Here is a 57,671-nt window from a genome sequence, read left to right as displayed (position 1 = left end):
TTCAGTGCAAAAAAAGGACCTAAGTGATTCATTTTACGCACCATCGGCGGGTTTTCAGGCCCGGAGCTGCCGGGCCTGAAAGTTCGGTCAGGATAATACGTACTTCTCAATCGCCCAGGCCACGCCATCTTCCAGGTTCGATTTAGTAATAAAGTTTGCAGCTTCTTTCACCGTTGGGATGGCGTTGTCCATCGCCACGCCGACGCCAGCGAACTCAATCATCGCAATGTCATTTTCCTGATCGCCAATCGCCATGATCTCGTCCTGCTTGATATTCAGCGCGTCGGCCAGCGATTTCACGCCGGTCCCTTTATTGACGCGTTTATCGAGGATTTCGAGGAAGTATGGCGCGCTTTTCAGCACGGTATATTTCTCTTTCACTTCCGCCGGGATGCGGGCAATAGCCTGGTCGAGGATCGCCGGCTCATCGATCATCATCACCTTCAGCAGCTGGATGTTCGAGTCCATATTTTCGGCTTCGCAGAAGACCAGCGGGATCGTCGCGACATAGGATTCATGCACCGTGTAGTAGCTGACATCGCGGTTGGCGGTGTACAGCGTATTGCGGTCAAGGGCATGAAAATGCGACCCCACGTCACGGGAGAGCTGCTCGAGATAGCGGTAGTCGTCATAGCTCAGCGCCGTTTGCGCCACGGTGCTGCCGTCGCTCGCTTTCTGTACCAGCGCACCGTTGTAGGTGATGCAGTAGTCTCCCGGCTGTTCCATCTGCAGTTCTTTCAGATAGCTGTGAACTCCGGCATACGGGCGCCCGGTGGTCAGTACCACATTGACGCCGCGTGCGCGTGCTGCGGCAATCGCCGCTTTCACTGCAGGAGAGATGGTATGGTCAGGCAGCAGCAGCGTGCCGTCCATATCGATTGCAATAAGTTTGATAGCCATGAGATCCCCAGGATAAATGAGTGCTACCTCATGCTAACGCGATTAAGCTCGCAAAAATAGAGCTACATTGCGCAGCAAAAACACCCCTTTTACGCCCGTCCTGGGGAACCTGGCTCACTCGCGGGTGAGGACGATTTTACCAAACGCCCCACGATCGAGATGTTCAAGCGCCTGTTCAAGCTGGTTAAAGCGGTAGCGCTGCTCGATCACCGGTTTCAACCCGGTCACCTCAACGGCGCGGACGAAATCTTCCAGCGCGCGGCGGTGCCCAACCCCAATTCCCTGAATAACCGGCGATTTCAGCAACAGCTCGCTGGCTGGCAGCGAGATTTCACTCCCGCCCAGAACGCCAATCACCGATATGCGACCATGAACGGCAACGGCTCGCAGGGAATGCCTCAGGTTCTCCCCGCCGACGGTTTCGATAATATGGTCGATACCGCGATCGTCGGTCAGCTGATATATCTCTTCTGCCCAGTCGCCTTTGAGTCGGTTAATGCCGTGATCGGCGCCGAGCTTTTTGGCCTGCGCCAGCTTTTCATCGCTGCCGGAGGTGACAAAAACCTCTGCCCCCTGCGCTTTTGCAATTTGCAGAGCGAATATCGCAACCCCTCCGGTGCCTTGCACCAGCACCGACTGGCCGGCGCGTAAATTCCCGCGTTCCACCAGCGCGAACCAGGCGGTAAGCCCTGCGCAAGGTAAGGTGCTGGCCTCAGCGTCATCCAGCATTTGCGGGGCAGCCACCAGCCCGTTTTCATTCACAATCACGTATTCAGCCAGCATGCCCTGGAAGTAACCCCCAAGCGTTTTATAGGGCAGGTGGCGTGCGTCCGCGACCGGCTTGCCGTCGATCCACTCAGGGAAGAAGGTCGAGATAACGCGATCGCCGGATTTAAAACGCGTGACGCCCGCCCCCGTACTCTCCACCACGCCCGCCATATCCGACGCTGGCGTAAAGGGGAAGGAAAGTGAAATCGGCATAGTGCCTTCAATGACCATTTTATCGCGATAGTTGAGCGCGACGGCGTTCACGCGCACGCGCACTTCACCGGGGCCAGGCCGGGGAACCGGCTCCTGAATGAGTCTGAGATTCTCGCGCCCAAGGGCGTTCATTGACCAGCGTTGCATTGTCTCTGTCATCGTTTTTCTCCTGCCATCAAAAGGCTTCAGTAGCGACAGTTTAGCGTTGACTAACCGTCGCCAGTGGCGATAACTTTTCCCATCATTGACGCCAAAATCGATACAATCTATGACCGATACGCTGAAGGATATTCCCGTTTTCGTGGCCGCCGTTGAGGCGGGAAGTTTTGCGCAGGCGGCAATTCGTCTGCACTTATCTCGTTCGGCGGTGGGCAAGAGCATCGCCCGGCTTGAAGAGCGGCTGGAGGTGCGTCTGTTTCAACGCACAACACGCAGCCAGAGCCTGACGGATAGCGGCGCACTGTTTTATGAGCACTGCCTGCGCGCGCTGGAGGAGATTCGTGGTGCCGAATCGCTGCTGGAAACCGGGAAACAGCAGGTGCGTGGCCGCCTGCGTGTCGCGATGCCCATGCTGTTTGGTCGTCAGTGCATCGCGCCGCTGTTAATTGAGCTGGCACAGGAACATCCGGGGCTTGAGCTGGAAATGTCATTCAGCGACCGGGTGGTGGATCTCATCGAGGAAGGGTTTGATATGGCGGTGCGCAATGGCGCACTGGCAGACAGCACCGTGCTGGCCGCCAGAAGGCTGGGGGAACACAGAATGGTGCTGTGCGCCGCGCCGGATTATCTGATGAATCACGGCCAGCCACACACCATTGCCGATTTACATCAGCATTCGGCCATCAACTATCTGCGCGCCGGTCGGGTTTTGCCCTGGCAACTTGCGGATAACGAAGGAACGCCGCACACAATCGTGCCCCGGTCATCACTGAATATGGATGATTTACAGGCGATCTGCGACGCCGCGCTGGCCGGACACGGCATAGCATGGTTGCCCTGCTGGATGGTGCGCCAGGACCTGCAAAATGGAAAACTCGTCCCGCTGTTCAAGCAGGCAGCTGATGTGCGCTTCCCCGTTCATGCCGTCTGGCAACAAACGGCACATTTGCCCCTGAGGGTGAGAATAGCCATCGACAGGCTGGTGAGTCGCTTGCCGGCAGTGATGTCGCTGGATCCTGACCCGCGCCCATAAAAAAGCCGCGCTGAACGCGCGGCCTGAGTATGACCCTATCGCAACGATTAAATATCGATATTCGCCGCTTTCAGGGCGTTCTCTTCGATAAAGGCACGACGTGGTTCAACGGCATCACCCATCAGGGTGGTGAACAGCTGGTCGGCGGCAATCGCATCCTTCACGGTCACGCGCAGCATGCGACGGCTGTCCGGATCCATGGTGGTTTCCCACAGCTGATCCGGGTTCATCTCGCCCAGACCTTTATAGCGCTGGATAGACAGGCCGCGGCGGGACTCTTTAACCAGCCACTCCAGCGCCTGCTCAAAGCTGGCAACCGGCTGACGGCGCTCGCCACGTTCGATAAACGCGTCGTCTTCGATCAGACCGCGCAGTTTCTCACCCAGGGCACAGATACGACGATATTCGCCGCCGGTGACAAACTCGTGATCCAACGGATAGTCGGTGTCTACGCCGTGAGTACGCACGCGGATAATCGGTTCGAACAGCTGCAGTTCGGTATTTTCGTGAATATCGAACTTCCACTGGCTACCGTGCTGCTCTTTTTCATTCAGATCGCTCACCAGCGCGTTCACCCAACGGGTCACGATCTGCTCATCAGAGAGGTCGGCTTCGTTCAGCGTTGGCTGGTAAATCAGCTCTTTCAGCAGTGATTTCGGGAAGCGACGCTCCATGCGAACAATCATTTTCTGCGTGCCGTTGAATTCGGCTACCAGTTTTTCTAACGCTTCGCCGGCCAGTGCTGGCGCGCTGGCGTTGGTGTGCAGGGTCGCGCCATCCAGAGCGATAGAAATCTGGTACTGGTCCATCGCTTCGTCGTCTTTGATGTACTGTTCCTGCTTGCCTTTCTTCACTTTGTACAGCGGCGGCTGAGCAATGTAGACATGGCCACGCTCAACAATTTCCGGCATCTGACGGTAGAAGAAGGTCAGCAGCAGCGTACGGATGTGCGAGCCATCGACGTCCGCATCGGTCATGATAATGATGCTGTGATAGCGCAGCTTATCCGGGTTGTATTCGTCACGGCCGATACCACAGCCCAGGGCGGTGATCAGCGTCGCCACTTCCTGAGAAGAGAGCATCTTGTCGAAACGGGCTTTCTCAACGTTGAGGATTTTACCCTTCAGCGGCAGAATCGCCTGGTTCTTACGGTTACGACCCTGCTTAGCAGAGCCGCCCGCGGAGTCCCCTTCCACGAGGTACAGTTCGGACAGCGCCGGGTCACGTTCCTGACAGTCAGCCAGTTTGCCCGGCAGGCCTGCCAGGTCCAGCGCGCCTTTACGACGGGTCATTTCACGTGCACGACGCGCGGCTTCACGAGCGCGAGCCGCATCGATAATTTTGCCTACCACGATTTTCGCGTCAGACGGATTTTCCAGCAGGTATTCGTTCAGCAGTTCATTCATCTGCTGTTCAACCGCGGTTTTCACCTCGGAGGAGACCAGTTTGTCTTTGGTCTGCGAGGAGAATTTCGGATCCGGTACCTTCACGGAGACAACGGCAATCAGGCCTTCACGCGCATCGTCGCCGGTGGCGCTGACTTTGGCTTTTTTGCTGTAGCCTTCTTTATCCATATAGGCGTTCAGGGTACGGGTCATCGCCGCGCGGAAGCCCGCAAGGTGAGTACCGCCATCGCGCTGCGGGATGTTGTTGGTGAAGCAGTAGATGTTTTCCTGGAAGCCGTCGTTCCACTGCAGCGCCACTTCGACGCCAATACCGTCTTTTTCGGTGGAGAAGTAGAAGATATTCGGGTGGATCGGCGTTTTGTTCTTATTGAGATACTCAACGAACGCCTTGATGCCGCCTTCGTAGTGGAAATGGTCTTCTTTACCGTCACGCTTGTCGCGCAGGCGGATAGAAACCCCGGAGTTCAGGAACGACAGCTCGCGCAGACGTTTTGCCAGGATCTCGTATTCGAACTCGACAACGTTGGTGAAGGTTTCATAGCTTGGCCAGAAACGTACCATGGTGCCGGTTTTTTCGGTCTCACCGGTCACTGCCAGCGGAGCCTGCGGCACACCGTGCGCATAGATCTGACGGTGAACTTTATTGTCGCGCTGAATAACCAGCTCCAGCTTCTGCGACAGGGCGTTAACCACGGAAACGCCTACGCCGTGCAGGCCGCCGGAAACTTTATAAGAGTTATCATCGAATTTACCGCCTGCGTGCAGGACGGTCATGATGACTTCTGCCGCCGATACGCCCTCTTCCGGGTGAATACCGGTCGGAATACCGCGTCCGTCATCCTGTACGGAGACGGAGTTATCGCTATGGATGGTGACAACGATATCTTTACAGTAACCTGCGAGCGCTTCGTCGATAGCGTTATCCACAACCTCGAATACCATGTGGTGCAGACCGGTGCCGTCATCCGTGTCGCCGATATACATACCCGGGCGCTTACGCACCGCATCCAGCCCTTTCAGGACTTTGATACTGGAGGAGTCATAAGAATTCGACATCAACGTTTCTCGCTCATTTAAACTTAGGTTAATCCGTTATTTTACCCTTTTCCACGGTGAACATCTTCGAATTTTTGTCCGACATGTCCATTACGTGTTCAGCGCTGATGGCGCTGACGAAAACCTGCGACTGCGTGGCTTTTAAGCGGCTGGCAAGCAGACCGCGCCGTGCGTCGTCCAGTTCCGAGGCAAAATCATCTATCAGATACAGACAGCGTCTTCCGCTTTCGCGGGTTAGAAACTCTCCCTGCGCCAGTCGTAGCGCGCACATCAGGAGTTTAAGCTGCCCACGTGACAAGGTATCTTCGACCGGCGCGCCATCGGCACGAATGCGGAAATCCGCTTTGTGCGGGCCGTGGGCGGTGTAGGTCAGCATGCGGTCACGCTCGAAATTCCGCTCCAGCACTTCGGAGTAATCCGTTTCTTTCTCCCAGCCGCGCTGGAAGGAGAAGGCCAGAGAGAATTCAGGTAAAAACTGCTTACAGGTATCCGCCATGTCTTCGACGATAGCGGCGCTATATTCGGCACGCCAACGGCTGATTTGTTCCGCCAGCGGAATAAGTTCCTGATCCCAGGGCCGTATCTGAGCATAGCGACTGACCTGGCGCAACGCGGCATTGCGCTGCTTCAGCAGGCGCTTGAGGTTGCTCCAGGCGGTAAAGAACCCGGCTTCATTGTGAAAGCATCCCCAGTCAAGGAAGGCTCTTCTGTATTTGGGGCCGCCGTTGAGTAAAGTAAACCCTTCAGGCGTAATCAGCTGCATCGGCATCAGGTGCGCCAGCTCCGCCACCTTGTGGCCATCGGTGCCGTCAATCCGCACCTTGCTGTCGCCCTGCTTATCTTTGGTCAGGCCGATGGAGACTTCACGCTCGCCGCCCTGCAGACGTCCGTGCAGAATAAACGACTCTTGTTCGTGACGGATCACCCGGCCAATCTGCAAACTGCGAAACGCCCGGCCGTGGCCAAGCGTATAGATAGCTTCCAGCACGCTGGTTTTACCGCTGCCGTTGGCACCCACCAGGAAGTTAAAGCCAGGGGATAGAGCGAGATCCGCATTTTCAATATTGCGGAAGTCTTTGATTAGAAGTCGGGAAAGCGACATATCAGCTCATAACCAGGGCGTTATCGTCGCCGTTAGTCTGGTTACGGCCAGCGCACAGCAACCGGAGCGTACTGAAGTACGTGAGGATTGCGAGCACTGCCCGGAGCCAGAATAACAAGTAAGATAGCCCGATACTTTTCTATAAACGCATTGGCATGACAACGTAAGCCGCGCTCTGACTGGCTGCATCTTCAATCTGGACGCTTGAAACGGAGTCGGTCAGCAGAATACGGACGTTTTCGCACTTCAGCGCATTCAGCACATCCAGCACGTAGCTGACGTTAAAGCCGATTTCCATTTCGCTGCCGGAGTAAGAAACATCAAGAATTTCTTCTGCTTCTTCCTGTTCCGGGTTATTGGCGGTGATTTTCAGCTGGTTTTCACTGACATACAGACGAACGCCGCGGAATTTCTCGTTCGAGAGGATCGCCGCGCGGGCAAAAGCCTGCTTCAGAATATCGCAGCCGGCATCGAGATGCTTGTCCGGGTTTTTCGGCAATACGCGGCGATAATCCGGGAAACGACCATCAACCAGCTTCGAAGTGAAGATAAAATCACCGACGTGGGCGCGAATATTATTGCTGCCAATCTGCACGCGCAGCGGCGTATCGCCGCCATCCAGCATGCGCATCAGCTCAATCACCCCTTTACGCGGCACGATCACCGAATGGTTCGGCAACGATTCGCCCAGCGGCATTGAACAGACCGCCAGGCGGTGTCCGTCAGTGGCAACGGTACGCAGTTCGTCACCTTCGGTTTCAAACAGCATGCCGTTTAAGTAGTAGCGAACATCCTGATGCGCCATCGAAAACTGCGTGGCTTCAATCAGACGCTTCATGGTCGCCTGCGGCAGGGTAAATTCAACTTCGCTCTGCCAGTCATCAAGGTTCGGGAAATCCGCTGCGGGCAGGGTCGACAGAGAGAAACGGCTGCGCCCGGAGCGCACCAGCATCCGGTCGCCCTCCAGCTGTACCGCAATCTCCGCGCCTTCGGGCAGACCGCGGCAGATATCAAAAAATTTACGTGCCGGAACGGTGGTTGCACCCGCATCATGCGGCTGAATCAGTGCAACGCGCGCCACCATTTCCATTTCAAGGTCCGTGCCGGTCAGCGACAAGGCGCCATCCGAAACCTGAAGCAGCAGGTTACCGAGAATGGGCAGCGTCGGACGGCCACCTAAGGGACCGCTCACCTGTTGCAGCGGTTTTAATAAATGTTCACGTTCTACGGTAAATTTCATAGCGTCACGAGGATAATGTTCTGATTAAATTGGAAAAATCTTCTTTGATATCATGGCTTTCTTCACGCAACTGCTCAATCTTACGGCATGCATGCAGCACGGTGGTATGGTCGCGGCCGCCAAACGCATCGCCGATTTCCGGCAGGCTGTGGTTGGTCAGCTCTTTCGCCAGCGCCATCGCCATCTGGCGTGGTCGCGCCACCGAACGGGAGCGGCGTTTAGACAGCAAATCCGCTACCTTAATCTTGTAGTACTCCGCCACCGTCTTTTGAATATTGTCGATAGTGACAAGTTTTTCCTGCAGAGCCAGCAGATCGCGCAGCGCTTCGCGCACGAAATCGATGGTGATCGCCCGTCCGGTAAAGTTGGCGTTGGCGATAACGCGGTTCAGTGCCCCTTCCAGCTCACGCACGTTTGAACGTAAACGCTTGGCAATAAAGAAGGCGACTTCACCCGGCAGACGAATGTCGTTTTCGTCGGCCTTTTTCATCAGGATCGCTACGCGGGTTTCCAGCTCAGGCGGCTCGATCGCCACCGTCAGGCCCCAACCGAAGCGGGATTTCAGACGATCCTCAACACCATTGATCTCTTTTGGATAACGATCCGACGTCAGAATGATCTGCTGATTACCTTCCAGCAGGGCATTAAAGGTGTGGAAGAACTCTTCCTGAGAACGTTCTTTATTAGCAAAGAACTGAATATCATCGATCAGCAGGGCGTCTACGGAGCGGTAGTAGCGTTTGAACTCTTCAATGGCGTTGTTCTGCAAGGCTTTAACCATGTCCTGAACAAAACGCTCGGAGTGCATATAAACCACTTTGGCGTTCGGTTTGCGCGCGACGATGCCGTTACCGACCGCGTGCAACAGGTGGGTTTTACCCAGACCGGTACCACCATAAAGGAATAAAGGGTTATAGGCGCCGCCAGGATTATCCGCGACCTGACGTGCTGCGGCACGGGCCAGCTGGTTCGACTTACCTTCAACAAAGTTATCAAAGGTATGTTTGACGTTAACGTTAGAGCGGTAGGTCGGTTCCGCCGGTGCCGGGACGTTATCCCAGCCTGGACGCACGATGGTTGGCGCCACGCGCGCCGTCTGCACCTGTGCCGCCGGTACGGTGGCCGCAACGTTGCTCGTTACCGCGCCTCTTTGCGCCTGTACCGCCGGACGTGTGCCGACTTCAAATCGCAGCTGTGGGGCATCAGCACCGCAAAAATCATTGAGGAGTCCATTGATATTATTGAGGTATTTATCCCTTACCCAATCGAGCACAAAACGGTTTGGCGCATACAGTGCCAGCGTGTTATCGCTCAATTCCGCCTGCAACGGGCGTATCCACATACTGAATTCTGTGGCTGGTAACTCATCCTGCAATCGGGCAAGACACTGCTGCCAAAGCGAAAGTGACACGGCGGACTCCACTCGAACATAAAATCGATATAAAGAAAAAAAGAAACAATCGTGATTGTTGGCACACGTCGACAAGACCCTGCATTGGCCGAAAAGCCCCTGCACAAAAGGGGTGACGCGCGAACCGCTATCTGCGGTATTTATCCGATGCGGATCGGTAGATCGCGATCAGGACCGGGGATCATAGCCTAAACTGAGAAAGAGATCTTCTGTTTCTCAACAGATTCTTCCCGATTTATCCACAGGAAGGATCAAAGCCGGGTAAGTGTAATCGATCCAGCGCAGAGTGGGGGACGATTTCAGCCACATATCGGAAAATTTAATGAGCTAAGTCGGTTTTGGGTCTAAACGATCTAACAAAGATCCTTTACGATCCTTGCGCTTTACCCGTCAGGCCGTATAATCCTCCACCCGGCGCGTAATGCCCGTTTTCCGTCGACTGTCGCCGGTCATTTTTTGTGCGACAACGTGCGAGAAATAAGGAAAGAGAATTGACTCCGGAGTGTACAATTATTACAATCCGGCCTCTTTAATCACCATCGCTGAGGCGTAAGTCGTTCGAAGTTCGTTCGGGTATACGCAAAAGTCAGTGAATTTATTCAAGTTTAGGTAGAAACCGCCATGAAACGCACTTTTCAACCGTCTGTACTGAAGCGCAACCGTTCTCACGGCTTCCGTGCACGTATGGCTACTAAAAATGGTCGTCAGGTTCTGGCACGTCGTCGTGCTAAAAGCCGTGCTCGTCTGACCGTTTCCAAGTAATAAAGCTAACCCTGCGTGGTTAAGCTCGCATTTCCCAGGGAGTTACGTTTGTTAACTCCCAGTCATTTCACTTTCGTCTTCCAGCAGCCACAACGGGCTGGCACGCCGCAAATCACCATCCTCGGCCGCCTGAATTCGCTGGGGCATCCCCGCATCGGTCTTACCGTCGCCAAGAAAAACGTCAAGCGCGCGCATGAACGCAATCGGATTAAACGTCTGACGCGTGAAAGCTTTCGTTTGCGTCAACATGAACTCCCGCCTATGGATTTCGTGGTGGTGGCAAAAAAAGGGGTTGCTGACCTCGATAACCGTGCTCTCTCGGAAGCGTTGGAAAAATTATGGCGCCGCCATTGTCGCCTGGCTCCAGGGTCCTGATAGGCCTTATCCGGGTCTATCAGCGCCTGATTAGTCCGCTACTCGGGCCGCATTGTCGTTTCACGCCTACCTGTTCTCAGTACGGAATTGAGGCCTTGCGCAGGTTTGGAATGATAAAAGGCAGTTGGTTGACAGTGAAACGCGTATTAAAATGCCACCCTTTACACCCTGGTGGTGACGACCCCGTCCCGCCTGGACCATTTGATACCAGAGAACACTAACGATGGATTCGCAACGCAATCTTCTTATCATCGCTTTGTTGTTCGTGTCTTTCATGATCTGGCAAGCCTGGGAGCAGGATAACAATCCTCAAGCCCAGCAGCAGACCACGCAGACTACGACCACAGCAGCGGGTAGCGCCGCAGACCAGGGCGTACCGGCCAGTGGCCAAGGGAAACTGATTACGGTTAAAACTGACGTGCTGGAGCTGACTATCAACACCCGTGGTGGTGATATTGAGCAATCTCTGCTTCCGACTTACCCGAAAGCACTGAAGTCAGACGAACCGTTCCAGTTACTGGAAACCACGCCACAGTTTATCTATCAGGCACAGAGCGGCTTAACCGGTCGTGATGGCCCGGATAACCCGGCTAACGGCCCACGTCCGCTGTATAACGTCGATAAAGATGCGTTTGTACTGGCCGAAGGCCAGAACGAAATCGTCGTTCCGCTGACCTATACCGATAAAGCTGGCAACGTATTCACCAAAACCTTCACCCTGAAACGCGGTGATTATGCGGTGAACGTGAGCTATAACGTACAGAACACCAGTGAAAAACCGCTGGAAGTTTCGACGTTCGGTCAGCTGAAACAAACGGCAGCACTGCCGACCAGCCGTGATACGCAAACCGGTGGCCTGTCCACCATGCACACTTTCCGTGGCGCCGCGTATTCCACTTCTGAGTCGAAGTACGAAAAATATAAATTCGATACCATCATCGATAACGAGAACCTGAACACCAACACCAAAAACGGTTGGGTTGCCATGCTGCAGCAGTACTTTACGACAGCATGGGTTCCGGAAAATAACGGTACGAATAACTTCTACACCTCGAACCTTGGCAACGGTGTTGTCGCTATCGGCTATAAATCTCAGCCGGTACTGGTTCAGCCAGGACAGACCGACAAGCTGCAAAGCGTACTGTGGGTTGGCCCGGCAATTCAGGATAAAATGGCAGCCGTTGCGCCGCACCTGGATCTGACCGTTGACTACGGCTGGTTGTGGTTCATCTCTCAGCCGCTGTTCAAGCTGCTGAAATGGATCCATAGCTTCCTGGGCAACTGGGGCTTCTCGATCATCGTTATTACCTTTATCGTTCGTGGCATCATGTACCCGCTGACCAAAGCGCAGTACACCTCCATGGCGAAGATGCGTATGCTGCAGCCGAAAATTCAGGCAATGCGTGAGCGTCTTGGTGATGATAAACAGCGTCAAAGTCAGGAAATGATGGCGCTGTATAAAGCTGAGAAGGTTAACCCGCTGGGTGGCTGCTTCCCGCTGATTATCCAGATGCCAATCTTCCTTGCGCTGTACTACATGCTGAGCGCCTCGGTTGAACTGCGTCATGCGCCGTTTATCCTGTGGATCCACGACCTGTCTGCACAAGACCCGTACTACATCCTGCCGATCATCATGGGCGCCACGATGTTCTTCATTCAGAAGATGTCGCCGACCACCGTGACCGACCCGATGCAGCAGAAGATCATGACCTTTATGCCGGTCATCTTCACGGTGTTCTTCCTGTGGTTCCCGTCTGGTCTGGTGGTTTACTATATCGTCAGCAACCTGGTCACCATTATTCAGCAGCAGCTGATTTATCGTGGTCTGGAGAAACGTGGGCTGCATAGCCGCGAGAAGAAAAAGAGCTAATACTCTTCATTCTTCAAGCCGCTGATGCATTGGCTTCGTTAGTTCGCCCCAGTCACTTACTTCAGTAAGCTCCTGGGGCCTCGCTAACCTGCCGCTTTCCCGCAGCTTGAATTATTTTGAGTATCTACGGTAGTAGTTAATGCCAGAGAAGGCGGTCAATAGACCGCCTTTTTTACATTTACATAGAGAGTCATCATGAGCCATAACGACACGATCGTCGCCCAGGCAACCCCACCGGGACGCGGTGGTGTGGGCATTCTGCGTATCTCTGGCCTGAAGGCACGCGACGTGGCACAGGCGGTGCTGGGCAAACTGCCAAAGCCGCGCTATGCCGATTATCTGCCTTTTAAAGATGCCGACGGTACGCCGCTGGATCAGGGGATTGCGCTATGGTTCCCCGGCCCGAACTCCTTTACCGGTGAAGATGTGCTGGAGCTCCAGGGCCACGGTGGCCCGGTCATTCTCGACCTGCTGCTCAAACGCATTCTGACCCTGCCAGGTTTACGCATTGCCAACCCCGGCGAGTTCTCCGAGCGCGCGTTTTTGAACGACAAGCTCGATTTAGCCCAGGCTGAAGCGATTGCTGACCTGATTGACGCCAGCTCCGAGCAGGCGGCACGTTCCGCGCTGAACTCCCTGCAGGGCGCATTCTCCACGCGTGTAAACCATCTTGTGGAAGCACTCACTCACCTGCGCATCTACGTGGAAGCGGCCATAGACTTCCCGGATGAGGAGATAGACTTCCTCTCCGACGGGAAAATCGAAGCCCAGCTCAACGGCGTGATCGCCGATCTCGATGCCGTTCGCGCTGAAGCGCGCCAGGGCAGCCTGCTGCGTGAAGGGATGAAAGTGGTCATTGCCGGTCGCCCGAACGCCGGGAAATCGAGCCTGCTGAACGCGCTGGCCGGGCGTGAAGCAGCGATTGTCACCGACATCGCCGGAACCACCCGTGACGTCCTGCGCGAGCATATCCATATTGACGGTATGCCGCTGCATATCATCGATACTGCCGGCCTGCGTGATGCCAGCGATGAAGTTGAGCGCATCGGTATTGAGCGCGCCTGGCAGGAGATCGAGCAGGCCGACCGGGTACTATTTATGGTCGATGGCACCACCACCAGCGCCATCGATCCGGCGGAAATCTGGCCGGACTTTATCGAACGCTTGCCGGCGAAACTGCCGATTACGGTGGTGCGCAACAAAGCCGACGTCACTGGCGAAACGCTGGGCCTCAGTGAAGTGAATGGCCACTCACTGATCCGTCTGTCGGCGCGCACCGGTGAAGGCGTGGATGTTCTGCGCAATCATCTTAAGCAGAGCATGGGCTTTGAAACCAATATGGAAGGCGGCTTCCTTGCCCGTCGTCGCCACCTGCAGGCGCTATCCGACGCGGCCAACCATCTGCAGCAGGGTAAAGCCCAGCTGCTTGGCGCGTGGGCCGGCGAGCTGCTGGCGGAAGAGCTGCGCCTCGCCCAGCAGGCGTTAAGCGAAATCACCGGCGAATTTACCTCCGATGATCTGCTGGGACGGATTTTCTCCAGCTTCTGTATCGGTAAATAAGCGCAGTAAGTGAGTCTTGACTAACCCGCGTTAACACATTGTTAACGCGGGTTTTTCCGTTTTAGCGCCCTCTCACCCTGCGAGCTGCAGAAGGGTTTTTCCTCTCAGGAAATCATTGTTGTCCAAATGGCAACTCGTGCTGCCATGCAATAGCCATTACTCTGTACCCCACTATTTTCCCGGGGGTCTTATGGCACGCTTTCTGATCTGTAGTTTTGCGCTGGTTTTGCTCTATCCATCCGGCATCGATATGTATCTGGTGGGGCTGCCGCGGATTGCGCAGGATCTCGGTGCCAGCGAAGCGCAGCTGCATATCGCGTTCTCGGTCTATCTGGCCGGTATGGCCGCCGCGATGCTGTTTGCCGGCAGAATTGCCGATAAATCCGGGCGTAAACCGGTCGCGCTGTTCGGCTCGTCGGTGTTTATTCTCGCCTCCGTGCTCTGCGCACATGCGCATACCAGCGACCTCTTTCTGGTTGGGCGCTTTATGCAGGGCATCGGTGCCGGAAGCTGCTACGTGGTCGCTTTCGCCGTCCTGCGCGATACCCTCGACGATCGCCGCCGTGCGAAAGTCCTGTCGCTGTTGAACGGCATCACCTGCATTATCCCGGTTCTGGCGCCGGTACTGGGCCACCTGATTATGCTGAAGTACCCGTGGCAAAGCCTGTTCTATACCATGACCGGCATGGGGGTGATGGTCGGCCTGCTCTCGGTCTTTCTCCTGCGGGAAACGCGACCGGCAGCGCCTTCGCTGGCGACCGCCGGGCAGGATACGGTTGCTGAATCACTGCTGAACCGCTTTTTCCTCAGCCGCATCGCCATTACCACCCTCAGCGTTACGGCGATCCTCACCTACGTGAATGTCTCGCCGGTATTGATGATGGAAGAGATGGGGTTCGATCGCGGGCAATATTCAATGGCGATGGCCTTAATGGCGCTGGTGAGCATGATGGTGTCGTTCTCCACTCCCTTCGCCCTCACGATATTTAAACCCCGCACCCTGATGCTGACCTCGCAGGTGATGTTCCTGCTTGCCGGTGTCTTGCTCAGCCTCGCCACCAGCCAGACCGTCACCCTGCTGGGCCTGGCGCTGATTTGCGCCGGCTTCTCGGTGGGGTTTGGCGTGGCCATGAGCCAGGCGCTGGGGCCATTTACCCTGCGGGCGGGCGTAGCCAGCTCCGTCCTGGGGATTGCTCAGGTCTGCGGTTCGTCGTTGTGGATTTGGCTGGCGGCGATTGTGGGGCTGAGTGCAATGAATATGCTGATCGGGATACTCATTGGCTGTAGCATAGTGAGCCTTGTACTGATTCTGGCCACCTCCCCAGCACGGGTCGCGCAACACTATGAAGAAGCCCCTGTCGAGTCTCGATCTTAATTTATTACTCTGCCTGCAGCTTCTGACGCAGGAGCATAGCGTGACCCGCACGGCGAAACGGATGAACGTTTCGCCGTCGGCGGTGAGCAAATCGTTAGCCAAGCTGCGCGCATGGTTTGACGATCCCTTGTTTGTCAAAACCCCGCTCGGCCTGTCACCGACGCCATTGATGTCCAGCATGGAGCAGGATCTGGCGGACTGGATGCAGATCGGTCACCAGATCCTCGATAAGCCTCATCATGCCACGCCAAGCGGCCTGAAGTTCGAACTGGCGGCGGAATCACCGCTGCTGATGATCCTGTTTAACACCCTGTCGCAGCAGATCTATCAGCGCTATCCCCAGGCGCTGATCCGCCTGCGTAACTGGGATTACGACTCGCTGGACGCGATTATTCGCGGCGAGGTCGACATCGGCTTTTGCGGGCGGGAAACGCATCCCCGCTCACGGGAGCAGTTAAGCCAACTACCGTGGTATATCGATTTTGACGTCCTGTTTACCGACCTGCCTCAGGTCTGGCTACGTGAAGATCACCCGGCCCTCGCCGAGGAGTGGAATCTGGAGACCTTTTTGCGCTACCCGCATATCAATATCAGCTGGGAGCAGAGCGATACCTGGGCGCTGGATGACATTCTGCACGATATGGGGCACAAACGGACCGTCGCGTTAACCTTGCCGGGCTTTGAGCAGTCGCTGTTTATGGCGGCCCAGCCACATCACACCATGCTGGCCACCGCGCCGCGCTATTGCCATCACTACAACCGTCAGCACCACCTCCCGCTGGTGTCGCGCCCGCTGCCGCTGGAGCCTCAGCTCCTGGAAAAAACGCGCGTGCCGTTCACCCTGCTGTGGCATAAACGCAATAGCAACAACCCGAAGATCGTCTGGCTCAGAGAGACCCTCAAACAGCTCTATCAGGGCCCGTTATAAGCCGATTTTGTTGCTCTTCCTCTCCTGCCTGCGCAAGAAATTGTAAAGTTCGCATAAATACCCTTTTCAAGGGGGGAATTCCGCATTAAAACCTATTAATACCAGGTGATAATAGACCTCAGAATTTTCCAATGACCATTAATCACGGAGCGACGAATGGCAACGCATTTTGCAAGAGGGATACTCAGCACCAGGGAGCCGCTATCGACACGACTGTCAGCGGCCTGCTATCAATCAGCCCAGCGCCTGCCCGAGTATCGGCAGAGCCGCTACCGCGCATCACGTTCACTGCTCGCCGAGCTGCTGTTTATGCTGTATGGCATTAGCGAGCTGCCCGATATCATCACCGACGACAATGGCCGACCGGTCTTTTCCGATCCCAATCTGCCGCGCTTTTCCATCTCTTATGCCGGGAATATTGTCGGCGTCGCGCTGACCACCGAAGGCGACTGTGGGCTGGATATGGAACTCCAGCACGCCTCGCGCGGGATCCATCCGCTGCACGACCCTAACCGCTATGTATTCAACAGCAATGAGAACTTGTGGATTAACATCCAGCACGATCCCGATGAAGCACGCGCCCAGCTGGTAGCGCTGCGTCGGAGCGCGCTGAAGCTGACCGGTGAAGACCCGGTGCGCCTGCAGCTACTGCCCGGCGCGGGTCGCCTGCGAACCACCAACATACAGCCTGTAGAGGCCCTCTGCGATGCAGAAACGGTGCTGGTGTGGTCCATTGCCGCCACCCCCGCCATCGGCCAGCTCAAAGTCTGGGAATATCATCATCAGGAAGGCTGGCGTAATCTGCCGGACGCCCAGATGCGGGCAAAAGAGTCCGCCGCCCGGTTGATGCGTTTTACCAGCCTCCCCGTAGAAAAAGCACTCTCCCTCAACTGACCGGTCAGTCCGGCCATCATGATGCAAAGGAGCAATCATGTCTGATACGTTGAAAGTTGTTACGTTACTCGGAAGTCTGCGCAAAGGGTCTTTTAATGGCATGGTCGCCCGCACCCTGCCAGGGATCGCGCCGGCGAACATGGCGATCTCCGCGCTGCCATCCATTGGCGACATCCCGCTTTATGACGCGGATTTTCAGCAGGAAGAGGGATTCCCGCAAAGCGTGCAGGATATTGCGCAGCAGATTCGTGAAGCTGACGGCGTTGTTATCGTGACGCCGGAGTACAACTATTCGGTGCCGGGCGGCCTGAAGAATGCGATTGACTGGCTGTCGCGTCTGCCTGAGCAGCCGCTATCCGGCAAGCCGGTGCTGATCCAAACCAGTTCGATGGGGGCTATCGGCGGCGCGCGCTGCCAGTATCACCTGCGCCAGATTCTGGTGTTCCTCGACGCAATGGTGATGAACAAACCGGAGTTTATGGGCGGCGTGATTCAGAACAAAGTTGACCCGCAGTCGGGCGAGGTGGTCGATCAGAGCACGCTCGATCATCTGAGCGGACAGCTGAGCGCCTTTGGTGAGTATATTCAGCGTGTGAAAGCGTAAGTAAATCACCCTCTCCCTGCGGGGAGAGGGTGTCGTGCGACACATTAATGGGCGTCGATAAACACAATTTTCAGCACAAACAGCAGTGACACGATAATCACGCATGGGCTGAGATCGCGCAGGCGACCGGTACCAATCTTCATCACGCAGTAAGAGATAAAACCTAACGCAATCCCTTCGGTAATCGAGAAGCTAAACGGCATCATCACCGCGGTAATAAACGCCGGTACCGCTTCCGTCAGATCGTCCCACTTCACGCGCGCCAGGCTGGATGTCATCAGCACACCCACGTAAATCAGTGCACCCGCAGCTGCATAGGCCGGCACCATTCCCGCCAGCGGTGACAGGAAAATCACCAGCAGGAACAGGAGCCCGACAACCACTGCCGTCAGGCCGGTACGCCCGCCCACGGAGACGCCGGAAGAGGATTCGATATAGGCCGTCACCGAAGAGGTACCGATAAAGGAACCTGCCACCGATGAGATACTGTCGACAAACAGCGCCTGCTTCATACGCGGGAACTTACCTTTCTCATCGGCAAGACCGGCTTTGTCGGTCACGCCGATCAGGGTACCGGAGGAGTCGAACAGGTTAACCAGCATGAAGGAGAAGATGATGCCTGCCAGGCCGAGGTTAAACGAACCGGCTAAATCCACATGACCAATCACCGAGGTGATGCTCGGCGGCGCGGACACAATCCCGGTGTAGTGCACATCACCCAGCATCCAGCCTAACAGCGTCGTGACGACGATAGAGACCAGGACCGCCGCATGAATATTGCGGGAGGCCAGGATGGCAATAATAAAGAAGCCGAGGATCCCCAGCAGCACGCTGTGAGAGGTCAGGTTACCGATGCTGACCAGCGTATCTTTGTTGGCCACAATCACGCCGGCGTTTTTCAGCCCCATCATGCCGATGAACAACCCGATACCGCTGGTGATCCCCACACGCAGGCTGACCGGAATATTGGCAATCATCCAGTAACGGACGCGGAAAATGGTCAGCAGCAGCAGGCCCACGGCGCCCCAGAAGATAGCCCCCATGCCCACCTGCCACGGCAGGCCCATGGCCTGTACGACGACAAAGGCAAAGAATGCGTTCAGACCCATTGCTGGCGCCAGCGCGACCGGCAGGTTAGCAAACAGCCCCATCAGAATACTACCGAAGGCGGCGATCAGACAGGTCGTCACAAACACGGCGCTGGTATCCATACCCGCCACGCCAAGAATTTGTGGGTTAACGAAAACAATGTAGACCATTGTCAAAAAGGTGGTGAAACCTGCTATCGCTTCGGTACGTGCCGTCGTGCCGTGTTCACGTAGTTTGAACACGCGCTCCAGCAGACCCTGGCCAGAAGACTGGCTGGTTTGTTGTTGACTCATTATCGGTTTCCGAACTTAAGGAGGGAAAATTCGTCGCTATCCTATACCAAAATGCGACACCAGGTGCAGTTGTATGGTAACTTTTTTTCATTGAATTTGCTTATACGGCAACGATTGCGTGGCACCAATACGCATTACGAAAACGTTAAACTTGTTTGAATGGAAACGGCATGTCTCAAATAGAAGCTCTGTTTTTCGACTGTGACGGAACGCTGGTCGACAGCGAGGTGATCTGTTCCCGCGCCTATGTTCACATGTTCAACGCGTTCGGCATTACGCTGGATCTGGAAGAAATCTTCAAACGTTTCAAGGGGGTAAAACTCTACGAAATCATCGACACCATCAACGAAGAGTACGGCGTCAACCTGCAGAAACCGGAGCTTGAGCCGATTTATCGGGCGGAAGTCGCGCGCCTGTTTGACTCCGAGCTGCAGGCTATCGCCGGTGCGGAAACGCTGCTGGAGGCGGTCAGCGTGCCGATGTGCGTCGTCTCTAACGGCCCGGTCAGCAAAATGCAGCACTCGCTCGGGAGAACCGGCATGTTGCACCATTTCCCTGAACAACTGTACAGCGGCTACGATATCCAGCGCTGGAAGCCTGATCCGGCGCTGATGTTTCACGCGGCAAAAGCGATGAACGTTAACGTTGAGAACTGCATTCTGGTGGATGATTCCAGCGCGGGCGCGCAGTCAGGAATCGATGCTGGCATGGAGGTCTTTTACTTCTGCGCCGATCCGCACAACAAACCGATCGACCATCCAAAAGTGACGACCTTTACCGATCTGGCACAGTTGCCAGCGCTGTGGAAAGCACGAGGGTGGGAGGTCACGCGTTAAGAGCCGCTCAGCCGGGCTACGCTGCTCTGTAGCCCGGCACGCGCCGTATCGCCGGGATTACTCTTTCGGGTCTTTCCCCGCCAGCAGTTTGTCCAGCTCGTCGCCGCCAACGTGACGGAAGTCCTGACCCTTCACGAAGTAGAAGATGTATTCGCAAATGTTCTGGCAACGGTCGCCGATACGCTCGATTGAACGGGCGCAGAACAGGGCGGTCAGCACGCTGGGGATGGTGCGTGAATCTTCCATCATGTAGGTCATCAACTGACGCACGATGCCCTCATATTCCTGATCGACTTTCTTATCTTCGCGATAGATACGCACGGCCTCGTCCAGATCCATGCGCGCAAAGGCGTCCAGCACATCATGCAGCATCTGCACGGTGTGACGTCCCAGCGACTCCAGGCTCACTAGCAGCGGCTGGTGCTGCTGAGAAAACTTCTCCAGCGCGGTGCGGCAGATTTTATCCGCGACGTCGCCGATACGTTCCAGTTCGGCGATGGTTTTGATGATCGCCATCACCAGGCGCAGGTCGCTGGCGGTAGGCTGGCGTTTCGCGATGATGCGCACGCAGGCTTCATCGATCGCGACTTCCATCATGTTGACCTGCTTATCGCCGTCAATAACCCGTTTTGCCAGCTCGCTGTCCTGATTGTGCATCGCGGTGATGGCATCAGAAAGCTGCTGTTCCACCAGCCCACCCATGGTCAATACCTGGGTGCGGATATACTCCAGTTCAGCATTGAACTGGCCGGAAATATGTTTATTAAGGTTTAAATTATCCATCATTTCTCCAGATGCCCAAAAGAGTTCGAGCGAGAGCAAGGCGGCAACTGCGCGAATCCCCGGGTGCGTAGTCTACTACGTGACCGGGGTGAGCAAAGGCAGCCAACGCGTTATCGCTTGAAAGCTGAAGGGCATATCAACCGTAGCGGCCAGTAATATAATCTTCAGTTTGCTTCTTCGCGGGCTTGGTAAACAGATCGTCCGTGTTACTGAATTCAATCAGCTCGCCAAGATACATAAATGCCGTATGGTCTGAACAACGCGCAGCCTGCTGCATGTTGTGGGTAACGATAACGACGGTGTAATCCTGTTTCAGCTCGGTGATCAGCTCTTCAATGCGCCCGGTGGAGATCGGGTCCAGCGCTGAACACGGCTCATCAAGCAGCAACACTTCCGGGCGGATCGCGATACCGCGGGCGATGCACAGACGCTGCTGCTGGCCACCGGAGAGCGAATAGCCGCTCTGGTGCAGTTTATCTTTGGTTTCGTTCCATAACGCGGCCTTGGTCAACGCCCACTGCACGCGCTCGTCCATATCCGCACGGGACAGCTTTTCAAACAGGCGCACACCGAAGGCGATATTGTCATAGATCGACATCGGGAACGGCGTCGGCTTCTGGAAAACCATGCCTACTTTCGCCCGCAGCAGCGCAATATCCTGAGTATTGGTCAGAATATTGTCGCCATCCAGCAGGATCTCGCCTTCGGCGCGCTGCTCCGGATACAGCTGGAACATTTTGTTAAAGGTACGCAGCAGCGTTGATTTACCACAGCCTGACGGACCGATAAACGCCGTAACCTGGTTTTTGGTGATATCCAGGTTAATGTTTTTCAGGGCATGGAATTTTCCGTAGTAGAAGTTCAGGTTACGAACTGAAAGTTTACCCGGGGTCGCATTCACCATACTCATCAATCTCTTCCTCATTCGGCGCCGCATTTCGCCGCGCCGCAAAAATTAACCGTGTTTATTCTTCGCGAAAATAACGCGCGCCAGAATGTTCAGCAGCAATACGCACAGGGTGATAATCAATACCCCGGCCCATGCCAGTTGCTGCCACTCCGCGAACGGACTCATGGCAAATTTGAAAATGGTCACCGGCAGGTTGGCGATCGGCTGCATCATATCGGTGCTCCAGAACTGGTTGGAGAGCGCGGTAAACAGCAGCGGTGCCGTTTCCCCGGCGATACGTGCGATAGCCAGCAAGATCCCGGTCATGATGCCGGATACCGAGGCCTTCAGCGTGATCGCGGAAATCATTTTCCACTTCGGCGTCCCCAGCGCATACGCGGCTTCACGCAGGCTATCCGGCACCAGTTTCAGCATGTTTTCGGTGGTACGAATAACAATAGGAACCTGCAACAGCGCCAGCGCAATCACGCCGGCCCAGCCGGAAAAGTGCTGCATCTGCGCGACCACGATGGTGTAGACAAACAGCCCCACCACGATAGACGGTGCGGAAAGCAGAATGTCGTTAATAAAACGAATCACTTCCGCCAGAACCGACTTACGGCCATATTCCGCCAGGTAAATCCCCGCCATGATGCCCAGCGGCGTACCAAAAATCGTCGACCACAGGATCAGCAGGCCGCTGCCCGCCAGGGCGTTTGCCAGACCACCGCCTGCGGTGTTCGGCGGCGGCGTCATTTCGGTAAACAGCGCCAGGCTCATGCCATCAAAACCACGGGTGATGGTGGCCATCAGGATCCAGATAAGCCAGAACAGACCGAAGGCCATGGTGCCCATAGAAAGCGTCAGGGCGATGCGGTTTTTCAACCGACGTTTGGCCTGCATCTTACGGCGGGATTCCGCCAGCTCTGCAGTAGTTTGCAATTCGATCGTCGCCATTAACGAGCTCCCTCATTCTTCGCCAGACGCATCACCATGAACTTCGATGCGGCCAGAACAATAAAGGTAATCACGAACAGGATCAGCCCCAGCTCCATCAGCGCTGCCACGTGCAGGCCGCTTTCAGCTTCGGCAAACTCATTCGCCAGTGCGGAGGTAATACTGTTGCCCGGCATATACAGCGACGCGCTATCCAGCTGGTAGGTGTTGCCGATGATAAAGGTCACCGCCATGGTTTCCCCCAGCGCACGTCCCAGACCCAGCATCACCCCGCCAATAACCCCGTTCTTGGTAAAAGGCAGCACGATGCGCCAGATAACTTCCCAGGTGGTGCAGCCGATACCATAGGCCGACTCTTTCATCATGACCGGCGTCTGTTCGAACACATCACGCATCACCGCCGCAATGTACGGGATGATCATGATGGCGAGGATCACGCCAGCGGCCAGAATACCGATACCAAACGCCGGACCGGCAAACAGGGCGCCAACAAACGGGATCGTCGACAGTACGTTGCCGACCGGCTCCTGGAAGTACTTCGCAAACAGCGGGGCAAAGATAAACAGGCCCCACATGCCATAAACAATACTCGGGATAGCCGCCAGCAGTTCAATCGCGATACCAAGAGGACGCTTCAGCCAGGCAGGAGAAAGTTCGGTCAGGAACAGCGCGATACCAAAACTCACCGGGACGGCAATCAGTAACGCAATAAACGAGGTCACCAGCGTCCCGTAGATGGGCACCAGCGCACCGAAGATTTCGTTTGGCGCATCCCACTCTTTGGTCCACAAAAAGGAAAAACCAAACTTCTGAATGCTTGGCCAGGAAGAAATAATGAGGGAAACGATGATGCCGCCCAGCATCAATAGCACAATCAGCGCCGCCAGTTTGACCAGCACGCTGAAAATTATGTCACCCTTTTTCCCCGGAGGGTTAAATGCCGGCTTGGTTGCAGCCATAAGTTACTCTTTCTGTTTGGGCCTGGAGGCGCGCATTTTACCGTGCCTCCAGGCTAACGTAATGCTATACCCTAAATAATTCGAGTTGCAGCCAATGCAGCTGCGGCTCGAAGTGTGACGGGTATTTAGTACAGCGCTTTACCGCTGCTGTCTTTCACGTTGGTTTTCCATGCAGAACGAACCTGCTCAACCACGCTTTCCGGCAGCGTTGCGTAATCCAGGGCGTTAGCTTCTTTACCGCCATTTTTGTACGCCCAGTCGAAGAACTTCAGCACTTCTGCTGTCTGCTCTGGTTTGGTGGTCGCTTTGTGTACCAGGATAAAGGTCGTTGAGGTGATCGGCCATGCATTCTCACCGTTCTGGTTGGTCAGATCCTGTGCGAAGGATTTGCTCCAATCGATACCTTTTGCGGCGTTAGCAAAGTTATCTTCGGTCGGGCTAACCGGCTTGCCATCTGCGGAGAGCAGCTTGGTATAAGCCAGATTGTTCTGCTTAGCGTAAGCGTATTCAACGTAGCCAATGGAGCCCGGCAGACGCTGAACGAAAGCCGCGATACCGTCGTTGCCTTTACCGCCCAGACCGGTCGGCCAGTTAACGGTAGAGCCCGCGCCAATCTTAGATTTCCACTCTTCGTTCACTTTTGACAGGTAGCTGGTGAACACGAAGGAAGTACCGGAACCGTCAGCGCGACGCACGACAGCAATGTTCTGCGCAGGCAGTTTCATACCTGGGTTGAGTTTAGCGATCGCTTCATCATCCCACTTCTTAATTTTGCCGAGGTAGATATTGCCCAGCGTTTTACCGTCCAGAACCAGCTCGCCAGACTTCACGCCCGGCAGGTTGATCGCCAGCACCACGCCGCCGATCACGGTCGGGAACTGGAACAGGCCTTCCTGCGCCAGCTTGTCATCAGACAGAGGAGCATCAGAAGCACCGAAATCAACGGTGTTAGCAATAATCTGTTTTACACCACCGGAAGAGCCGATCCCCTGGTAGTTCACTTTATTGCTGGTTTCTTTCTGATAGGTATCAGCCCATTTGGCATACACCGGAGCAGGGAAAGTTGCGCCCGCGCCAGTCAGACTTGCTGCTGCAAAAGCAGAGAAAGCGCTCATCGATAAGGTCGCGGCGACAACTGTTGCGACGGTGGTACGCATAACGTTCATAATGTCTCCTGCTGGGTTCGTAAATTGTTGTTTCAAGGCTATGGTGAGCAAAATAGGACAAAGAGGTGACAGTAAAATGTACGAATTATTACAGTTTTATGACACCCAAAAAGATGGCGATCGCGGAAAAATAAAAACAATATAAATCATAATGTTAATTTCTTTCGTGACCGAAACATTGCAGGAAAATTTTCTTTTTATGACACTTAAGATCGTAGTCGAAGATGACGGTTTGTCATAAACCAGCGCCCGGGCATTTTTTTTCAGGGCGATGAAAAAATCGCTGGAAGGGATAAAAAAGGGCCGCCGAATGGCAGCCCTTGTCACGACAGGTGTTGTTTTATTCTACGGTGACCGATTTCGCCAGGTTACGCGGCTGGTCAACGTCGGTGCCTTTAATCAGCGCGACGTGGTACGCCAGCAGCTGCAGCGGCACGGTGTAGAAGATCGGCGCAATCACCTCTTCCACATGCGGCATTTCGATGATGTGCATGTTGTCGCTGCTGTTGAACCCGGCCTCGCCGTCGGCGAAGACGTACAGCTGACCCCCACGGGCGCGAACTTCCTCAATGTTGGATTTCAGTTTTTCCAGCAGTTCGTTGTTCGGTGCCACCACAATCACCGGCATTTCAGCATCAATCAGTGCCAGAGGCCCGTGTTTCAGCTCGCCTGCCGCGTAGGCTTCCGCGTGGATGTAAGAGATCTCTTTCAGCTTCAGCGCCCCTTCCAGTGCGATCGGGTACTGATCGCCACGGCCGAGGAACAGCGCATGGTGCTTATCAGAGAAGTTCTCGGCCAGCGCTTCAATACGCTTATCCTGAGACAGCATCTGCTCAATACGGTTTGGCAGAGCCTGCAGACCATGCACAATATCGTGCTCAATCGCCGCATCCTGGCCTTTGAGGCGCGCCAGTTTTGCCACCAGCAGCAGCAGCACGGTCAGTTGAGTGGTGAAAGCCTTGGTCGAGGCAACGCCAATCTCGGTGCCCGCTTTGGTCATTAACGACAAATCGGACTCACGCACCAGCGAAGAGCCGGCAACGTTACAAATCGCCAGTGAACCGAGGTAGCCCAGCTCTTTTGACAAACGCAGAGCGGCCAGAGTATCAGCCGTCTCACCGGACTGAGAGAGGGTGATCATCAGGCTGTTGCGGCGCACCGCTGATTTGCGATAGCGGAATTCAGAGGCGATTTCTACGTCACAAGGAACGCCAGCCAGCGCTTCAAACCAGTAGCGAGAAACCATACCGGAGTTGTACGAGGTCCCGCAGGCGACGATCTGGATATGCTCAACCTGAGACAGCATCTCGTTGGCATTGGCTCCCAGCTCGCTGAGATCCACTTCACCATGGCTGATACGCCCGGAGAGCGTGTTTTTAATAGCGTTTGGCTGCTCGTAAATCTCTTTCTGCATGTAGTGGCGATAGATACCTTTATCACCGGCGTCATATTGCAGGTTGGATTCGATATCCGGGCGTTTCACTTCCGCGCCTGATTTATCGAAGATCACAACGGAACGACGCGTGACTTCAGCGATATCGCCCTCTTCAAGGAAGATAAAGCGGCGAGTCACCGGCAGCAGCGCCAGCTGATCGGACGCGATGAAGTTTTCCCCCATCCCCAGACCGATAACCAGCGGGCTACCAGAACGGGCAGCCAGCAACGTCGCCGGATCGCGGGTATCCATAATCACCGTGCCGTAAGCACCGCGCAGCTGAGGGATAGTGCGCAGCACCGCTTCGCGCAGCGTACCGCCTTGTTCCAGCTCCCAATGCACCAGGTGAGCAATCACCTCGGTGTCGGTCTCTGAGACAAAGACATAGCCGCGGGACTGCAGCAGTTCTCGCAGCGGTTCGTGGTTTTCGATGATGCCGTTATGGACCACCACAATGTGTTCAGAAACATGCGGGTGCGCGTTGCCTTCTGACGGTTCGCCGTGCGTCGCCCAGCGGGTATGGGCAATCCCGGTACCGCCGTGTAACGGCTGCTCTTCGACTGCCTGAGCCAGCATCTGGACTTTACCAAGGCGACGAACGCGGGACATATGTCCTTCGTTATCAACCACTGCCAGACCGGCAGAGTCATAGCCACGGTATTCCAGACGACGTAAACCTTCGAGAAGGATTTCAGCAATATCACGCTGCGCGACTGCGCCAACAATTCCACACATAGTTAAATTTCCTGATAATGGCGTTATGCCATGCGTTGTCGCCGACCTGTATAACTCTCGTCTTTCACGCTGTGACTGCGTTGGCTGCACGTGCTCGCCATCGTCACTTACTCAAGTAAGCTCCCATGGACTCTCACGCTTGCCGCCTTGTCACAACACGACATTCTTTGAGTCATGCCCTTTTCGGGCGCCCCGAGCCTTGTAGAGAGTGGGGTTATTTTTATGGTACTGCCTGCGGACGGGGAACTATGTTGTTCCTCTCATCCTGATTCGCCGGACTATTTTCATACCCGGCGACAATCCAAAAATTACTTTTTCTTCACCGGACGTTGCCAGCCCTGTTTATGGACCTGCGGCACGCGGCTTAACACCAGTTCGTTATCGGCAATGTCGCGCGTCACCGTGGTACCGGCGGCGATGGTCACGCCATTTCCTACCGTCACCGGCGCCACCAGCTGTGTGTCGGAACCGACAAACACATCGTCGCCGATGATGGTTTTAAACTTATTGGCACCATCGTAGTTACAGGTAATGGTACCGGCGCCGATATTAACGTTATCGCCAATCTCCGCATCACCCAGATAGCTAAGATGACCGGCTTTCGATCCCTTGCCCAGACGCGCTTTTTTCATTTCGACGAAGTTGCCAACATGGGCACCTTCCAGCAGTTCAGCACCTGGACGCAGACGCGCGAACGGTCCGATGGTGCAGGCGGCATGCAGATGAGCGTCTTCCACCACCGAATAGGGGCTGATCTCGCAGTCATCATCAATGCGGCTGTTTTTAATGATGCAGCCGGTGCCGATCTTCACGCGTTCGCCGAGAACAACGTTACCTTCCAGAATAACGTTAGTATCAATCTCAACATCGCGCCCGTGTGTCAGCGTTCCGCGCAGATCAAAACGTGCCGGATCGCGCAGCATCACGCCCGCTAACAGCAATTTTTCCGCTTGTTCAGACTGGTAGACGCGTTCCAGACGGGAGAGCTGCAGGCGGTTGTTCACCCCTTCCACTTCGCTCAAACGCTGCGGATGTACGGCAACGATTTCCCGGCCTTCCTGATAGGCCATAGCGATAATGTCGGTGATGTAGTATTCACCCTGCACGTTGTTATTGGTCAGCTTCGCCAGCCAACGTTTTAGGTCCGCCCCGCCGGCGATCAAAATCCCGGTATTGATTTCCTGAATTTGACGCTGTTCATCGCTGGCATCTTTGTGCTCAACAATGCCGGTGACCTGGCCGTTTTCACGCGTGATGCGCCCGTAGCCGCTCGGATCGTCCAGCTTGACCGTCAGCAGGCCAATGCCGCCCTGCGGTTTGGCCGCACGCAGACGCTGGAGCGTATCGACAGAGATCAGCGGCACATCGCCATACAGCATCATGATGTCTTCATCATCACGGAAGAACGGCGCCGCCTGCTGCATCGCATGACCAGTACCGAGCTGTTCGGCCTGTAAGACCCAGTTGAGATTGTCTTCATGCAGCGTCTGACGCAGCAGATCGCCGCCGTGCCCGTACACCAGATGTACGGCGGTGGCGCCTAAATCTTTAGTAGCATCAATAACATGTTGCACCATTGGCTTCCCGGCCAGGGAGTGCAGCACCTTAGGAAGATCGGAATACATGCGGGTCCCTTTGCCTGCGGCAAGGATAACCACGCTCATCGCACTGTTTGACATACGCATCCTGACAGCTGTTAGAACGAAAAGTAAAAGCCTTTCACGTTGAAATATCTACATATTTTTCATCATGAAACGAGACGAGGAGAAAACGCCCTGGCTCAACGATATACACCATTTTATGGCGCTATTTTTCACCACTGCAAATGAGTTTATCTCCTAAAAAACATAATAAAGGAGATAAAAGGCTGCTATCTCACTGCTTTTCTTGTTTTTTCGATGAATGAATAAAGCTCACGTTAAAAAATAAAACGATATTTCAATATTCACTTATTGTGACGCGGTAAATAGAAACGCTATTTCATTATCATGATAATGCTGGTCAATATTTACCCTGGAGCAAAAAATGAATAACAAAATACCTTTGGCATTAGCCCTTTGCAGCACAATTATCGCATTGCCGCTGCAGGCTGACGAGCAACATCTCTGGCGAGGCATCGCGTTTGGTCAATCGACTGACGTTAATTTTTCTTCTAACGTGCTGACAGATAAAATCGGCGTCAACGATGTGACCATCGCGGGAAAAAAGCTGACCCCACAAGATGTTGCCGATCTCAGCGCGCCGGTCACCATTGAAAGCCGTGGCGGAAAAATTGCCAACTCACACGATGGCCTGACCTTCTTTTATACCGAGCTACCGTCAGGCGAGAACTTTGTCCTGCAGGCAACGGTGAAGGTCGATCAGTTTGGCCCGGAAAACGGCGCCCTGCCGGCGGCACAGGAAGGGGCCGGCCTGCTGGTGCGTGATGTCATCGGCAATCCGCGTCACCAGCCTTTAATGGTTGGTTACGAAGAGTTTCCGGCAGCCTCCAATATGGTCATGAACGCCATCATGACGCAGGATAAAAAAGATCATGACCGCGTGAAGCTGCAGGCTATCACTCGTGACGGGATTACCCAGCCATGGGGGAACGCAGGCTCTTCTATCAATAAGCTGAGTTATAAAGAAAACGTTGATGTGAAGCAGACGCCTGAATTCCAGCTGCGACTGGAACGCACCAACGAGGGGTTTATTACGTCGTGGGCGCCGGTCGGCAGCGATGCCTGGGTTAGCCAAAACGTACCGCATGCCGATCTGGTTACCCGACAGGATAAAGATAACTACTATGTCGGCTTTTTTGCATCACGTAACGCGAAGATAACCGTCAGTAACGCCTCCCTGGTGACCTCTCCCGCCCAAACTGTGGTCTCTAAACCGTATGTTGCCAAAGCCTGGCCGGCGGTCATGCAAATTGCGTCAGGGGCCACCAGCCAACGTGCCGATTATGTGCTGCAGGTCCGGGCAAATTACGATGGTGACTTTACCGTCCGTCAGGACGAAATCACCATCGGGCAAAACAAAAAGGTCAAAGCGGGTGAGATGCTGACCCAACCTGCGACGCTCAAAGAGAAGAGTACCTTTGAGATTGATTTTACCCCCGCCGGTGGCCAAAAGCCCGTGACGCAACGTGTGACGGTTGAGCACAACCCGCGCATTTCAGGCAACACGCTGTACGTCGCGCCTCAGGGGAAGGCTGATGCTAAAGGGACGGCAGATTCTCCGCTCGATCTCTCCACCGCCGTGGAACTGCTGCCGCCAGGAGGCAAGATTGTGTTAGCCGCCGGAGACTACCCGCAAACGGTCATTCCGCTGCAGGCCAGTGGACTGAAAGACAGCAGTAAGACGCTGCAGGCCGACGGTAAAGCCGTTATTCACGGTCTGTTACTGGATGCGAGCTACTGGCATATCAACGGGATCTCGGTCACCGATAAAAGCCTGCGTATCCAGGGGAGCCATAACCTGATCGAAAACGTCACCGCTTACCAAAACGATGATACCGGGATCCAGATTTCCTCTCCGGATAAGATCGGTCGCCCGCTGTGGGCCAGCTATAACCGGGTCATTAATTCAGAATCCTTCAATAATGCCGATCCCGGTAAGATTAACGCCGATGGTTTTGCGGTCAAAATGCGGGTCGGGGAAGGGAACCGTCTGGAAGGGTGCTACGCACACGACAATATCGACGATGGCTTCGACCTGTTCAACAAGATTGAAGACGGCGCCAACGGCGTTGTGGTGATCGAGAATTCAATTGCGCAGAACAACACCAGCAACGGGTTCAAGCTCGGCGGGGAAGGGCAACCGGTGGCGCACGAGGTGCGTAACAGCATTGCGATTGGCAACCATCTGGACGGGTTCACCGATAATTTCAACCCCGGCAAGCTGGTGGTGGTCAATAACGTGGCGGTCGATAACCAGCGCTTTAACTATATTTTCCGCCCGAGTCCTTATGGTAAGCCCGACACTCAGGGCCACTTCAGCGACAACCTGTCGCTGCGTAGCCAGCCGGGGAAATATGATGACGCCGTCGTCGGCAACATCGAGGCAAACAACTACTTCATTCGTGACGGTAAAAGCGTAGACGCGGAAGGAAAAACCATTCAGAGCGCCGATTATGAAACCCTGGCGCTGCCGGACCCGCTGCTGCGCCGCGATGACGGGAGCTTTGCTACCGGGGACTTCCTCAGCCGCAACTAGTCTGTCGCGTTTTCTGGAAGACCACAAACACAAAGGTCGCCCTCAGGCGACCTTTTTTCTTTTCTGCTTTACACCGCATGTGTTGTCGTTTTAGTTAGCGGGACAGCGCAAATGCAGTCTGGAAAGTTTTATTCTCAGTTGTTGAAAGTACCAAAGGTAACGTTCATAGCACTGAAGAAAGCGACGATTTTATTGATCAGTTTCATGATGACTTCCTGGATAGCGATTAATTTTGATGGGTTATTTTTGTGACTCACATCACAAAACCAAGTCTACGCCTCATTTTTTAATCGATCAACAAAAATGAGACATTCATCACAAAAATATTGAACTCGCTTTTTAGTTTCATCTTTTCTGAAACGGAACCATAAAAAAAACCAGCCTGGAAACCAGACTGGCTTTTTAACTTTCAAGCCGGTGTTACATCGCTTTTTTGGTCAACTCGATAACGCGCAGTTTGGCGATCGCTTTGGCCAGTTCCGCAGACGCCTGAGCGTAATCTACGTCGCCGTGAGAGCTATTGATATGCTCTTCGGCTTTACGCTTCGATTCCAGGGCTCGCGCTTCGTCGAGATCCTGGCCACGAATTGCCGTATCAGCCAGAACGGTCGTGCTACCAGGCTGCACTTCAAGAATGCCGCCAGACAGGTAGATAAACTCTTCATGACCGTGCTGTTTAACGATGCGAATCATACCAGGCTTAATGGCGGTGAGCAGCGGTGCGTGACCCGGGTAAATACCCAGTTCACCTTCACTACCCGTTACCTGGATTTTTTCGACCAGACCAGAGAACATTTGTTTCTCTGCGCTGACGACGTCCAGGTGGTAAGTCATTGCCATATCACCCTCCGATTAAGGCGTTAAAGTTTTTTGGCTTTTTCTACGGCTTCGTCGATAGAACCGACCATGTAGAACGCCTGCTCTGGCAGGTGATCGTATTCGCCTTCCATGATGCCTTTAAAGCCACGGATCGTGTCTTTCAGGGAGACGTATTTGCCCGGAGAACCGGTAAATACTTCTGCCACGAAGAACGGCTGGGACAGGAAGCGCTGAATTTTACGAGCGCGAGCTACCACCAGTTTATCTTCTTCAGACAGCTCATCCATACCCAGGATCGCGATGATGTCTTTCAGTTCCTGATAACGCTGCAGCAGGGACTGTACGCCACGCGCGGTGTCGTAGTGTTCCTGACCAACAACCAGCGGATCCAGCTGACGGCTGGTGGAGTCCAGCGGGTCAACGGCCGGGTAGATACCCAGAGACGCGATCTGACGGCTCAGTACCACGGTTGCATCTAAGTGAGCAAAGGTGGTGGCTGGGGATGGGTCAGTCAAGTCATCCGCAGGTACGTATACTGCCTGTACGGAAGTGATAGAACCGGTTTTGGTGGAGGTGATACGTTCCTGCAGAACGCCCATCTCTTCCGCCAGCGTCGGCTGATAACCTACCGCAGAAGGCATACGACCCAGCAGTGCAGATACTTCTGTACCGGCCAGGGTATAACGATAGATGTTATCGACGAACAGCAGAACGTCACGACCTTCGTCACGGAATTTCTCAGCCATGGTCAGGCCGGTCAGTGCAACGCGCAGACGGTTTCCCGGCGGCTCGTTCATCTGGCCGTAAACCAGGGATACTTTATCCAGAACGTTGGAGTCGGTCATTTCGTGGTAGAAGTCGTTACCCTCACGAGTACGCTCACCAACACCAGCAAACACGGAGTAACCGGAGTGTTCGATCGCGATGTTACGGATCAGCTCCATCATGTTTACGGTTTTACCAACACCCGCACCACCGAACAGACCGACTTTACCGCCCTTCGCGAACGGACACATCAGGTCGATAACTTTGATGCCGGTTTCCAGCAGTTCCTGAGAGCTGGAGAGCTCTTCATAGGAAGGTGCTGCACGGTGAATCGCCCAACGTTCTTCTTCGCCGATGTCGCCTTTCATATCGATCGGCTGACCCAGCACGTTCATGATACGACCCAGCGTTGCTTTACCAACCGGGACTTCGATCGGGTGCTCAAGGTCTTTAACTTCCAGACCACGACGCAGACCGTCGGAAGAACCCATGGCGATAGCACGTACGATACCACCACCGAGCTGCTGCTGAACTTCCAGCACCAGGCTCTCATTACCATTTTGTACCTCAAGAGCATCGTACACGCGCGGTACGGCATCCTGAGGGAATTCGACGTCAACCACGGCGCCGATTACCTGGACAATTTTTCCAGTAGCCATCTTGAATCCTCTACGAATTAACCTGGTTATACCGCGGATGCACCACCGACGATTTCGGTGAGTTCCTGAGTAATGCTGGCCTGACGAGCTTTGTTGTATACCAACTGCAGCTCTTTAATCAGGCTGCCGCCATTATCGGTTGCGGCTTTCATCGCCACCATACGTGCGGCCTGCTCGCTGGCCAGGTTTTCTACCACGCCCTGATAAACCTGGGACTCGACATAACGACGCAGGAGGGTATCCAGCAGCGCTTTCGGGTCTGGTTCATACAGATAATCCCAGGATTTACGCTTCAGATCAGCATCATCTGATGCCGGTAACGGCAGCAGCTGAGTGATAGTCGGTGTCTGGGACATGGTATTAATAAATTTGTTGCTGACAACGTACAGCTTGTCCAGACGGCCTTCATCATAGGCCTGCAACATCACTTTTACCGGACCGATCAGTTCGGACAGGGACGGGTTATCACCCATGCCGGTCACCTGGGCGACAATATTGCCACCTACGGAACTAAAGAAAGAGACGCCTTTAGAGCCGATCATTGCGATATCGCTCTGAACGCCTTTATCGGACCATACTTTCATATCTGCCAGCACTTTCTTGAACAGGTTAATGTTCAAGCCACCGCACAGACCACGGTCGGTTGACACCACCAGGTAGCCCACGCGTTTAACGTCGCGTTCTTCCAGGTAAGGGTGCTTATATTCCAGATTACCGTTTGCAAGGTGACCAATCACTTTGCGCATGGTTTCTGCATAAGGACGGCTGGCCGCCATGCGCTCCTGCGATTTACGCATTTTGGAAGCGGCGACCATTTCCATCGCTTTAGTGATCTTTTGCGTGTTCTGGACGCTTGCGATCTTACTACGTATCTCTTTTGCGCCGGCCATGAACTTCTCCTCAATGCCTTGCGGCCTGCCCTAAGGCAAGCCGCCAGACTTTACCAGGACTGGGTTGCTTTAAAGGAGTCGAGGATGCTTTTCAGCTTGCCTTCGATCTCGTCGTTATAGCCACCGGTCTGGTTAATCTCTTGCATCAGCGGAGCGTGGTCACGGTCAACGTAAGCCAGCAGAGCGGCTTCGAAACTACCGATTTTCGCCAGTTCCACATCTTCGAGGTAACCACGTTCAGCAGCAAACAGGACCAGGCCCTGCTGTGCTACAGACATCGGAGCATACTGTTTCTGTTTCAGCAGCTCGGTTACTTTCTGACCATGGCTCAGCTGTTTACGGGTTGCTTCATCCAGATCGGATGCGAACTGAGAGAACGCAGCCAGTTCACGATACTGTGCCAGCGCGGTACGGATACCACCGGACAGTTTCTTGATGATCTTGGTCTGAGCAGCACCACCAACACGGGATACGGAGATACCCGGGTTAACCGCAGGACGAATACCAGAGTTAAACAGGTTGGTTTCCAGGAAGATCTGACCATCGGTAATGGAAATTACGTTGGTCGGAACGAACGCAGAAACGTCACCCGCCTGGGTTTCGATAATCGGCAGTGCAGTCAGGGAGCCGGTTTTACCTTTAACTTCACCATTGGTGAATTTCTCAACGTACTCAGCGTTAACGCGGGATGCGCGCTCCAGCAGACGGGAGTGGAGGTAGAAAACGTCGCCCGGGAATGCTTCACGTCCTGGCGGACGACGGAGCAGCAGGGAAACCTGACGATAAGCAACAGCCTGTTTAGACAGGTCATCGTATACGATCAGCGCATCTTCACCGCGGTCACGGAAGTATTCGCCCATTGCGCAACCGGCATACGGCGCCAGGTATTGCAGTGCAGCAGACTCGGAAGCGGTCGCAACAACAACGATAGTGTTGGACAGCGCGCCGTGCTCTTCCAGTTTACGAACCACGTTAGAAATAGTGGATGCTTTCTGGCCGATAGCGACGTAGACGCATTTGATACCGGAATCGCGCTGGTTGATGATCGCATCGATTGCCATCGCGGTTTTACCGGTCTGACGGTCACCGATGATCAGCTCACGCTGGCCACGACCGATTGGAATCATCGCATCGACAGATTTATAACCGGTTTGTACCGGCTGGTCGACGGACTGACGTTCAATAACGCCTGGTGCGATAACTTCGATTGGCGAGAAGCCATCGTTATCAACCGGACCTTTACCGTCGATTGGTGCACCCAGGGTGTTCACCACGCGACCCAGCAGGCCACGGCCTACCGGAACTTCAAGGATACGGCCAGTACATTTGACTTTCATGCCTTCGGCAAGGTCAGCGTACGGACCCATCACAACTGCACCAACGGAGTCGCGCTCCAGGTTCAGTGCGATAGCGTAACGGTTACCCGGCAGAGAGATCATTTCACCCTGCATACAATCGGCCAGGCCGTGGATGCGGATAACACCGTCACTGACGGAAACAATCGTACCTTCGTTGTGAGCCTCGCTCACAACATTGAACTGAGCAATGCGCTGCTTGATCAGTTCGCTGATTTCGGTGGAATTCAGTTGCATGCTCCAGTCCCCTTAAGACTGCAAGACGTCTGCCAGGCGATCAAGACGGCCGCGTACGCTACCATCAATGACCATATCACCCGCACGGATGATAACACCTGCCATAACAGACTTATCGATTTTGCAATTCAGCTTAACTTTGCGTGACAGACGTTTTTCCATCGCGCCGACGATCTTCGCAAGCTGTTCTTCACTCAGCTGGGAGGCAGAAATAACATCTACCTCTGCGGTTGCCTCACTGGCAGCGCGCAGGTGAATGAACTGCTCGAGAACATCCGGGAGCACCTTAAGACGACCATTTTCTGCCATAACCCGAATCAGGTTCTGGCCATTTTCGTCCAGTTGCTCACCGCAGACCGCAATGAACGCTTCAGAGAGCGTTTCCGGCGCCAGAGCACCGGACAGAAGCTCTGCCATTTGTTCGTTTTTGGTCACTTCAGCGGCAAACGCCAGCATATCCTGCCAGCGTTCAACACTTTTGTGTTCGACGGCAAAGTCAAAAGCTGCTTTGGCGTAGGGGCGAGCTACCGTTACAAATTCAGACATCAGCCCCTCCCTCCTTACAGTTCAGCGACAAGTTTGTCCACGATGTCGCTGTTAGCAGCTTCATCCACGGAACGTTCGATGATCTTCTCGGCGCCAGCAACAGCCAGGATAGCGACCTGCTTACGCAGCTCCTCACGAGCACGTTTACGTTCGGCATCGATTTCAGCCTGCGCCTGTGCGACGATTTTGGTGCGTTCCTGTTCTGCTTCAGCTTTAGCTTCGTCCAGCATCTGAGAGCGACGCTTGTTCGCCTGCTCGATGATGACCTGGGCTTCCGCCTTCGCTTTTTTCAGCTGGTCGGTCGCGTTGGCCTGTGCAAGGTCCAAATCTTTCTTAGCGCGTTCTGCAGAAGCCAAACCGTCAGAAATCTCTTTCTGGCGCTTTTCGATGGCAGCCATTAAAGGCGGCCATACGTACTTCATGCAGAACCATACGAAAAGAACAAACGCGATGGCCTGGCCGAGGATTGTTGCGTTCATGTTCACAGCACAATACCTCTTAAATTAACTCTGTGGCTTAGGTTTCTTTCGAACAACTTACTACGCGACAGCAAACATCACGTACAGACCCAGACCTACAGCGATCATCGGGATAGCATCCACCAGACCCATAACGATAAAGAACTGAGTACGCAGCAGAGGAATCAGATCCGGTTGACGCGCTGCGCCTTCCAGGAATTTGCCCCCGAGGATGCCGATACCGATCGCAGCACCGATCGCCGCCAGACCCATCATCACAGCGGCAGCCATGTACAGCAGATCCATATTCAGGTTTTCCATGACAGTCTCCAGTTTGTTTCAGTAAAAACGTAGTATGTTGGTAAAAATCAATGCTCTTCAGACGCCATCGACAGATAGACAATCGTCAGAACCATGAAGATGAAGGCTTGCAGCGTAATAATCAGGATGTGGAAAATGGCCCATGGCACATTCAGAATCCACTGTGACCACCACGGCAACAGACCAGCAATCAGAATGAAAATCAGCTCACCGGCATACATGTTGCCGAACAGTCGCAGACCAAGTGATACCGGTTTGGACAGCAGGCTTACCCCTTCAAGGATTAAGTTGACAGGAATGAACGCCCAGTGATTGAACGGCTGCAGTGTCAGTTCTTTAACGAACCCACCCACGCCTTTCATTTTGATGCTGTAGAAAAGAATCAGGATAAACACGCCAAGTGCCATCGACAGGGTGATGTTCACGTCAGCAGACGGAACGACACGCAGTGCAGGCAGGCCGAAAATGTGCTCACCGATGTAAGGAATCAGGTCGATTGGCAGCAGGTCCATCAGGTTCATCAGGAATACCCAGACAAACACGGTGAGGGCCAGCGGAGCAATCAGCTTGCTCTTGCCATGATACATATCTTTGACGCTGCCATGGACGAAGCCAATGGTCATCTCAACGGCCGTCTGGAGCTTACCAGGAACACCGCTGGTCGCTTTTTTAGCAACGCTACGGAAAATGGTAAGGAACAACAGACCGAGCACCACTGAGAAGAACATGGAGTCAATGTTGAGCGTCCAGAAGGTGGCCGGGGGGTTGTGCGGATCCACCAGCGAGAAAGTACGCAGGTCCAACTGAAGGTTGTTCAGATGGTGACCTATGTATTCCTGCGGCGTCATATTTTCTGCAGCCATGATGCCTTTTACCCTTTGTTGTTAATTACAGCTGGTGCCAGAATTTGTACCACCAGCACCAAAACCCACGTCACTATCAGCGGCATGAATACCACTTTGAAAACGGCCAGCGCCATCGCGAGGAGGGCAAAGGTCAGCAACACCTTGAATGCTTCACCGAAGGCGAAGGTCCAGGCCACACGGCCTTTAGATGGTGTATGCGCCTGATGACGCCAGGCAAAAATCATAAAAAACATGTTTGGCAAAACAACCGCCAAACCTCCGCATACTGCGGAGATGCCCCAGAAGGGGTCTTTTAGGCTGAACAGCAGTCCACTTGCTATTACTGCCAGTAACTGAATAAACAGAAGCTTACGAGCAACGTTTCGACTCAAGAGCGACACAGACATCACGTTTTTACTCCTGCTCCCTTTGAGGTATGTCGCGTGTCGTATAAAACGTCCTTTAAGACGAAGAGTCAAGCATCAAAAAGCGGACAAATTATACGGTGACGCCCCGTGATTTCAAACAATAAGTAGCAAAATAGTGAATAAATGTTTAATTATTTTCTGACTGGCAACTTTTCCTGCATTTTACCAATCTGTGAGCGATCATACGAAACTGCAAATACTGAGAAAACACAGAAAACAAAGCGTGCGACAGATCACATATTAAACATTTTTGGCTTAATCGAATTAATTCTGTTCATAAATTGTCTGATTTCATCGTTTTGATATTAAAGACAAAAAATAGCGACAATTTATAAAACAACCCTATATACAATAAAAACTACTCATTGACATTTATAATAAAAATTTAACATTCGTATGCTTTGTCAGCGCCTGTATTTTTAGCACGCTGATATTTTCAGTGTTGACTATATTATCTGTTAACAAATTGCCAAGGTTAACGACTGGATAACCCTTAGTAAAAACATGGTTAAAAAGAGTCCGATATCCGCGCGTACTGACGTCCATTTTTGTAACACGCGGCAGACTTTTTTTTTCACATTTTTTGATAAAATTTAAATCTTTTTTGGTTTAATAAGCACCAAATGGCGCTCCCCTTCCAGCTGCGGAACCTGCAGTTCAATCACCTCGCTGACCACATATCCTTCCGGAAGATTGGCCATTTCCTCTTCCTGAGCAACGCCTTTAAGCGCGTAGAAAGCGCCCTCTTCCGTCGGCAGGTGGTGACACCAGCTCACCATGTCATTGAGTGAAGCAAAGGCACGGCTGATGACGCCATCAAACGGCGGCTCTGCCGGAAACGCTTCCACGCGGCTTTGTACCGGCTCGATGTTATCCAGTTTTAGCTCATGCTGAACCTGGCGAAGAAAGCGTACACGCTTGCCAAGGCTGTCCAGCAGCGTGAAGTGCGACTGCGGGCAGACGATAGCCAGAGGGATCCCCGGCAGACCCGGTCCTGTTCCGACATCGATAAAGCGGCTGCCTTTCAGGTGCGGCGCAACGACAATGCTATCGAGAATATGGCGTACCAACATTTCGTTCGGATCGCGAACGGAAGTCAGGTTATAGGCCTTGTTCCACTTATCCAGCAGTCCAACATACCCTACCAGCTGATTTTTCTGGTGATCGGAGAGCGAAATGCCAGCTTCTGCAAGCAGATGAGAAAGTTTGTTAAGCACTGTTGATACCTGTCTGAATAATTTGCCCGGTGCGCTAACGCTAACCGGGCATACAAGCTTGTGAGGCGGGTTAGCCATGCACCACCCGCCGGAAGACAATGAAATAGATTATGCGCTGCGGCGCAGCATGCCCTGTTTTTTCAGCCAGATCAGCAAAATGGAGATCGCCGCAGGGGTCACGCCTGAAATACGGGTAGCCTGGCCGATCGAAGACGGCTTGTGATCGTTTAGCTTGGCAATGACTTCATTCGACAGCCCAATCACCTGGCGGTAATCAAGGGTCGCCGGCAGTATCGTATTCTCATTACGCTGCTGCCTTTCGATCTCTTCCTGCTGGCGCGCAATATAGCCTTCGTATTTGACCTGAATCTCAACCTGCTCTGCGGCCTGCGTATCTCCCAGGCCCGGCGCGAATGGTGGCAGCTGGACCAGTTGCTCGTAGGTCATTTCCGGACGACGGAGTAAATCTTCACCGCTGGCTTCGCGAGAAAGCGGCGCGCTCAGATGCGCGTTAACGGCTTCAACGCTGTCTGCTGCCGGGTAAACCCAGGTCGATTTCAGGCGCTGACGTTCAAGCTCAATGCTTTCCAGCTTCTGATTGAAACGCGCCCAGCGTTCATCATCGACCAGACCCAGCTCACGCCCCTGTTCGGTCAGGCGCAGATCGGCATTATCCTCGCGCAGCATCAGACGATACTCCGCGCGGGAGGTAAACATGCGGTACGGTTCTTTGGTACCGAGCGTGCACAGGTCGTCGACCAGTACACCCAGGTAAGCTTCAGAACGCGCTGGCGCCCAACCCTCTTTTTCTGCAGAGAAGCGACCGGCGTTGAGGCCAGCAAGCAGACCTTGGGCAGCGGCTTCTTCGTATCCGGTAGTCCCGTTGATCTGACCGGCAAAGAACAGGCCGTGGATATATTTACTTTCCAGCGTCGGCTTCAGATCGCGAGGATCGAAGAAGTCGTACTCAATAGCGTAGCCTGGGCGAACGATTTTGGCGTTCTCCATGCCTTGCATCGAGCGAACAATCTGCATTTGTACATCGAATGGCAGGCTGGTGGAGATGCCGTTCGGATAAATTTCGTTTGAGGTCAGCCCTTCCGGCTCGAGGAAGATCTGATGCTGGTTGCGATCGGCAAAGCGCATCACTTTGTCTTCGATCGACGGGCAATAGCGTGGACCGATCCCTTCAATCACCCCGGCGTACATCGGGCTGCGATCGAGGTTATTGCGGATCACGTCATGGGTTTTCTCGTTGGTATACGTGATGTAGCACGGAACCTGACGCGGATGCTGATCCGCAGAGCCCATGAACGAGAAGACCGGCATTGGGTTATCGCCATGCTGTGGTGCCAGAACGCTGAAGTCGATAGTGCGGGCGTCAATACGCGGCGGCGTCCCGGTTTTCAGACGGCTAACGCGCAGCGGCAGTTCACGCAAGCGACGAGAGAGCGGGATAGACGGCGGATCGCCTGCACGGCCACCGCTGTAGTTATCCAGGCCAATGTGGATCTTGCCGTCGAGGAACGTCCCTACGGTCAGGACCACCGCTTTGGCGCGGAATTTCAGGCCCATCTGGGTCACTGCGCCGACAACGCGATCGTTTTCGACAATCAGATCTTCAACCGCCTGCTGGAAGATCATCAGGTTTGGCTGGTTTTCCAGGGCCGTGCGAACCGCCTGGCGATAGAGTACACGGTCAGCCTGTGCTCGGGTGGCACGTACCGCCGGGCCTTTGCTGGCGTTTAGTATCCTAAACTGAATGCCTGCCTGGTCGATCGCTTTCGCCATCAGGCCGCCAAGTGCATCCACTTCTTTTACCAGGTGTCCTTTCCCAATGCCGCCAATCGCCGGATTGCAGCTCATCTGCCCCAGCGTGTCGATATTGTGTGTCAAAAGCAGGGTTTGTTGACCCATTCGCGCTGCGGCCATCGCGGCCTCAGTGCCTGCATGACCCCCGCCAATGATGATGACGTCAAAAGGATCCTGATAAAACATGGTGGTATGCCTCGCATAAAGCGGTTTGAAAATGGATTGAAGCCCGGGCCGTGGATTCTACTCAACTTTAGTCGATCGAGAAAGCTCCGGGATCTTGAGTATTAAAAAGAAGATCTTTTATTTAGAGATCTGTTTTATTGTGATCTCTTATTAGGATCGAGCTTGTCTGTGGATAAACCGGATCCAGACTTTAAGATCAACCGGTTAAGAAGGATCACTATCTGTGAATGATCGGTGATCCTGTTCCGTATAAGCTGGGATCAAAATGAAGGGTTATGCACAGCCCAAAAAGCGAGCAAGGGTTATTCTTTGGATAACTACCGGTTGATCAGAGCTTTTAAGCAGAGTTATACACAGAAAAACGGACGATCTTTACAAAACTCAGAGTAAATCTTTCCAGGATCCGACCCAAATCTCTGCCGGATCTTCCGGAATTTCATGTTCCAGCACATTTATCTTCAGCGTTTCGCCGATCTGTTTTGCGCCGCATGCTTTCAGCGCGCTGTCGATCTTGTCGATGGCTCCGCAGAAGGTGTCATATTCCCGGCTGCCAATACCAATGGCGCCAAAACGCACGGCAGACAGGTCTGCGCGTTGTTCCTGAATAGCTTCAAAGAACGGCAGCAGGTTATCAGGGATATCACCTGCACCATGAGTAGAGGAGATAACTAGCCAGATCCCTTCAGCCTGCAGATCCTCGATCAACGGACCGTGCTGGATTTCGGTGCTGTAGCCCGCCTCTTCCAGCTTTTCAGCCAGATGCTCCGCTACATATTCCGCACTGCCCAGGGTACTGCCGCTGATAAGCGTAATGTCTGCCATGATCGTCTGCTCAATTATTCAGAGTGGCACATTGTACGCTGTGTGTGAGCTGGGATCTACCTGTGGAAAATGTGGGATTAAAAAAGCCCGATCACGGGCGGATGGTCCGCATGATCGGGTTCTGCAGGGAGATCAGCGTCTCGGTGGACTGAATTTCATCGATTGTTTGGATCTTGTTGATAAGTACCTGTTGCAGGGCATCGATCGAGCGGCACATCACCTTGATAAAGATGCTGTAGTGCCCGGTGGTGTAGTAGGCCTCGGTGACCTCGTCGAGGCTTTCGAGTCTGGCCAGCGCGGAAGGATAGTCTTTGGCGCTTTTCAAAATAATGCCGATAAAGCAGCAGACGTCGTAGCCGAGCTGTTTAGGATTCACGTCGATGCGTGCGCCGGTAATGATCCCCGCCTGTTTCATCTTCTCTACGCGCACATGGATGGTGCCGGGGCTGACGCCAAACTGTTTGGCCAGTTCCGCGTACGCCGTGCGCGCATTGGCCATTAATGCCTCAAGGATGCCGCGGTCCAGATTGTCGATCTGATAATTTTCCATAGTTTTTTCTTATGATGTTTAATGATTCTTTCTATATTAGCCTGATATTTTAATGAATCAAAAGTGAACCCGGCTTTTTGTTGTTTGATTATTGAATTGGTGGCCTGTTTTGTTGCTTAATCAATACCAACAGGACGCAGGAGTTAAAAAAAATGAAAACCGCATACATCGCAAAACAACGCCAGATTAGTTTCGTTAAGTCGCACTTTTCCCGCCAGCTGGAAGAGAAGCTTGGTCTGATTGAAGTCCAGGCACCTATTTTAAGCCGCGTGGGAGACGGGACTCAGGACAACCTCTCTGGTAGCGAGAAAGCGGTTCAGGTTAAAGTGAAAACACTGCCAGACGCTCAGTTCGAAGTGGTTCATTCGCTGGCGAAATGGAAACGTCAAACCCTGGGACAACACGACTTCAGCGCGGGCGAAGGGCTCTACACGCACATGAAAGCCCTTCGCCCCGATGAAGACCGACTGACCGCCATTCACTCTGTTTACGTCGACCAGTGGGACTGGGAACGCGTGATGGGGGATGGTGAGCGCCACGTCGGGACATTGAAATCGACCGTAGAGGCGATCTACGCCGGGATCAAAGCGACCGAAGCCGCGGCATGTAAAGAGTTTGGGCTGGCACCGTTCCTGCCAGAGCAGATTCAGTTTGTTCATAGCCAGGAGCTGCTGAGCCGCTATCCAGGCCTCGATGCCAAAGGGCGTGAGCGGGCGATTGCCAAAGAGCTGGGTGCCGTATTCCTTATTGGTATTGGCGGAAAGCTTTCTGATGGTCAGCGTCACGATGTTCGTGCGCCGGATTATGATGACTGGAGCACCTCAGCCGATGAAGGCTTGAGCGGCCTGAATGGCGATATTCTGGTGTGGAACCCGGTTCTGGAAGACGCGTTCGAGATCTCTTCCATGGGGATCCGCGTGGATGCTGATGCACTGAAACGCCAGCTGGCGATCACCGGTGATGAAGATCGCCTGAAGCTGGAGTGGCACCAGGCGCTGCTGCGCGGTGAGATGCCGCAGACGATCGGCGGCGGTATTGGCCAGTCTCGTCTGACCATGTTGCTGCTGCAGCTTGACCATATTGGCCAGGTACAGTGCGGCGTATGGCCAGCTCAGGTTCGTGAGAGCGTGGACGCGCTTCTTTAATAGAGCGTCGCCAGGTTTTAACGCCGCCAGCGTCGTAGCAGGCGGCTACGCAACCCGGTATCAAAGCGCCAGATATGATCGAAGATGCGCATAATGCCGGGTTTGCCATGTACCGACATCGCCACCGCGTGAAAGCGATGCTGATGTTTGCGCTGCAGTTCCCCCACCTGATTGATCACCTCATCCGGCAGACGCTGGGCAATAAAATCGGAAATTACCACCGCATCGGCATCCACCCACTGCGGATTTTGCATGCGCTCAATAATGGATCGGAAACAGCTGGCTAGATCGGTACCGCCGCGAAAACGTTGGCTCAGGAAGCGGATCGCCTGCTCAAGCCCCTCGGGGCCGGTCAGTTCGTAATGCACCACTTCGCTGGAGAACAGCATAATAAAGCAGCGGCGATTATCCGCCAGCGCCACCCGCATTAAGGCCAGGCAAAAGGCCTTGGCGCACTGCTCGTTGAAACCGCCCATCGAACCGGAGGTATCGACGCAGACGATAAACGGCCCGCGCGGCTGTTCGTCGACATCCTGCCTGGTGACCGGCCTCTCGGTGATTTTTTCCCGCCAGGCGTCGCCGTGCAGCCGATAGGTCAGCAACTGCTTTTCCACCAGCTTGCGGTAGAACTCGAATTCCAGCTCGGTGATCCCAAGCGTCGCCAGCTCCGGCGGAAGCAGGCGTAAAATATCGTCACTCTGCTGCAGGCCATCAACCTGTTCCGGTACCGTGGCCGGTTCGCGGACCAGGCTACGGAAGGCTTCCATCGGCGCCTCTTTTTTGGGGACCGATTTTGCTTCTCGTGAACGACCGAGCTGTTCAGCCAGCTGCATTAATTCCGGCTGCTGGCTAAGAAAATCACCGTAACGGATGATCAACTGATAGTCGCCGCGCTTCAGTTCGCCGGCGCTCATATCCCACAGCCGCCCGGCGGCGTTATCGTTTTCCACCAGCACCGGTTCCAGCTGACCGCTGAGGGTCATGCGTTCCTGTACTTCACTGAGCAACTGATCCCGCTCCTCGTCCAGCAGCTGCTGGTTGAGGGAGGTCACCTGGACCACCAGGCTCAGGCGCCAGCGCTGTAAAAAGAGGGTATGCAGTGCGGGAGTGAAGGTGGTGTTGTCATCCACCAGCTGTTGCGCCTGGGCGGCAAATGGCGAGTGCTGGCTGCGCAGCCCGGTAAGGATCTGCGGCAGCTGGACGATGAACTGCGAGGTGGAGAGCAACTGCGCGCGTTGATAGCTTTGTACTTCCGCATCCAGCTCTGGCGGAACATGGGTCTCTTTGAGCCGGGCCCGGATCGACTCCCGCCAGCGCGGGATATCGGCAGCAATAATGTTTTTCAGGCGCGGGAATTTTTCGAAGAATACGGCAAGCTGAGGGGAGGCCAGCAGCGCCAGCAGCATCTCTTCGATCATCCCCTCTTCGCTGACTGCCAGCATGACATTCAGCATATCCAGCGTCATGGCTGACGTGCCTGCTTAATCTGCGCCCCGACGTCCTGCAGGCTGGCTTCGATACGCCCAAGCCAGTCACCAGGAATGAACAGGCATTTTTGCTGTTCGCTGAAGCGGTTATGTTGCTGGTGCCACTCATCATCCAGCGCTTCCAGCTGCTGCCTGATTTCTGCCGGCATATTTTCCTGCGATTCGCTGCCGGGCAGTGAGAGGCGGGAACCCTGCAGGCTGACGTCGCGTACCACCAGGTGCTGGCTGGCATCGACATCGATAGTTAACAGCTGTGCGAAACCAATGCCGTTGAGCTTGCCACGGATCTCACCGCCTTTTTCCAGCCAGTGCGACAGCTCTTCGCGCACGAAGGTAATGTGGATAACGTTGATATCGTGCAGTTTAAGCGGCTGCTGGAGCAGTAAGGTCAGGGTGGCTTCCTGCAGCTCTGCAGGCAACTCATAGTGGGGTTTACGGCTGAACATTCCGCCAAGACGCGTCACCTTCAACGCGGTTTTGTCGCTGTGCTGCTGCTGGATTTGAATGCGTCGTTGGGTAATCGCCCCCAGTTTGGTCAACATGGCCTGCTGCTGCCAGGCGTGGCTGGTCATCAGGGCTTCCAGCTGCTGCGACATCAGATTCATGCTTTTGATATCGTGCCACAGGCAATCTTTCAGCAAGATCAGGTCGATAGGGGCAATGGTGTCCCGGCCGCTGAAGAAGGCGCTGGCCTGCAACAGACGAATGGCTTTTTTCCAGCGACGGTCGGAGACATAAGGCGCATCAGACAGCGTATCCAACTGCTGGCGCAGCTGGAACACCAGCTCAAACACGCTATCAGGCAGCTTCACGCCGCTGATATCTTGCTGCCACTGGGTAAACTCTTCAGTGCTGATCTGCAGGCTGGTGGGTACCGGGTTACTGTTTTCATCCTGCTGGCTGACCAGCATAGAACGGAAATTTGTCTTATCCTGAACCTTATCCAGCCACAAGCGGATGAGCATGCGATCGTAGAGCGCTTCAAGACTGCTGTCCGCTTCCGGCAATTCGTTTGATGCCGCCACCAGCAGACGCATGGGGATTTTTTCCTCCGTAGCGCCATTGCGGAAGTGACGTTCGTTGATGGCCGTCAGCAGGGTGTTGAGGATTGCCGGGCCGGCTTTCCAGATCTCATCGAGGAACACAATTTCAGCTTCCGGCAGGTAGCCGGTGGTCAGACGCTCGTAGCGTCCTTCATCTTTCAGTGCCTGGATCGAGAGGGGGCCAAAAACTTCTTCCGGGGTGGAAAAGCGGGTCATCAGGTATTCAAAAGCGCGGGCTTGCTGGAAGGCGAACTTGAGGCGGCGGGCGATCAGGCTTTTCGCGATGCCCGGCGGGCCAAGTAAAAAAACGCTTTCTCCACTGAGCGCGGCAAGCAGGCAAAGTCGTATCGCGTGGCTGCGTTCGAACAAACCTTTTTCCAGCGAGGCACTTAGCCGGGAAATTCTTTCTGCCAGTAAATGTGATTGAGCCATAATTGAGTTGCGTGCTTTTTCATGTGTCGTTATTGAGTCGAGTATAGATGTTTGATTGGGTATGGTAATAGCCTGAAGAATCGATTTATTTTCTTTGAGTCAGATTAATATGATGTCAGTTAGGGGTACGATTCAACAAATAATCGTGCATACTGTGCGCTTTTTGTGGGCCAAGGGACTAGGCACACATTTGTTTTATAAACGAAAAGACTAGTCTATGAGCACTGATAATAAGCAATCGCTGCCGGCCGTTACGCTGGCAGCCATCGGCGTGGTATATGGTGATATCGGTACCAGCCCGCTGTATACACTTCGAGAATGTTTGTCTGGTCAGTTTGGGTTTGGCGTTGAACGTGATGCCGTTTTTGGCTTTCTGTCGCTGATTTTCTGGCTGTTAATCTTTACCGTATCACTCAAATATATCACCTTCGTTATGCGTGCTGACAACGCCGGCGAAGGGGGGATCCTGACGCTGATGTCGTTGGCGGGACGTAACACGTCCGCACGAATGACATCGGTTCTGGTGATCCTTGGCCTGATTGGCGGCAGCTTCTTCTATGGCGAGGTGGTCATCACACCGGCTATCTCGGTGATGTCGGCCATTGAAGGTCTGGAGATTATTGCCCCGAATCTGGATACCTGGATTGTCCCCATCTCCATTATCGTGCTGACGCTGCTGTTTGCTATTCAAAAGCACGGTACCAGCATGGTCGGGAAGCTGTTTGCACCGATTATGCTGATCTGGTTCCTGCTGCTGGCAGTGCTGGGCGCAAGAAGCATTCTGGCCAACCCGGAAGTACTGCAGGCGCTTAACCCTTACTGGGCCTTCCATTTCTTCATGGAATATAAAACCGTCTCCTTCGTGGCATTAGGAGCGGTGGTGCTTTCTATTACCGGTGTCGAGGCGCTGTATGCTGACATGGGCCACTTCGGCAAATTGCCGATTCGCCTGGCGTGGTTTTCCGTGGTGCTGCCCTCGCTGGTGCTCAACTACTTCGGTCAGGGCGCGCTGCTGTTAAAGCACCCGGAAGCGATTAAAAACCCCTTCTTCCTGCTGGCGCCGGAATGGGCGCTGATCCCGATGCTGATCCTCGCCGCGCTGGCGACGGTCATCGCGTCGCAGGCGGTTATTTCGGGCGTCTTCTCCCTGACGCGTCAGGCGGTTCGTCTGGGCTATCTGTCGCCGATGCGCATCATCCATACGTCGGAAATGGAATCGGGTCAGATTTATATCCCGTTCATCAACTGGCTGCTGTACGTCTCGGTGGTTATCGTCATCATCAGCTTTGAGCACTCCTCCAATCTGGCGGCGGCGTACGGGATTGCGGTGACCGGGACCATGGTGCTGACGACCATCCTCTTCACCACCGTTGCGCGTAAAAACTGGCACTGGAATAAGTTCGTGGTGGCGTTGCTGCTTATCGGCTTTATGTGCATTGACCTGCCGCTGTTCTCGGCCAACCTCGATAAGATTGTCTCCGGTGGCTGGCTGCCGTTGACGCTGGGACTGGTGATGTTCACGGTGATGACCACCTGGAAGAGCGAGCGTTTCCGTCTGCTGCGCCGTATGCACGAGCACGGCAACTCACTGGAAGCGATGATCTCTTCCCTGGAGAAATCGCCGCCGGTTCGCGTGCCGGGCACCGCGGTGTATATGTCCCGTGCGCTGAACGTGATTCCGTTTGCCCTGCTGCATAACCTCAAGCACAACAAGGTGCTGCATGAGCGGGTGATCCTTCTGACGCTGCGGACCGAAGATGCGCCTTATGTACACAATGTGCGTCGGGTCCAGATCGAGCAGATTTCGCCGTCGTTCTGGCGCGTGGTGGCCAGCTACGGCTGGCGCGAAACGCCGAACGTCGAAGAAGTGTTCCACCGCTGCGGGCTGGAAGGCCTGAGCTGCCGGATGATGGAAACCTCGTTCTTTATGTCGCATGAATCGCTGATTATCGGCAAGCGGCCGTGGTACCTGCGCCTGCGCGGGAAATTGTATCTCCTGCTGCAGCGCAATGCCCTGAGGGCGCCGGATCAGTTCGAAATCCCGCCAAACCGGGTCATCGAACTGGGTACCCAGGTCGAAATCTGATGTTACTGAAGCCCTTCCTCGTGAAGGGCTTTTTGTGACCTTTTGCCCCGCTTCACATTTCTTCTCCGCGTTCGCGAAACGTTTCGATGGCGATCACATTTCTCTCCTCTGATGATGGTTTTCCGCTCGTTTATTGACAATACTTATCTCAGCGAAACGTTTCGCTAATGGAGCAAAAGAGAAAAATGAAAAAAGGCACCGTACTTAACGCTGATATTTCCTCGGTTATCTCGCGCCTGGGTCATACCGATACGCTGGTGGTCTGTGATGCTGGTTTACCGGTTCCTCACAGCAGCACGCGCATTGATATGGCGCTGACTCAGGGCGTTCCCTCCTTTATGCAGGTTCTGGAGGTGGTCACGGCGGAAATGCAGGTTGAAGCGGCGATCCTGGCGGAAGAGATCAAAACGCATAATCCGCAGCTCCATGCGACGTTGCTCACTCACCTCGAGCAGCTGCAGCAACACCAGGGAAATATCATTGATATTCGTTACACCAGTCATGAGCAGTTCAAAAAACAAACCGCTGAAAGTCAGGCGGTGATTCGCAGCGGGGAGTGTTCCCCGTATGCGAACGTTATTCTCTGTGCCGGCGTGACGTTCTGAGGTCGCCGATATGGAAGCCTTACTGCAATTAAAAGGGATCGATAAAGCGTTCCCTGGCGTGAAGGCGCTCTCCGGCGCCTCGCTGAATGTCTATGCTGGCCGCGTGATGGCGCTGGTCGGTGAAAACGGTGCTGGCAAATCCACCATGATGAAGGTGCTGACCGGTATCTATGCCCGCGATGCCGGCTCCCTACTGTGGCTGGGGAAAGAGGTCACCTTCAACGGACCGAAATCCTCCCAGGAAGCCGGAATCGGCATTATCCATCAGGAACTGAACCTGATTCCTCAACTGACGATCGCGGAAAACATTTTCCTCGGTCGCGAGTTCGTTAACCGGTTTGGCAAAATCGACTGGAAAACGATGTATGCCGAAGCCGACAAGCTGCTGGCGAAGCTGAACTTACGCTTTAACAGCCAGAAGCTGGTGGGCGATCTGTCGATTGGCGATCAGCAGATGGTTGAGATCGCCAAAGTGCTGAGCTTCGAGTCGAAGGTCATCATTATGGATGAACCGACGGATGCCCTGACTGATACTGAAACCGAATCCCTGTTCCGCGTCATTCGCGAGCTAAAAGCGCAAGGGCGCGGAATTGTCTATATCTCCCACCGCATGAAAGAGATCTTCGAGATTTGCGATGATGTGACGGTCTTCCGCGACGGGCAGTTTATCGCCGAGCGTGAAGTCGCCAGCCTCAATGAAGATCTGCTGATCGAAATGATGGTCGGCCGCAAGCTGGAAGATCAGTACCCGCATCTGGATAAAGCGCCGGGGGCGATTCGCCTCAAGGTAGACAACCTGTGCGGGCCGGGCGTTGAAAATATCACTTTCACCCTGCGTCAGGGCGAAATCCTCGGCGTCGCCGGGCTGATGGGCGCCGGACGAACGGAGCTGATGAAAGTACTGTACGGCGCGCTGGCGCGGCACAGCGGTAGCGTCACCCTCGACGGGCATGAAGTCGTGACCCGCTCTCCTCAGGATGGCCTGGCAAACGGTATTGTTTATATTTCCGAAGACCGTAAGCGCGATGGTTTAGTGCTCGGTATGTCGGTGAAAGAAAACATGTCTTTAACTGCGCTGCGCTATTTCAGCCATGCTGGTGGTCGCCTGAAACACGGCGATGAACAGCAGGCGGTGAGCGACTTTATCCGCTTATTCAATGTGAAAACGCCGTCAATGGAACAGGCGATTGGCCTGCTTTCCGGCGGTAACCAGCAGAAAGTGGCGATTGCCCGCGGGCTGATGACGCGGCCAAAAGTGCTGATCCTTGATGAGCCCACCCGTGGCGTGGACGTCGGGGCGAAGAAAGAGATCTACCAGCTGATCAACCAGTTTAAAGCCGATGGTCTGAGCATCATTCTGGTCTCCTCGGAGATGCCGGAAGTGTTAGGCATGAGCGATCGCATCATTGTGATGCATGAAGGGCATCTCGGCGGTGAATTTACACGCGAGCAGGCCACCCAGGAAGTATTGATGGCTGCCGCTGTGGGCAAGCTTAACCGTGTGAATCAGGAGTAAAAAAGATGACAACCCAGGCTGTTTCTGGTCGCCGCTATTTCACGAAAGCATGGCTGATGGAGCAAAAATCATTAATTGCTCTGTTGGTGCTGATAGCGATTGTGTCGACCATGAGCCCCAACTTTTTTACCGTCAATAACCTGTTCAATATCCTGCAACAGACGTCGGTCAACGCCATTATGGCCGTCGGGATGACGCTGGTCATTCTGACCTCAGGGATCGACCTGTCCGTCGGTTCTCTGCTGGCGCTGACCGGCGCGGTTGCCGCGTCGATTGTGGGCCTGGAGGTCAATGCGCTGGTGGCGATTGCTGGTGCGCTGGCGTTAGGCGCGGCAATCGGTGCGGTTACCGGCGTCATCGTGGCGAAAGGGCGTGTACAGGCCTTTATTGCCACCCTGGTGATGATGCTGCTGCTGCGCGGGGTGACGATGGTCTACACCAACGGCAGTCCGGTTAACACCGGGTTCACCGATAATGCCGATCTGTTTGGCTGGTTTGGTATCGGCCGCCCGTTAGGCATCCCGACGCCGGTGTGGATTATGGCGATCGTTTTTCTTGCGGCCTGGTACATGCTGCACCATACGCGGTTGGGTCGTTATATCTACGCGCTGGGCGGTAACGAAGCGGCAACCCGCTTGTCCGGCATCAGCGTCAATAAAGTCAAAATTATCGTCTACTCGTTGTGCGGCCTGCTGGCATCCCTGGCGGGGATTATCGAAGTGGCGCGTCTGTCTTCCGCGCAGCCGACGGCGGGTACCGGTTATGAACTGGATGCGATTGCGGCCGTCGTGCTTGGCGGCACCAGCCTCGCCGGTGGTAAAGGCCGTATCGTCGGGACACTGATCGGTGCGTTGATCCTTGGCTTCCTGAACAACGGACTGAATTTGTTAGGCGTTTCTTCCTATTACCAGATGATCGTGAAAGCGGTGGTAATTTTGCTGGCGGTGCTGGTAGACAACAAAAAGCAGTAACTAAGAACTCTACAGGACATCTTAACTATGAATATGAAAAAACTGGCGACCCTGGTCTCTGCTGTAGCCCTCAGTGCAACCGTCAGCGCTAATGCGATGGCGAAAGATACCATCGCCCTGGTAATCTCTACCCTCAATAACCCGTTCTTCGTCTCCCTGAAAGACGGGGCGCAGAAAGAAGCAGACAAACTGGGTTACAACCTGGTGGTGCTGGATTCACAAAACAACCCGGCGAAAGAGCTGGCGAACGTCCAGGACCTCACGGTGCGTGGCGCGAAGCTGCTGCTGATCAACCCGACCGATTCTGATGCGGTTGGCAACGCGGTGAAGATGGCTAACCAGGCGAAAATCCCGGTGATCACCCTTGACCGCCAGGCGGCAAAAGGCGACGTAGTCAGCCATATTGCTTCCGATAACGTGCTGGGCGGTAAAATGGCCGGCGACTATATCGCCAAAAAAGCCGGTGAAGGCGCGAAAGTGATTGAACTGCAAGGCATTGCCGGAACGTCTGCGGCACGCGAACGTGGTGAAGGTTTTAAACAGGCCGTTGCAGCACACAAATTCAATGTGCTGGCCAGCCAGCCGGCGGACTTCGATCGTACCAAAGGCCTGAACGTCATGCAGAACCTGCTGACGGCGCATCCTGATGTGAAAGCGGTGTTTGCTCAGAACGACGAAATGGCGCTCGGTGCGCTGCGCGCATTGCAAACTGCCGGTAAATCCGATGTGATGGTGGTTGGATTTGATGGCACTCCGGATGGCGAAAAAGCAGTAAACAGTGGCAAACTGGCAGCGACTATCGCCCAGTTGCCAGAGCAGATCGGCGTGAAAGGCGTGGAGACTGCTGATAAAGTGCTGAAGGGTGAGAAAGTGGATGCCAGCTATCCGGTTGAGCTGAAACTGGTCATTAAGCAGTAATATGCGATTCGGACCGGCAACGGTCCGAGGGACAACATAAAAAAGAAAAGCAGGGCATGCGCCACCGGAGTCCGGTGGCGCGCTTTCCCGGGAACAGAAATCATGAAAACCTCAGGCAAACTTGTCGTCCTTGGCAGCATCAATGCCGATCACATTCTTAACCTTGAATCTTTCCCGACGCCGGGTGAAACCGTCACCGGCCAGCACTATCAGGTGGCTTTCGGTGGTAAAGGGGCCAACCAGGCCGTTGCTGCCGGGCGAAGCGGGGCGGATATTGCGTTTATTGCCTGTACCGGTGATGACGATATCGGCGAGCGCGTTCGGCGCCAGCTGGAGCGCGATAACATCGATGTGACGCCAGTGCGAGCGGTAAAAGACCAATCGACCGGCGTGGCGCTGATCTTTGTTAATTCTGAAGGTGAGAATGTCATCGGTATTCATGCCGGCGCGAATGCCGCCCTCTCTGTGGCCCAGGTGGAAGCAGAAAAAGAGCGGATTGCAGGCGCACAGGCGCTGCTGATGCAGCTGGAATCTCCGCTGGAAAGCGTCCTGGCGGCAGCAACCATCGCTCATCAGCATCAAACAACCGTGGTACTGAACCCGGCACCGGCGCGTGAACTGCCTGATGCGCTGCTTTCGCTGGTGGATATCATTACCCCCAACGAAACCGAAGCGGAAAAGCTGACCGGTATCCACGTTGAAAACGATGACGATGCGGCAAAAGCGGCCCATGTGCTGCATGAAAAAGGCATCGGCATCGTGATGATTACCCTCGGCAGCCGCGGAGTATGGGTTAGCCGTGAAGGTGAAGGCCGTCGGGTTGCTGGTTTTAAAGTCCAGGCCATCGATACCATTGCCGCAGGCGATACCTTCAATGGCGCCGTCGTGACGGCGTTACTGGAAGGTACCGCGCTGGATGAAGCGATCCGCTTTGCCCACGCCGCCGCCGCCATTGCCGTTACCCGCAAAGGCGCGCAGCCTTCGGTTCCATGGCGCAAAGAGATCGACGAGTTTTTACGTCAACAGGGGTAACGCTTGGCTACCATGAAGGATGTAGCCCGCGAAGCGGGCGTTTCCACTTCAACAGTGTCTCACGTCATTAATAAAGACCGCTTCGTCAGCGAAGCGATCACGGCCAAAGTCGATGCAGCGATAAAACATCTTAACTACGCGCCGTCTGCGCTGGCGCGCAGCCTCAAACTCAACCAGACCCGGACGATTGGCATGCTGATCACCGCCAGTACCAACCCGTTCTATTCGGAGCTGGTGCGCGGCGTCGAGCGCAGCTGTTTTGAACGCGGCTATAGCCTGGTGCTGTGTAATACCGAAGGCGATGAGCAGCGCATGAACCGCAATCTTGAGACGCTGATGCAAAAGCGTGTCGATGGCTTATTGCTGCTGTGTACTGAAACACACCAACCTTCGCCAGAAATAATGCAGCGCTACCCATCAGTACCGACGGTGATGATGGACTGGGCGCCGTTCGATGGCGACAGCGATCTGATCCAGGATAACTCGTTGCTGGGTGGCGATATGGCGACGCAGTACTTAATTGATAAAGGCTATACCCGGGTTGCCTGTATAGCAGGGCCGCTGGATAAAACGCCGTCGCGCCTGCGACTGGAGGGATACCATGCGGCGATGGCCCGCGCCGGACTTACCGTGGCTGAAGGCTATGTCATTCCCAGCGATTTTGAATTTGGCGGCGGATTTAGCGCCATGCAAGCGCTACTGGCATTGCCCGAGCGGCCGCAGGCGGTGTTTGTCGGCAACGATGCGATGGCGGTGGGCGCGTATCAATCGCTTTATCAGGCCGGGCTGCGCATTCCGCAGGATATGGCGCTGGTGGGGTATGATGATATCGAACTGGCGCGCTACATGACGCCGCCGCTGACTACTATTCATCAACCCAAAGATGAGCTGGGTGAGCTGGCCATCGACGTGCTGATTCATCGTATGGCCGATCCGGGGCAGAAACAGCAGCGCGTTCAGCTGACCCCGGAGCTGGTGATTCGCGGCTCGGTCTAACGCTGGTGCCGTTCCTTTATCAGGTTGCGGCCATCTTTGGCTTTTAACAGCATAAATGTCAGCGCTGATACCACGGTAATCACCCCCATCGTAATAAAGGTGTAGTGGAACTGCTCGATGGTATTGGCGCTCTCAAACCCTTCATAAAAACGCAGCACGGCAGCACTAATCGCGACCCCGAGACTAATCGATAACTGCTGGGTGACGGCCAGCAGGCTATTACCGCCACTGGCGTTGTCATCGGTCAGGTCAGCCAGCGTGATGGTATTCATCGAGGTGAACTGGGTCGACATCGCCATCCCCAGCACAAACAGCGGCAGGAGTAGCATCCAGATCGGCATGCCCGGCGACTGGAATGAGAACTGGGCGATCATCACACCAATAAACAGCGTCACGCCAACCAGCGTTTTTCGGTAACCAAGCCATCGCAGAATCTGCGTCACGGTCGATTTCGCGATAATCGAACCGATGGCGGTGGGGGCTATCATGCAGCCGGCGACAATCGCCGGATAGCCAAAACCGACCTGCAGCATCAGCGGCATCAGAAACGGCACGCAGCCGGTCCCCAGACGCGTTGCCAGGTTTCCGGCAATCCCCACCGAGAAGGTACGAGTCTTAAATAATGACAGCGAGATCAGCGGCGTTGGGTGGCGGCGCGCGTGGCGGATATAGGCCAGCAGTAATATGACGCTCAGGGCGATGACGGAAAGCGCAATCCAGGTCGCTACAATTTTCTCGCCGAACAGTTCGATGCCGCTGGAGAACAGTACCAGGCTTAAACCAAACAGCAGGAAGCCGGTGGTATCGAAGCGACGGCGTGGGGTGGTGAAATCCGGCATATATTTACGCGCGTAGAGGATGCCGATAATGCCGATAGGGATATTAATGAGGAAAATCCAGTGCCAGCTGGCCCAGGTCACCAGCACGCCACCGAGTACTGGCCCAAGAATGGGGCCGACCAGTCCCGGCATGGTGACGAAGTTCAGTACCGGCAGCAGTTCGCTACGCGGGTAGGCTCTTAATAATGCCAGGCGCGCTACCGGCATCATCATAGCGCCGCCGATCCCCTGAATAACGCGAAAGATAACCAGCTCCATCAACGAGCTGGAAAGGGCGCAGGCCAGCGAACCGAGCGTAAACAGGCCGACGGCGATAATAAAGACTTTGCGGGTACCGAAACGGTCAGCCAGCCATCCGCTGACCGGGATAAGCATGGCGACCGTTAATGTATAACTGATGATGGCGGATTGCATGGCCAGCGGCGAACGGTTGAGACTGTGCGCGATGGCAGGAAGGGCGGTGTTCAGAATGGTGGCATCAAGCGCCTGCATAAAAAAGGCCATTGCCGCAATCCACGGCAGCCCGGCCATACTACGCCCTTTCTTTTCGGTCATGCGAAACCCTTGTTATTTGCCTGAATGGTGTGGTGCGTTCAATAACGTCTGGCAGGCGTTAAGCGCTCGCGGGCCGTCGCTATCCTGAATGGCATCAACGATAGCCTGGTGGAGATCCAGCTTCACCACTTCATTCTGGGTAATAGAAGTAAAGTAGGTGTGGTAAACCGAATGAAACAGCGAGGCGAAGGAAATCAGAAACGGATTCCCGCTCATCTCATAGATGTGTTCGTGCCAGGCCATATCGACTTCAATCCAGCGTTCACGCTGAAAACGTCTTTTCAACTGCGCCATCTCTTCCATTAAGGTATTGAGTTGAGCCTTTTGTTCCGGGCTGCCTGTTGTCGCCGCCAGAAAACAGGCTTGTGGCTCCAGGCTGCTGCGCATGACAAGGAAATGGGAGACCACGTCTTCAAAATTATCTTCCGTTAGCCACCATGACAGCAGCTCTTTGTCGAGAAAGTTCCAGCTACTGCGTGGCATGACGCGGGTGCCGATGCGCGGGCGTGGCAGCAGCATTCCTTTTGCGGTGAGCGTCTTGACCGCTTCTCGTACCGCGGTACGGCTGACGCCGAACTGCTCGCCGAGATCCATTTCGCCGGGAAGGATACTTTCTGGCGGGTATTCACCGGTCAGGATTTTTTGAGCCAGTTTCTCCGCTAATACCCAGGAGATGTTCTTTTGTGCCGCCAGTTGCTGTGCGCTTAATGACATAAATGCCGTTCCTTTCTCTTTTTTACTGTATCAGTATGCCATCTGACGGCCGCTTTCGTTGGTTAAAACAGCAAAACGCTGGTTTTTTGCCACGTTACGCAGCGTTTTGGTGAAAAAAAAGACGGTTGAAAAGTTTTTTTAAAACAGAGCTTGTCAACGTCTCAGAACTCCCTATAATGCGCCTCCACTGACACGGAACAACGGCAAGCAAGCCGCCGGGTCAGCAGGGTTTCTCCGGAAATTCTGACAGAGAAAAGCGAAAACAAATGCTTGACTCTGAATGAGGAAAACGTATTATACGGGACCTCGCAACGGTGAGCGAAAGCCGCGTTGCACTGCTCTTTAACAATTTATCAGACAATCTGTGTGGGCACTCAAAGTGACATGGATTCTTAACGTCCTCGGACGAAAAATGAATACCAAGTCT

The 57,671-nt window shown here is 54.3% G+C and carries 50 protein-coding genes and 1 pseudogene; 20 read left to right on the top strand and 31 right to left on the bottom strand.

The features are described 5' to 3' along the window. Positions 1-87 precede the first annotated feature (87 nt). Positions 88-900 carry a sugar-phosphatase gene (gene yidA, locus EDF82_RS18570; protein ID WP_123756995.1) on the bottom strand — a complete coding sequence of 271 codons (813 nt, stop codon included), beginning with the start codon at positions 898-900 and terminating at the stop codon, positions 88-90. A 114-nt stretch (positions 901-1,014) separates the two neighbouring features. Continuing rightward, complete coding sequence (locus tag EDF82_RS18565; protein WP_123756994.1) at positions 1,015-2,040, bottom strand: NAD(P)-dependent alcohol dehydrogenase; 1,026 nt, start codon at positions 2,038-2,040, stop codon at positions 1,015-1,017. 109 nt (positions 2,041-2,149) lie between these two features. Here EDF82_RS18565 and EDF82_RS18560 point away from each other — a divergent pair. Further along, positions 2,150-3,087: pseudogene (locus EDF82_RS18560) on the top strand (LysR substrate-binding domain-containing protein). A 33-nt stretch (positions 3,088-3,120) separates the two neighbouring features. Here the strand turns inward: EDF82_RS18560 and gyrB are convergent. From gyrB to dnaA, 4 genes are all read right to left on the bottom strand, one after another. Further along, entirely contained in the window at positions 3,121-5,535 is a 2,415-nt protein-coding gene (gene gyrB, locus EDF82_RS18555) for a DNA topoisomerase (ATP-hydrolyzing) subunit B (RefSeq protein WP_123756992.1), read from the bottom strand. 28 nt (positions 5,536-5,563) lie between these two features. Further along, the gene (gene recF / locus EDF82_RS18550; RefSeq protein ID WP_123756991.1) at positions 5,564-6,637 is read right to left on the bottom strand and encodes a DNA replication/repair protein RecF; all 1,074 of its coding nucleotides are present in this window, start codon (positions 6,635-6,637) and stop codon (positions 5,564-5,566) included. A gap of 139 nt (positions 6,638-6,776) precedes the next feature. Continuing rightward, a complete protein-coding gene (gene dnaN, locus EDF82_RS18545; RefSeq protein WP_123756990.1) occupies positions 6,777-7,877 on the bottom strand; it encodes a DNA polymerase III subunit beta in 1,101 nt (366 codons plus the stop codon). 4 nt (positions 7,878-7,881) lie between these two features. Beyond that, positions 7,882-9,288 (bottom strand): chromosomal replication initiator protein DnaA, encoded by a 1,407-nt coding sequence (gene dnaA, locus EDF82_RS18540; protein WP_123756989.1) that lies wholly within the window; start codon positions 9,286-9,288, stop codon positions 7,882-7,884. 621 nt (positions 9,289-9,909) lie between these two features. Here dnaA and rpmH point away from each other — a divergent pair. The 9 genes from rpmH to EDF82_RS18495 all read left to right on the top strand — a co-directional run bounded on the left by rpmH (position 9,910) and on the right by EDF82_RS18495 (position 17,656). After that, entirely contained in the window at positions 9,910-10,050 is a 141-nt protein-coding gene (rpmH, locus tag EDF82_RS18535) for a 50S ribosomal protein L34 (RefSeq protein ID WP_004871828.1), read from the top strand. A 15-nt stretch (positions 10,051-10,065) separates the two neighbouring features. Continuing rightward, positions 10,066-10,425: a ribonuclease P protein component gene (gene rnpA, locus EDF82_RS18530; RefSeq protein WP_049264554.1), complete on the top strand. Its 360-nt coding sequence runs from the start codon at positions 10,066-10,068 to the stop codon at positions 10,423-10,425. Further along, positions 10,389-10,646 carry a membrane protein insertion efficiency factor YidD gene (gene yidD, locus EDF82_RS18525; protein WP_123756988.1) on the top strand — a complete coding sequence of 86 codons (258 nt, stop codon included), beginning with the start codon at positions 10,389-10,391 and terminating at the stop codon, positions 10,644-10,646. The genes rnpA and yidD overlap by 37 nt, the downstream gene beginning before the upstream one ends. 2 nt (positions 10,647-10,648) lie before the next feature. Continuing rightward, positions 10,649-12,295, top strand: a complete 1,647-nt coding sequence (yidC, locus tag EDF82_RS18520; protein ID WP_123756987.1) for a membrane protein insertase YidC — start codon at positions 10,649-10,651, stop codon at positions 12,293-12,295. Between the two features lie 195 nt (positions 12,296-12,490). After that, on the top strand, positions 12,491-13,855 hold the full coding sequence (gene mnmE, locus EDF82_RS18515; RefSeq protein ID WP_123756986.1) for a tRNA uridine-5-carboxymethylaminomethyl(34) synthesis GTPase MnmE: 1,365 nt from the start codon (positions 12,491-12,493) through the stop codon (positions 13,853-13,855). A 190-nt stretch (positions 13,856-14,045) separates the two neighbouring features. Continuing rightward, positions 14,046-15,230, top strand: a complete 1,185-nt coding sequence (locus tag EDF82_RS18510) for an MFS transporter (protein ID WP_123756985.1) — start codon at positions 14,046-14,048, stop codon at positions 15,228-15,230. Beyond that, a complete protein-coding gene (gene yidZ / locus EDF82_RS18505; protein WP_123756984.1) occupies positions 15,199-16,158 on the top strand; it encodes an HTH-type transcriptional regulator YidZ in 960 nt (319 codons plus the stop codon). The genes EDF82_RS18510 and yidZ overlap by 32 nt, the downstream gene beginning before the upstream one ends. Positions 16,159-16,314: 156 nt before the next feature. Next, entirely contained in the window at positions 16,315-17,052 is a 738-nt protein-coding gene (locus EDF82_RS18500) for a 4'-phosphopantetheinyl transferase superfamily protein (RefSeq protein ID WP_123756983.1), read from the top strand. A gap of 37 nt (positions 17,053-17,089) precedes the next feature. After that, positions 17,090-17,656, top strand: a complete 567-nt coding sequence (locus EDF82_RS18495) for an NADPH-dependent FMN reductase (protein ID WP_123756982.1) — start codon at positions 17,090-17,092, stop codon at positions 17,654-17,656. A gap of 44 nt (positions 17,657-17,700) precedes the next feature. On the opposite strand, the gene adeP is transcribed toward EDF82_RS18495, so the two are convergent. Continuing rightward, positions 17,701-19,038 carry an adenine permease AdeP gene (gene adeP, locus EDF82_RS18490; protein ID WP_123756981.1) on the bottom strand — a complete coding sequence of 446 codons (1,338 nt, stop codon included), beginning with the start codon at positions 19,036-19,038 and terminating at the stop codon, positions 17,701-17,703. Between the two features lie 170 nt (positions 19,039-19,208). Between adeP and yieH the strand changes: the two genes are divergently transcribed. Next, complete coding sequence (gene yieH / locus EDF82_RS18480) at positions 19,209-19,874, top strand: 6-phosphogluconate phosphatase (RefSeq protein ID WP_123756980.1); 666 nt, start codon at positions 19,209-19,211, stop codon at positions 19,872-19,874. Between the two features lie 57 nt (positions 19,875-19,931). Here the strand turns inward: yieH and phoU are convergent, their stop codons facing one another. The 7 genes from phoU to glmU all read right to left on the bottom strand — a co-directional run bounded on the left by phoU (position 19,932) and on the right by glmU (position 28,477). Beyond that, positions 19,932-20,657: a phosphate signaling complex protein PhoU gene (gene phoU / locus EDF82_RS18475; protein ID WP_123756979.1), complete on the bottom strand. Its 726-nt coding sequence runs from the start codon at positions 20,655-20,657 to the stop codon at positions 19,932-19,934. 136 nt (positions 20,658-20,793) lie between these two features. Beyond that, a complete protein-coding gene (pstB, locus tag EDF82_RS18470; RefSeq protein WP_123756978.1) occupies positions 20,794-21,567 on the bottom strand; it encodes a phosphate ABC transporter ATP-binding protein PstB in 774 nt (257 codons plus the stop codon). Between the two features lie 45 nt (positions 21,568-21,612). Next, positions 21,613-22,503 carry a phosphate ABC transporter permease PstA gene (gene pstA, locus EDF82_RS18465; RefSeq protein ID WP_123756977.1) on the bottom strand — a complete coding sequence of 297 codons (891 nt, stop codon included), beginning with the start codon at positions 22,501-22,503 and terminating at the stop codon, positions 21,613-21,615. Beyond that, entirely contained in the window at positions 22,503-23,462 is a 960-nt protein-coding gene (gene pstC, locus EDF82_RS18460) for a phosphate ABC transporter permease PstC (RefSeq protein ID WP_123756976.1), read from the bottom strand. The genes pstA and pstC overlap by 1 nt, the downstream gene beginning before the upstream one ends. Positions 23,463-23,587: 125 nt before the next feature. Next, positions 23,588-24,628, bottom strand: a complete 1,041-nt coding sequence (pstS, locus tag EDF82_RS18455) for a phosphate ABC transporter substrate-binding protein PstS (protein WP_123756975.1) — start codon at positions 24,626-24,628, stop codon at positions 23,588-23,590. Positions 24,629-24,968: 340 nt separating this feature from the next. Next, positions 24,969-26,798 (bottom strand): glutamine--fructose-6-phosphate transaminase (isomerizing), encoded by a 1,830-nt coding sequence (glmS, locus tag EDF82_RS18450; RefSeq protein WP_123756974.1) that lies wholly within the window; start codon positions 26,796-26,798, stop codon positions 24,969-24,971. 308 nt (positions 26,799-27,106) lie between these two features. After that, on the bottom strand, positions 27,107-28,477 hold the full coding sequence (gene glmU, locus EDF82_RS18445; RefSeq protein ID WP_123756973.1) for a bifunctional UDP-N-acetylglucosamine diphosphorylase/glucosamine-1-phosphate N-acetyltransferase GlmU: 1,371 nt from the start codon (positions 28,475-28,477) through the stop codon (positions 27,107-27,109). Between the two features lie 346 nt (positions 28,478-28,823). Here glmU and EDF82_RS18440 point away from each other — a divergent pair, with 346 nt between their 5' ends. After that, positions 28,824-30,995: a right-handed parallel beta-helix repeat-containing protein gene (locus EDF82_RS18440; RefSeq protein ID WP_123756972.1), complete on the top strand. Its 2,172-nt coding sequence runs from the start codon at positions 28,824-28,826 to the stop codon at positions 30,993-30,995. Between the two features lie 420 nt (positions 30,996-31,415). On the opposite strand, the gene EDF82_RS18435 is transcribed toward EDF82_RS18440, so the two are convergent. From EDF82_RS18435 to asnC, 13 genes are all read right to left on the bottom strand, one after another. Beyond that, entirely contained in the window at positions 31,416-31,835 is a 420-nt protein-coding gene (locus EDF82_RS18435) for a F0F1 ATP synthase subunit epsilon (protein ID WP_123756971.1), read from the bottom strand. A 20-nt stretch (positions 31,836-31,855) separates the two neighbouring features. Next, the gene (gene atpD / locus EDF82_RS18430; protein ID WP_004869217.1) at positions 31,856-33,238 is read right to left on the bottom strand and encodes a F0F1 ATP synthase subunit beta; all 1,383 of its coding nucleotides are present in this window, start codon (positions 33,236-33,238) and stop codon (positions 31,856-31,858) included. A 26-nt stretch (positions 33,239-33,264) separates the two neighbouring features. After that, on the bottom strand, positions 33,265-34,128 hold the full coding sequence (atpG, locus tag EDF82_RS18425; RefSeq protein WP_123756970.1) for a F0F1 ATP synthase subunit gamma: 864 nt from the start codon (positions 34,126-34,128) through the stop codon (positions 33,265-33,267). A 50-nt stretch (positions 34,129-34,178) separates the two neighbouring features. Continuing rightward, positions 34,179-35,720, bottom strand: a complete 1,542-nt coding sequence (atpA, locus tag EDF82_RS18420) for a F0F1 ATP synthase subunit alpha (RefSeq protein ID WP_123756969.1) — start codon at positions 35,718-35,720, stop codon at positions 34,179-34,181. A gap of 12 nt (positions 35,721-35,732) precedes the next feature. Next, entirely contained in the window at positions 35,733-36,266 is a 534-nt protein-coding gene (gene atpH, locus EDF82_RS18415; RefSeq protein ID WP_123756968.1) for a F0F1 ATP synthase subunit delta, read from the bottom strand. Between the two features lie 14 nt (positions 36,267-36,280). After that, entirely contained in the window at positions 36,281-36,751 is a 471-nt protein-coding gene (gene atpF / locus EDF82_RS18410) for a F0F1 ATP synthase subunit B (protein ID WP_004869221.1), read from the bottom strand. Positions 36,752-36,805: 54 nt separating this feature from the next. After that, positions 36,806-37,045: a F0F1 ATP synthase subunit C gene (atpE, locus tag EDF82_RS18405; protein WP_000429386.1), complete on the bottom strand. Its 240-nt coding sequence runs from the start codon at positions 37,043-37,045 to the stop codon at positions 36,806-36,808. A gap of 47 nt (positions 37,046-37,092) precedes the next feature. Beyond that, the gene (gene atpB / locus EDF82_RS18400; RefSeq protein WP_123756967.1) at positions 37,093-37,908 is read right to left on the bottom strand and encodes a F0F1 ATP synthase subunit A; all 816 of its coding nucleotides are present in this window, start codon (positions 37,906-37,908) and stop codon (positions 37,093-37,095) included. A gap of 8 nt (positions 37,909-37,916) precedes the next feature. Continuing rightward, complete coding sequence (gene atpI, locus EDF82_RS18395; protein ID WP_123756966.1) at positions 37,917-38,297, bottom strand: F0F1 ATP synthase subunit I; 381 nt, start codon at positions 38,295-38,297, stop codon at positions 37,917-37,919. A 614-nt stretch (positions 38,298-38,911) separates the two neighbouring features. Next, positions 38,912-39,535 (bottom strand): 16S rRNA (guanine(527)-N(7))-methyltransferase RsmG, encoded by a 624-nt coding sequence (gene rsmG / locus EDF82_RS18390; protein WP_123756965.1) that lies wholly within the window; start codon positions 39,533-39,535, stop codon positions 38,912-38,914. Between the two features lie 108 nt (positions 39,536-39,643). Further along, positions 39,644-41,533 (bottom strand): tRNA uridine-5-carboxymethylaminomethyl(34) synthesis enzyme MnmG, encoded by a 1,890-nt coding sequence (gene mnmG / locus EDF82_RS18385; RefSeq protein WP_123756964.1) that lies wholly within the window; start codon positions 41,531-41,533, stop codon positions 39,644-39,646. Between the two features lie 381 nt (positions 41,534-41,914). After that, positions 41,915-42,355, bottom strand: coding sequence for an FMN-binding protein MioC (gene mioC, locus EDF82_RS18375; protein WP_123756963.1), 441 nt, complete (start codon positions 42,353-42,355; stop codon positions 41,915-41,917). A gap of 91 nt (positions 42,356-42,446) precedes the next feature. Beyond that, entirely contained in the window at positions 42,447-42,905 is a 459-nt protein-coding gene (asnC, locus tag EDF82_RS18370; protein ID WP_045853727.1) for a transcriptional regulator AsnC, read from the bottom strand. Positions 42,906-43,057: 152 nt separating this feature from the next. Between asnC and asnA the strand changes: the two genes are divergently transcribed. Then, the gene (gene asnA / locus EDF82_RS18365) at positions 43,058-44,050 is read left to right on the top strand and encodes an aspartate--ammonia ligase (protein ID WP_123756962.1); all 993 of its coding nucleotides are present in this window, start codon (positions 43,058-43,060) and stop codon (positions 44,048-44,050) included. Between the two features lie 17 nt (positions 44,051-44,067). Here the strand turns inward: asnA and viaA are convergent, their stop codons facing one another. Then, positions 44,068-45,516, bottom strand: coding sequence for an ATPase RavA stimulator ViaA (gene viaA, locus EDF82_RS18360; protein WP_123756961.1), 1,449 nt, complete (start codon positions 45,514-45,516; stop codon positions 44,068-44,070). Further along, the gene (ravA, locus tag EDF82_RS18355; RefSeq protein WP_123756960.1) at positions 45,513-47,012 is read right to left on the bottom strand and encodes an ATPase RavA; all 1,500 of its coding nucleotides are present in this window, start codon (positions 47,010-47,012) and stop codon (positions 45,513-45,515) included. Before ravA ends, viaA begins: the two co-directional genes overlap by 4 nt. A 217-nt stretch (positions 47,013-47,229) precedes the next feature. On the opposite strand from ravA, the gene kup reads away from it, so the two are divergent. The 7 genes from kup (at position 47,230) to rbsR (ending at position 55,136) form a co-directional block, all read left to right on the top strand. Next, positions 47,230-49,098, top strand: a complete 1,869-nt coding sequence (kup, locus tag EDF82_RS18350; RefSeq protein ID WP_123756959.1) for a low affinity potassium transporter Kup — start codon at positions 47,230-47,232, stop codon at positions 49,096-49,098. 185 nt (positions 49,099-49,283) lie between these two features. After that, the gene (rbsD, locus tag EDF82_RS18345) at positions 49,284-49,703 is read left to right on the top strand and encodes a D-ribose pyranase (protein ID WP_123756958.1); all 420 of its coding nucleotides are present in this window, start codon (positions 49,284-49,286) and stop codon (positions 49,701-49,703) included. A gap of 10 nt (positions 49,704-49,713) precedes the next feature. Continuing rightward, entirely contained in the window at positions 49,714-51,219 is a 1,506-nt protein-coding gene (gene rbsA, locus EDF82_RS18340) for a ribose ABC transporter ATP-binding protein RbsA (RefSeq protein WP_123756957.1), read from the top strand. Positions 51,220-51,224: 5 nt separating this feature from the next. After that, positions 51,225-52,190, top strand: coding sequence for a ribose ABC transporter permease (rbsC, locus tag EDF82_RS18335; RefSeq protein WP_123756956.1), 966 nt, complete (start codon positions 51,225-51,227; stop codon positions 52,188-52,190). Positions 52,191-52,217: 27 nt separating this feature from the next. Continuing rightward, entirely contained in the window at positions 52,218-53,108 is an 891-nt protein-coding gene (rbsB, locus tag EDF82_RS18330; RefSeq protein ID WP_123756955.1) for a ribose ABC transporter substrate-binding protein RbsB, read from the top strand. Between the two features lie 102 nt (positions 53,109-53,210). Next, positions 53,211-54,140 (top strand): ribokinase, encoded by a 930-nt coding sequence (gene rbsK, locus EDF82_RS18325; RefSeq protein WP_123756954.1) that lies wholly within the window; start codon positions 53,211-53,213, stop codon positions 54,138-54,140. Positions 54,141-54,152: 12 nt separating this feature from the next. Further along, entirely contained in the window at positions 54,153-55,136 is a 984-nt protein-coding gene (rbsR, locus tag EDF82_RS18320) for a ribose operon transcriptional repressor RbsR (RefSeq protein WP_199733709.1), read from the top strand. Here rbsR and mdtD read toward each other — a convergent pair. Both mdtD and EDF82_RS18310 read right to left on the bottom strand, forming a co-directional pair. Then, positions 55,133-56,530, bottom strand: a complete 1,398-nt coding sequence (gene mdtD / locus EDF82_RS18315) for a multidrug transporter subunit MdtD (RefSeq protein WP_123756952.1) — start codon at positions 56,528-56,530, stop codon at positions 55,133-55,135. The genes rbsR and mdtD overlap by 4 nt on opposite strands. A gap of 12 nt (positions 56,531-56,542) precedes the next feature. After that, positions 56,543-57,244, bottom strand: a complete 702-nt coding sequence (locus EDF82_RS18310) for a FadR/GntR family transcriptional regulator (RefSeq protein ID WP_123756951.1) — start codon at positions 57,242-57,244, stop codon at positions 56,543-56,545. Positions 57,245-57,671 lie beyond the last annotated feature (427 nt).

The sequence above is a fragment of the Klebsiella sp. BIGb0399 genome, from assembly GCF_003752615.1.
GTDB classification, from domain to species: Bacteria; Pseudomonadota; Gammaproteobacteria; order Enterobacterales; family Enterobacteriaceae; genus Klebsiella; species Klebsiella lignicola.
Note: the sequence above shows the minus strand (reverse complement) of the source record. Positions and strands in the feature narration are given on the sequence as shown.

Excerpts from the sequence above, each read along its gene's own strand:
- rbsK (WP_123756954.1), top strand. The coding sequence starts at position 53,211 with ATGAAAACCTCAGGCAAACTTGTCGTCCTTGGCAGCATCAATGCCGAT.
- pstS (WP_123756975.1), bottom strand. The coding sequence starts at position 24,628 with ATGAACGTTATGCGTACCACCGTCGCAACAGTTGTCGCCGCGACCTTA.
- glmS (WP_123756974.1), bottom strand. The coding sequence starts at position 26,798 with ATGTGTGGAATTGTTGGCGCAGTCGCGCAGCGTGATATTGCTGAAATC.
- mdtD (WP_123756952.1), bottom strand. The coding sequence starts at position 56,530 with ATGACCGAAAAGAAAGGGCGTAGTATGGCCGGGCTGCCGTGGATTGCG.
- atpB (WP_123756967.1), bottom strand. The coding sequence starts at position 37,908 with ATGGCTGCAGAAAATATGACGCCGCAGGAATACATAGGTCACCATCTG.
- atpH (WP_123756968.1), bottom strand. The coding sequence starts at position 36,266 with ATGTCTGAATTTGTAACGGTAGCTCGCCCCTACGCCAAAGCAGCTTTT.
- dnaN (WP_123756990.1), bottom strand. The coding sequence starts at position 7,877 with ATGAAATTTACCGTAGAACGTGAACATTTATTAAAACCGCTGCAACAG.
- yidC (WP_123756987.1), top strand. The coding sequence starts at position 10,649 with ATGGATTCGCAACGCAATCTTCTTATCATCGCTTTGTTGTTCGTGTCT.
- mnmG (WP_123756964.1), bottom strand. The coding sequence starts at position 41,533 with ATGTTTTATCAGGATCCTTTTGACGTCATCATCATTGGCGGGGGTCAT.
- atpA (WP_123756969.1), bottom strand. The coding sequence starts at position 35,720 with ATGCAACTGAATTCCACCGAAATCAGCGAACTGATCAAGCAGCGCATT.
- yieH (WP_123756980.1), top strand. The coding sequence starts at position 19,209 with ATGTCTCAAATAGAAGCTCTGTTTTTCGACTGTGACGGAACGCTGGTC.
- rbsC (WP_123756956.1), top strand. The coding sequence starts at position 51,225 with ATGACAACCCAGGCTGTTTCTGGTCGCCGCTATTTCACGAAAGCATGG.
- pstC (WP_123756976.1), bottom strand. The coding sequence starts at position 23,462 with ATGGCTGCAACCAAGCCGGCATTTAACCCTCCGGGGAAAAAGGGTGAC.
- EDF82_RS18310 (WP_123756951.1), bottom strand. The coding sequence starts at position 57,244 with ATGTCATTAAGCGCACAGCAACTGGCGGCACAAAAGAACATCTCCTGG.
- phoU (WP_123756979.1), bottom strand. The coding sequence starts at position 20,657 with ATGGATAATTTAAACCTTAATAAACATATTTCCGGCCAGTTCAATGCT.
- rpmH (WP_004871828.1), top strand. The coding sequence starts at position 9,910 with ATGAAACGCACTTTTCAACCGTCTGTACTGAAGCGCAACCGTTCTCAC.
- pstB (WP_123756978.1), bottom strand. The coding sequence starts at position 21,567 with ATGAGTATGGTGAATGCGACCCCGGGTAAACTTTCAGTTCGTAACCTG.
- atpG (WP_123756970.1), bottom strand. The coding sequence starts at position 34,128 with ATGGCCGGCGCAAAAGAGATACGTAGTAAGATCGCAAGCGTCCAGAAC.
- adeP (WP_123756981.1), bottom strand. The coding sequence starts at position 19,038 with ATGAGTCAACAACAAACCAGCCAGTCTTCTGGCCAGGGTCTGCTGGAG.
- kup (WP_123756959.1), top strand. The coding sequence starts at position 47,230 with ATGAGCACTGATAATAAGCAATCGCTGCCGGCCGTTACGCTGGCAGCC.
- yidA (WP_123756995.1), bottom strand. The coding sequence starts at position 900 with ATGGCTATCAAACTTATTGCAATCGATATGGACGGCACGCTGCTGCTG.
- atpE (WP_000429386.1), bottom strand. The coding sequence starts at position 37,045 with ATGGAAAACCTGAATATGGATCTGCTGTACATGGCTGCCGCTGTGATG.
- viaA (WP_123756961.1), bottom strand. The coding sequence starts at position 45,516 with ATGACGCTGGATATGCTGAATGTCATGCTGGCAGTCAGCGAAGAGGGG.
- recF (WP_123756991.1), bottom strand. The coding sequence starts at position 6,637 with ATGTCGCTTTCCCGACTTCTAATCAAAGACTTCCGCAATATTGAAAAT.
- pstA (WP_123756977.1), bottom strand. The coding sequence starts at position 22,503 with ATGGCGACGATCGAATTGCAAACTACTGCAGAGCTGGCGGAATCCCGC.
- atpD (WP_004869217.1), bottom strand. The coding sequence starts at position 33,238 with ATGGCTACTGGAAAAATTGTCCAGGTAATCGGCGCCGTGGTTGACGTC.
- ravA (WP_123756960.1), bottom strand. The coding sequence starts at position 47,012 with ATGGCTCAATCACATTTACTGGCAGAAAGAATTTCCCGGCTAAGTGCC.
- EDF82_RS18500 (WP_123756983.1), top strand. The coding sequence starts at position 16,315 with ATGGCAACGCATTTTGCAAGAGGGATACTCAGCACCAGGGAGCCGCTA.
- rbsD (WP_123756958.1), top strand. The coding sequence starts at position 49,284 with ATGAAAAAAGGCACCGTACTTAACGCTGATATTTCCTCGGTTATCTCG.
- rbsR (WP_199733709.1), top strand. The coding sequence starts at position 54,153 with ATGAAGGATGTAGCCCGCGAAGCGGGCGTTTCCACTTCAACAGTGTCT.
- asnC (WP_045853727.1), bottom strand. The coding sequence starts at position 42,905 with ATGGAAAATTATCAGATCGACAATCTGGACCGCGGCATCCTTGAGGCA.
- glmU (WP_123756973.1), bottom strand. The coding sequence starts at position 28,477 with ATGTCAAACAGTGCGATGAGCGTGGTTATCCTTGCCGCAGGCAAAGGG.
- atpI (WP_123756966.1), bottom strand. The coding sequence starts at position 38,297 with ATGTCTGTGTCGCTCTTGAGTCGAAACGTTGCTCGTAAGCTTCTGTTT.
- asnA (WP_123756962.1), top strand. The coding sequence starts at position 43,058 with ATGAAAACCGCATACATCGCAAAACAACGCCAGATTAGTTTCGTTAAG.
- mnmE (WP_123756986.1), top strand. The coding sequence starts at position 12,491 with ATGAGCCATAACGACACGATCGTCGCCCAGGCAACCCCACCGGGACGC.
- yidD (WP_123756988.1), top strand. The coding sequence starts at position 10,389 with ATGGCGCCGCCATTGTCGCCTGGCTCCAGGGTCCTGATAGGCCTTATC.
- EDF82_RS18565 (WP_123756994.1), bottom strand. The coding sequence starts at position 2,040 with ATGACAGAGACAATGCAACGCTGGTCAATGAACGCCCTTGGGCGCGAG.
- gyrB (WP_123756992.1), bottom strand. The coding sequence starts at position 5,535 with ATGTCGAATTCTTATGACTCCTCCAGTATCAAAGTCCTGAAAGGGCTG.
- EDF82_RS18435 (WP_123756971.1), bottom strand. The coding sequence starts at position 31,835 with ATGGCAATGACTTACCACCTGGACGTCGTCAGCGCAGAGAAACAAATG.
- mioC (WP_123756963.1), bottom strand. The coding sequence starts at position 42,355 with ATGGCAGACATTACGCTTATCAGCGGCAGTACCCTGGGCAGTGCGGAA.
- rbsA (WP_123756957.1), top strand. The coding sequence starts at position 49,714 with ATGGAAGCCTTACTGCAATTAAAAGGGATCGATAAAGCGTTCCCTGGC.
- EDF82_RS18440 (WP_123756972.1), top strand. The coding sequence starts at position 28,824 with ATGAATAACAAAATACCTTTGGCATTAGCCCTTTGCAGCACAATTATC.
- rbsB (WP_123756955.1), top strand. The coding sequence starts at position 52,218 with ATGAATATGAAAAAACTGGCGACCCTGGTCTCTGCTGTAGCCCTCAGT.
- EDF82_RS18510 (WP_123756985.1), top strand. The coding sequence starts at position 14,046 with ATGGCACGCTTTCTGATCTGTAGTTTTGCGCTGGTTTTGCTCTATCCA.
- yidZ (WP_123756984.1), top strand. The coding sequence starts at position 15,199 with ATGAAGAAGCCCCTGTCGAGTCTCGATCTTAATTTATTACTCTGCCTG.
- EDF82_RS18495 (WP_123756982.1), top strand. The coding sequence starts at position 17,090 with ATGTCTGATACGTTGAAAGTTGTTACGTTACTCGGAAGTCTGCGCAAA.